At 44.9% G+C, this 57671-nt stretch carries 52 protein-coding genes, 2 pseudogenes and 1 riboswitch (1 of these 55 running past the window's edge); of the genes and pseudogenes, 42 read left to right on the top strand and 12 right to left on the bottom strand.

Annotated elements, in window-relative coordinates; all coding sequences use genetic code 11:
- The 3 genes from ilvD to acuI all read left to right on the top strand — a co-directional run.
- Positions 1-580, top strand: the end of a protein-coding gene (gene ilvD / locus QTN94_RS05540) for a dihydroxy-acid dehydratase (RefSeq protein ID WP_138972844.1). 1262 nt of this gene lie to the left of the window's left edge; only the last 580 of its 1842 coding nucleotides appear in the window; its start codon lies off the left edge, out of view; the stop codon is at positions 578-580.
- A 3-nt stretch (positions 581-583) separates the two neighbouring features.
- Positions 584-2113, top strand: a complete 1530-nt coding sequence (gene ilvA / locus QTN94_RS05535) for a threonine ammonia-lyase, biosynthetic (protein WP_138972845.1) — start codon at positions 584-586, stop codon at positions 2111-2113.
- A gap of 220 nt (positions 2114-2333) precedes the next feature.
- Positions 2334-3314, top strand: a complete 981-nt coding sequence (gene acuI, locus QTN94_RS05530) for an acrylyl-CoA reductase (NADPH) (protein WP_331417326.1) — start codon at positions 2334-2336, stop codon at positions 3312-3314.
- Between the two features lie 59 nt (positions 3315-3373).
- Here the strand turns inward: acuI and QTN94_RS05525 are convergent, their stop codons facing one another.
- Both QTN94_RS05525 and QTN94_RS05520 read right to left on the bottom strand, forming a co-directional pair.
- On the bottom strand, positions 3374-4315 hold the full coding sequence (locus QTN94_RS05525) for a LysR family transcriptional regulator (protein ID WP_331427154.1): 942 nt from the start codon (positions 4313-4315) through the stop codon (positions 3374-3376).
- Between the two features lie 154 nt (positions 4316-4469).
- Positions 4470-4661, bottom strand: a complete 192-nt coding sequence (locus tag QTN94_RS05520; protein WP_071985918.1) for a hypothetical protein — start codon at positions 4659-4661, stop codon at positions 4470-4472.
- 134 nt (positions 4662-4795) lie between these two features.
- Between QTN94_RS05520 and tusA the strand changes: the two genes are divergently transcribed.
- Positions 4796-5044, top strand: coding sequence for a sulfurtransferase TusA (gene tusA / locus QTN94_RS05515; protein WP_138972849.1), 249 nt, complete (start codon positions 4796-4798; stop codon positions 5042-5044).
- A 55-nt stretch (positions 5045-5099) separates the two neighbouring features.
- Here the strand turns inward: tusA and QTN94_RS05510 are convergent, their stop codons facing one another.
- Both QTN94_RS05510 and QTN94_RS05505 read right to left on the bottom strand, forming a co-directional pair.
- Positions 5100-5360: a hypothetical protein gene (locus QTN94_RS05510; RefSeq protein ID WP_331427153.1), complete on the bottom strand. Its 261-nt coding sequence runs from the start codon at positions 5358-5360 to the stop codon at positions 5100-5102.
- 158 nt (positions 5361-5518) lie between these two features.
- Positions 5519-6076: a TMEM165/GDT1 family protein gene (locus QTN94_RS05505; protein WP_331427152.1), complete on the bottom strand. Its 558-nt coding sequence runs from the start codon at positions 6074-6076 to the stop codon at positions 5519-5521.
- A gap of 90 nt (positions 6077-6166) precedes the next feature.
- Positions 6167-6305, bottom strand: a riboswitch (yybP-ykoY riboswitch).
- 211 nt (positions 6306-6516) lie between these two features.
- On the opposite strand from QTN94_RS05505, the gene glyQ reads away from it, so the two are divergent.
- The 3 genes and pseudogenes from glyQ to QTN94_RS05490 all read left to right on the top strand — a co-directional run bounded on the left by glyQ (position 6517) and on the right by QTN94_RS05490 (position 11058).
- Positions 6517-7440 carry a glycine--tRNA ligase subunit alpha gene (gene glyQ, locus QTN94_RS05500; RefSeq protein ID WP_138972852.1) on the top strand — a complete coding sequence of 308 codons (924 nt, stop codon included), beginning with the start codon at positions 6517-6519 and terminating at the stop codon, positions 7438-7440.
- Positions 7441-7442: 2 nt separating this feature from the next.
- Entirely contained in the window at positions 7443-9509 is a 2067-nt protein-coding gene (gene glyS / locus QTN94_RS05495; RefSeq protein WP_331427151.1) for a glycine--tRNA ligase subunit beta, read from the top strand.
- A 290-nt stretch (positions 9510-9799) separates the two neighbouring features.
- Positions 9800-11058, top strand: a pseudogene (locus QTN94_RS05490) (valine--pyruvate transaminase).
- 199 nt (positions 11059-11257) lie between these two features.
- Here the strand turns inward: QTN94_RS05490 and QTN94_RS05485 are convergent.
- The 5 genes from QTN94_RS05485 to dnaA all read right to left on the bottom strand — a co-directional run bounded on the left by QTN94_RS05485 (position 11258) and on the right by dnaA (position 18216).
- A complete protein-coding gene (locus QTN94_RS05485) occupies positions 11258-11692 on the bottom strand; it encodes an Hsp20 family protein (protein ID WP_331417320.1) in 435 nt (144 codons plus the stop codon).
- Between the two features lie 448 nt (positions 11693-12140).
- The gene (gene gyrB / locus QTN94_RS05480) at positions 12141-14558 is read right to left on the bottom strand and encodes a DNA topoisomerase (ATP-hydrolyzing) subunit B (protein WP_331417319.1); all 2418 of its coding nucleotides are present in this window, start codon (positions 14556-14558) and stop codon (positions 12141-12143) included.
- Positions 14559-14571: 13 nt separating this feature from the next.
- Positions 14572-15654 carry a DNA replication/repair protein RecF gene (gene recF, locus QTN94_RS05475; protein WP_331417318.1) on the bottom strand — a complete coding sequence of 361 codons (1083 nt, stop codon included), beginning with the start codon at positions 15652-15654 and terminating at the stop codon, positions 14572-14574.
- Position 15655: 1 nt separating this feature from the next.
- Entirely contained in the window at positions 15656-16756 is a 1101-nt protein-coding gene (gene dnaN / locus QTN94_RS05470; protein ID WP_331417317.1) for a DNA polymerase III subunit beta, read from the bottom strand.
- Positions 16757-16809: 53 nt separating this feature from the next.
- The gene (gene dnaA, locus QTN94_RS05465; RefSeq protein WP_138972859.1) at positions 16810-18216 is read right to left on the bottom strand and encodes a chromosomal replication initiator protein DnaA; all 1407 of its coding nucleotides are present in this window, start codon (positions 18214-18216) and stop codon (positions 16810-16812) included.
- Positions 18217-18624: 408 nt separating this feature from the next.
- Between dnaA and QTN94_RS05460 the strand changes: the two genes are divergently transcribed.
- The 30 genes from QTN94_RS05460 to glmU all read left to right on the top strand — a co-directional run bounded on the left by QTN94_RS05460 (position 18625) and on the right by glmU (position 48295).
- Complete coding sequence (locus QTN94_RS05460; RefSeq protein WP_331427150.1) at positions 18625-19371, top strand: amino acid ABC transporter substrate-binding protein; 747 nt, start codon at positions 18625-18627, stop codon at positions 19369-19371.
- 116 nt (positions 19372-19487) lie between these two features.
- Positions 19488-20159: an amino acid ABC transporter permease gene (locus QTN94_RS05455; RefSeq protein ID WP_138972861.1), complete on the top strand. Its 672-nt coding sequence runs from the start codon at positions 19488-19490 to the stop codon at positions 20157-20159.
- A complete protein-coding gene (locus QTN94_RS05450; RefSeq protein WP_138972862.1) occupies positions 20156-20893 on the top strand; it encodes an amino acid ABC transporter ATP-binding protein in 738 nt (245 codons plus the stop codon). The genes QTN94_RS05455 and QTN94_RS05450 overlap by 4 nt, the downstream gene beginning before the upstream one ends.
- Before the next feature lie 230 nt (positions 20894-21123).
- On the top strand, positions 21124-21258 hold the full coding sequence (gene rpmH, locus QTN94_RS05445; RefSeq protein ID WP_005378825.1) for a 50S ribosomal protein L34: 135 nt from the start codon (positions 21124-21126) through the stop codon (positions 21256-21258).
- Between the two features lie 46 nt (positions 21259-21304).
- A complete protein-coding gene (rnpA, locus tag QTN94_RS05440; protein ID WP_239928257.1) occupies positions 21305-21628 on the top strand; it encodes a ribonuclease P protein component in 324 nt (107 codons plus the stop codon).
- Positions 21595-21852, top strand: coding sequence for a membrane protein insertion efficiency factor YidD (gene yidD, locus QTN94_RS05435; RefSeq protein ID WP_138972864.1), 258 nt, complete (start codon positions 21595-21597; stop codon positions 21850-21852). Before rnpA ends, yidD begins: the two co-directional genes overlap by 34 nt.
- A gap of 2 nt (positions 21853-21854) precedes the next feature.
- A complete protein-coding gene (yidC, locus tag QTN94_RS05430) occupies positions 21855-23474 on the top strand; it encodes a membrane protein insertase YidC (RefSeq protein WP_138972865.1) in 1620 nt (539 codons plus the stop codon).
- Positions 23475-23593: 119 nt separating this feature from the next.
- Positions 23594-24955 (top strand): tRNA uridine-5-carboxymethylaminomethyl(34) synthesis GTPase MnmE, encoded by a 1362-nt coding sequence (gene mnmE, locus QTN94_RS05425; protein WP_331427149.1) that lies wholly within the window; start codon positions 23594-23596, stop codon positions 24953-24955.
- A 171-nt stretch (positions 24956-25126) separates the two neighbouring features.
- Positions 25127-25435 carry a phage integrase SAM-like domain-containing protein gene (locus tag QTN94_RS05420; protein ID WP_427020727.1) on the top strand — a complete coding sequence of 103 codons (309 nt, stop codon included), beginning with the start codon at positions 25127-25129 and terminating at the stop codon, positions 25433-25435.
- Positions 25436-25914: 479 nt separating this feature from the next.
- Entirely contained in the window at positions 25915-26127 is a 213-nt protein-coding gene (locus QTN94_RS05415; protein WP_000588506.1) for a helix-turn-helix domain-containing protein, read from the top strand.
- Positions 26128-26148: 21 nt separating this feature from the next.
- Positions 26149-29274 (top strand): type I restriction endonuclease subunit R, encoded by a 3126-nt coding sequence (locus QTN94_RS05410; protein WP_331427148.1) that lies wholly within the window; start codon positions 26149-26151, stop codon positions 29272-29274.
- 28 nt (positions 29275-29302) lie between these two features.
- Positions 29303-30934, top strand: a complete 1632-nt coding sequence (locus tag QTN94_RS05405) for an HsdM family class I SAM-dependent methyltransferase (RefSeq protein ID WP_331427147.1) — start codon at positions 29303-29305, stop codon at positions 30932-30934.
- Positions 30927-32138 carry a restriction endonuclease subunit S gene (locus QTN94_RS05400; RefSeq protein ID WP_331427146.1) on the top strand — a complete coding sequence of 404 codons (1212 nt, stop codon included), beginning with the start codon at positions 30927-30929 and terminating at the stop codon, positions 32136-32138. Before QTN94_RS05405 ends, QTN94_RS05400 begins: the two co-directional genes overlap by 8 nt.
- Positions 32131-32337 carry a DNA-binding protein gene (locus QTN94_RS05395; RefSeq protein ID WP_331427145.1) on the top strand — a complete coding sequence of 69 codons (207 nt, stop codon included), beginning with the start codon at positions 32131-32133 and terminating at the stop codon, positions 32335-32337. The genes QTN94_RS05400 and QTN94_RS05395 overlap by 8 nt, the downstream gene beginning before the upstream one ends.
- A gap of 177 nt (positions 32338-32514) precedes the next feature.
- Entirely contained in the window at positions 32515-33549 is a 1035-nt protein-coding gene (locus tag QTN94_RS05390) for a virulence RhuM family protein (protein WP_029863508.1), read from the top strand.
- 953 nt (positions 33550-34502) lie between these two features.
- Complete coding sequence (gene mioC, locus QTN94_RS05385) at positions 34503-34937, top strand: FMN-binding protein MioC (RefSeq protein WP_138972871.1); 435 nt, start codon at positions 34503-34505, stop codon at positions 34935-34937.
- A 478-nt stretch (positions 34938-35415) separates the two neighbouring features.
- Positions 35416-37311 (top strand): tRNA uridine-5-carboxymethylaminomethyl(34) synthesis enzyme MnmG, encoded by a 1896-nt coding sequence (gene mnmG / locus QTN94_RS05380; RefSeq protein ID WP_331427144.1) that lies wholly within the window; start codon positions 35416-35418, stop codon positions 37309-37311.
- Positions 37311-37943, top strand: a complete 633-nt coding sequence (rsmG, locus tag QTN94_RS05375; RefSeq protein ID WP_331427143.1) for a 16S rRNA (guanine(527)-N(7))-methyltransferase RsmG — start codon at positions 37311-37313, stop codon at positions 37941-37943. The genes mnmG and rsmG overlap by 1 nt, the downstream gene beginning before the upstream one ends.
- Before the next feature lie 14 nt (positions 37944-37957).
- A complete protein-coding gene (locus QTN94_RS05370; protein WP_138972874.1) occupies positions 37958-38731 on the top strand; it encodes a ParA family protein in 774 nt (257 codons plus the stop codon).
- A 24-nt stretch (positions 38732-38755) separates the two neighbouring features.
- A complete protein-coding gene (locus QTN94_RS05365; RefSeq protein ID WP_331427142.1) occupies positions 38756-39637 on the top strand; it encodes a ParB/RepB/Spo0J family partition protein in 882 nt (293 codons plus the stop codon).
- Positions 39638-39823: 186 nt separating this feature from the next.
- Entirely contained in the window at positions 39824-40213 is a 390-nt protein-coding gene (locus tag QTN94_RS05360; protein ID WP_239928256.1) for a F0F1 ATP synthase subunit I, read from the top strand.
- An 8-nt stretch (positions 40214-40221) separates the two neighbouring features.
- Positions 40222-41034, top strand: a complete 813-nt coding sequence (atpB, locus tag QTN94_RS05355; RefSeq protein ID WP_006879253.1) for a F0F1 ATP synthase subunit A — start codon at positions 40222-40224, stop codon at positions 41032-41034.
- A 59-nt stretch (positions 41035-41093) separates the two neighbouring features.
- Positions 41094-41348, top strand: coding sequence for a F0F1 ATP synthase subunit C (atpE, locus tag QTN94_RS05350; RefSeq protein ID WP_002540812.1), 255 nt, complete (start codon positions 41094-41096; stop codon positions 41346-41348).
- A gap of 72 nt (positions 41349-41420) precedes the next feature.
- A complete protein-coding gene (gene atpF / locus QTN94_RS05345; RefSeq protein WP_331417311.1) occupies positions 41421-41891 on the top strand; it encodes a F0F1 ATP synthase subunit B in 471 nt (156 codons plus the stop codon).
- 14 nt (positions 41892-41905) lie between these two features.
- Positions 41906-42439 carry a F0F1 ATP synthase subunit delta gene (gene atpH / locus QTN94_RS05340; protein ID WP_331427141.1) on the top strand — a complete coding sequence of 178 codons (534 nt, stop codon included), beginning with the start codon at positions 41906-41908 and terminating at the stop codon, positions 42437-42439.
- Between the two features lie 13 nt (positions 42440-42452).
- Positions 42453-43994 carry a F0F1 ATP synthase subunit alpha gene (atpA, locus tag QTN94_RS05335; RefSeq protein WP_331427140.1) on the top strand — a complete coding sequence of 514 codons (1542 nt, stop codon included), beginning with the start codon at positions 42453-42455 and terminating at the stop codon, positions 43992-43994.
- 43 nt (positions 43995-44037) lie between these two features.
- Complete coding sequence (gene atpG, locus QTN94_RS05330) at positions 44038-44904, top strand: F0F1 ATP synthase subunit gamma (RefSeq protein ID WP_269378249.1); 867 nt, start codon at positions 44038-44040, stop codon at positions 44902-44904.
- A gap of 35 nt (positions 44905-44939) precedes the next feature.
- The gene (gene atpD / locus QTN94_RS05325; RefSeq protein WP_269378248.1) at positions 44940-46343 is read left to right on the top strand and encodes a F0F1 ATP synthase subunit beta; all 1404 of its coding nucleotides are present in this window, start codon (positions 44940-44942) and stop codon (positions 46341-46343) included.
- A gap of 18 nt (positions 46344-46361) precedes the next feature.
- Positions 46362-46784 carry a F0F1 ATP synthase subunit epsilon gene (locus QTN94_RS05320; RefSeq protein ID WP_006879261.1) on the top strand — a complete coding sequence of 141 codons (423 nt, stop codon included), beginning with the start codon at positions 46362-46364 and terminating at the stop codon, positions 46782-46784.
- 149 nt (positions 46785-46933) lie between these two features.
- Entirely contained in the window at positions 46934-48295 is a 1362-nt protein-coding gene (glmU, locus tag QTN94_RS05315) for a bifunctional UDP-N-acetylglucosamine diphosphorylase/glucosamine-1-phosphate N-acetyltransferase GlmU (protein WP_331427139.1), read from the top strand.
- Between the two features lie 62 nt (positions 48296-48357).
- Here the strand turns inward: glmU and QTN94_RS05310 are convergent, their stop codons facing one another.
- A complete protein-coding gene (locus QTN94_RS05310) occupies positions 48358-49098 on the bottom strand; it encodes an amino acid ABC transporter permease (protein ID WP_331427138.1) in 741 nt (246 codons plus the stop codon).
- A gap of 93 nt (positions 49099-49191) precedes the next feature.
- On the opposite strand from QTN94_RS05310, the gene QTN94_RS05305 reads away from it, so the two are divergent.
- Together QTN94_RS05305 and punR are read left to right on the top strand one after the other, a co-directional pair.
- A complete protein-coding gene (locus QTN94_RS05305) occupies positions 49192-49968 on the top strand; it encodes a transporter substrate-binding domain-containing protein (protein ID WP_331417307.1) in 777 nt (258 codons plus the stop codon).
- Between the two features lie 91 nt (positions 49969-50059).
- A pseudogene (gene punR / locus QTN94_RS05300) lies at positions 50060-50881 on the top strand (DNA-binding transcriptional activator PunR); the annotation flags it as partial.
- 53 nt (positions 50882-50934) lie between these two features.
- Here the strand turns inward: punR and fadA are convergent.
- Both fadA and fadB read right to left on the bottom strand, forming a co-directional pair.
- Positions 50935-52110, bottom strand: a complete 1176-nt coding sequence (gene fadA, locus QTN94_RS05295) for an acetyl-CoA C-acyltransferase FadA (protein WP_331427137.1) — start codon at positions 52108-52110, stop codon at positions 50935-50937.
- A 14-nt stretch (positions 52111-52124) separates the two neighbouring features.
- Complete coding sequence (gene fadB / locus QTN94_RS05290; RefSeq protein ID WP_331427136.1) at positions 52125-54296, bottom strand: fatty acid oxidation complex subunit alpha FadB; 2172 nt, start codon at positions 54294-54296, stop codon at positions 52125-52127.
- Positions 54297-54569: 273 nt separating this feature from the next.
- Between fadB and QTN94_RS05285 the strand changes: the two genes are divergently transcribed.
- Genes QTN94_RS05285 through hemG form a run of 3 tightly spaced genes read left to right on the top strand, consistent with a single transcriptional unit; the run spans position 54570 to position 57233 of the window.
- Complete coding sequence (locus QTN94_RS05285) at positions 54570-55193, top strand: YigZ family protein (protein WP_331427135.1); 624 nt, start codon at positions 54570-54572, stop codon at positions 55191-55193.
- A 45-nt stretch (positions 55194-55238) separates the two neighbouring features.
- Positions 55239-56696, top strand: coding sequence for a TrkH family potassium uptake protein (locus QTN94_RS05280; protein WP_331417304.1), 1458 nt, complete (start codon positions 55239-55241; stop codon positions 56694-56696).
- A gap of 9 nt (positions 56697-56705) precedes the next feature.
- A complete protein-coding gene (gene hemG, locus QTN94_RS05275; RefSeq protein WP_331427134.1) occupies positions 56706-57233 on the top strand; it encodes a menaquinone-dependent protoporphyrinogen IX dehydrogenase in 528 nt (175 codons plus the stop codon).
- The last annotated feature ends 438 nt before the right edge of the window (positions 57234-57671 follow it).

Below are 57671 nucleotides of genomic sequence, written 5' to 3'. Positions count from 1 at the left end.
CTTAGCCGTTCTTTCAGGCAACATCGCTCTCGATGGTTGTATCGTGAAAACAGCAGGGGTGGATGAAAGCATCCTTAAATTTACCGGTCCGGCTGTCGTTTTTGAAAGCCAAGAAGATGCCGTTGAAGGTATTCTGGGCGGCAAAGTGAAAGCTGGTGATGTGGTCATTATTCGCTACGAAGGCCCTAAAGGTGGCCCTGGTATGCAAGAGATGTTGTACCCAACTACTTACCTCAAATCGATGGGTTTAGGTAAAGAGTGTGCCCTGCTTACTGACGGTCGATTCTCAGGCGGAACATCGGGCCTATCTATCGGTCACGCTTCTCCTGAAGCAGCTAACGGTGGTGCTATCGGTCTGGTAAGAGAAGGCGATATGATCGCAATTGATATTCCTAACCGTTCAATCTCTCTTGAGGTTTCAGAACAGGAACTTGCTGAGCGCCGTGCAAAACAAGACGAACTTGGCTGGAAACCAGCTGATCGTCAACGTGAAGTATCATTTGCACTAAAAGCTTACGCGAGTATGGCTACCAGTGCTGACAAAGGTGCGGTACGAGATAAATCTAAGCTAGAGGGCTAGCTTATGACGCTTACGCAACAAACTGGCGCAGACTATCTGCGCCAGATCTTAAGAGCTCCAGTTTATGAAGTGGCGACCGTTACTCCACTTCAGGATATGCCCCGTCTTTCGGCTCGTATTGGTAATAACGTTCAAATTAAACGTGAAGACCGCCAACCCGTGCACTCGTTCAAACTGCGAGGTGCGTACAATATGGTCGCGAGTTTGAACGATGAACAGAAATCGGCAGGCGTGATCGCTGCGTCGGCAGGCAACCATGCACAAGGCATGGCGCTATCGGGCACGAAACTAGGCATAAAGACTACCATTGTCATGCCTAAAACGACACCGGATATCAAGGTAGAAGCGGTACGCGGATTTGGCGGCAATGTGGTTCTACATGGCAGCAACTTTGATGAAGCTAAAGCGGAAGCTGAACGTTTGTCTACTGAGCATGGTTACACCTTTGTTCCTCCGTTTGATCACCCTTTGGTCATTGCTGGTCAGGGAACAATTGGCATGGAGATGCTGCAACAAAATGGTCATCTCGATTACATCTTTGTCCCTGTTGGTGGTGGTGGTCTTGCTGCGGGCGTTGCTGTTCTAGTCAAACAACTGATGCCTGAGATAAAAGTCATTGCTGTTGAACCTGAAGATTCCTCTTGTCTGAAAGCCGCTCTAGACGCAGGAGAGCCTGTCGTTTTAGACCAAGTGAGTATGTTTGCTGACGGCGTAGCTGTAAAACGTATCGGAGAAGAGACATTCCGCCTTTGTCAAAAATACATCGATGGACACATCTCGGTATCCAGCGATGAAATCTGCTCTGCAGTAAAAGATATCTTTGAAGATACCCGTGCGATTGCCGAACCTTCTGGTGCACTCGCTCTGGCTGGACTAAAGAAATTTGCAGAAAAGAATGAACTCAAGGGTAAAAACCTTGGAACCGTTTTATCAGGCGCAAACACTAACTTCCACGGTCTGCGTTACGTCTCCGAGCGTTGCGAACTCGGTGAAAAACGTGAAGGCCTGTTAGCTGTCACGATTCCTGAACGCCAAGGGGCATTCTTCGAATTTTGTAACTTAATTGGTGGCCGTGCTGTCACTGAGTTTAACTATCGTTACAATGATGATTCTTTAGCGAATATCTTTGTCGGTGTTCGTCTGCAGGGTGGTCAAGAAGAGTTAGAACATATCATCCATGATCTACGTAACGGCGGTTACCCAGTGGTTGATTTGTCAGATGACGAAATGGCAAAACTGCATATTCGCTACATGATTGGTGGAAAGCCATCTAAACCACTGAAAGAACGTCTCTATAGTTTTGAGTTTCCTGAGTACCCCGGCGCTCTTCTTAAATTTTTAAGTACCCTAGGGACACACTGGAATATTAGCCTGTTCAACTACCGCAACCATGGTGCTGACTATGGTCGAGTACTGTGTGGCTTTGAATTGGATGAGTCAGATCTCTCTCAATTCTCAGCTCATCTGCGTGAACTGGGTTATCAATGCAAAGACGAAACCGACAACCCGTCGTATAAGTTCTTCCTTTCCTAGTCAGGATACCCTCAATACTCAGCCTCTTGCTTTCAGTAAGAGGCTTTTTTATTTGGCTTTAGTGATTTTTCGCTCTGAACCGTGAGCACTAACCTGTCAGCTTATTGGACAGAATGTATGGTACGCATAGATATAATGCTAAAGTTTCATTTTAGTCATGCCTTATTTAGGTCTACACTCAATTCTGTTTTTTAATTGCTGCCCGTGGTGGAGACGACAAATGTTTAACGCACTGATCCTAAACCAAGAAGACAAACGCACTATTGCTTCCATCGAGCAAATCGATGAATCACAACTTCCTCAAGGTGAAGTCCTAATCGACGTCGATTACTCATCTCTCAACTACAAAGATGGTTTGGCTATCACTGGTAAAGGCAAAATTATCCGTAATTTTCCAATGGTGCCTGGTATTGATATGGCGGGAACCGTTGTCAGCTCTGAAGACAACCGCTACCAAGCGGGTGACAAAGTTGTACTCACCGGCTGGGGTGTGGGTGAAAACCACTGGGGTGGCATGGCTCAGCGTGCTCGTTTACAAGCAGACTGGCTAGTCCCACTACCAAAAGGTATCGACAGTAAAAAAGCCATGATGGTAGGAACCGCAGGTTTTACTGGCATGTTGTGTGTGCAAGCTCTGCTTGATGCTGGTATCACACCAGAGTCCGGTGAAGTACTTGTAACAGGTGCGAGTGGCGGGGTTGGCTCGGTTGCCGTATCGCTGCTGGCAGCTTTGGGCTATCAAGTCACAGCTGTCACCGGACGTGTAGAACAAAATGGTCCACTACTAGAGAAACTTGGCGCTAGCCGAATCATTGATCGAGCAGAGTTTGAAGAACCTGCGCGTCCACTAGAAAAACAAGTTTGGGCGGGTGCGGTTGATACCGTAGGCAGTAAAGTGCTAGCGAAAGTCCTTGCGCAAATGGATTATAACGGCGCTGTAGCAGCATGTGGGCTTGCTGGCGGCTTTGACCTACCAACAACCGTCATGCCGTTTATTCTACGTAACGTACGTCTACAAGGCGTTGACTCGGTAATGTGCCCAACCGAAAAACGTATTGCGGCGTGGGAGAGACTGGTTGAGCTCCTTCCAGAGAGCTACTTTGAACAAGCATGTACAGAGATTGAGCTTCAAGATGCGCCAAAATACGCTGAAGATATCACCAACGGTCAAGTAACAGGTCGAGTGGTGATCAAACTTTAGCGACAGCAATACTCAAAGAGCCAGCACCTGTAATGCTGGCTCTTATTGATTCTGCCTGTCTAGTCTAACCCAATATCTTCTATTCGCTTGGCAATTAAACGACTACATTCTTCTTTAACTATCCCACGCAGCCACTCCTGAGAAGGTGAATGTTCACAGCGGGGATGCCAAATCATTGAATAATCAAAGGGCGTAAACTGAAATGGCAACGGCTTGATGAGCAAGTCATAACGTTCAGCAACTAAGTACGCCAAATCAGCAGGCACGGTAATAATGATTGGCATGGTATCCACAATCGCCAATGCCGCCTCAAGATGATATGCCCTTAACACCATTTTCCGCTCAGGTTGATCAATCAAAGCCTGCTCAATCAGTGCCTTAACTCCATCACTTATCGCTATCATCGCACGCGGATAGGTCAAATAATCCGATAGGCTCATCTCTTTATCTGCTAAAGGATGCTGTTTTGAGAGCAAGCAAAGCACACCTACCCGACCAAGAATTTCACTGCGTAGTGGTTCGACTGGGCCAATAGGTCGGCAGATGGCTAAGTCTGCCCCTTGATAAGTCAGTTGATCAGCGAGTCTGTCATGTTGCAAAGGTAGGAAGTTAAACGAAACATTCGGCGCTTCCTGATAGATTCGCGGTAGAGCAAAGGGCAGTATGGTTTGCATCGCGTAATCTGTGGTCGCTATATTGAACGTCTGATCGCAGCTCCTTGGCTCAAACTCTAATGGTGACAACAACTGGCGAAGAGATTCGAGAGGTTCACCCAAAGCCTGATCGATTTCCAGCGCTTTTTGCGTTGGAATCAAGTGCTGACCTTGCCGAGTAAACAGTGGATCGGAGAGCATTTCACGTAAACGCCCAAGCACTCGACTCATAGCCGATTGACTGAGGTTGAGGCGGTTTGCCGCTTTGCTGACGCTGCATTCCTCGATAAGAACACGAAGAGCCACCAACAAGCTAAGGTCACGACGATAAATGTCTTCTAATTCCACGTTTAACCATCATTTTTTGAAAAGGTGTCTGCAATTGTACCTTTTTCAGGCAAAAAAAATCCCGCTTTTCAGCGGGGAAGCCCAAGAAAACTGGGGATAGTGTCGGAATGTAGTTGAGCGTAGTGACAGAAATGAATGACGGTTGGAAGCGCAATCATCCATTCTCTTGCTCTTCAGATGCGCTCGGCCAGCGATGCATCTCGAGCCAGATCCCTACAACCGTCGCACCCATGCCGAGTAGCGGCATAAACGAAGACGATTCTGCTGGTGAACGTAAAACAAGAGCGCAGAAAGAGATAAAGCACAACACTGAATAGATTGTTAACCGATCTAATGCTGTCAACATAATAGCTCCCTCGTTCAAATGTTACCAACTTGTTAACTAAGTTAAAACAAAATGATCCGTTTGCCAAGGGGTTATTGAATATTTTTTCTTCACTAGTATTATCTAGGCCAAATTAAGTAACCAAAGATACGACCATGACATTCAATATCGAGCAGGCAAATCAAACATTAGAGGCAGAAGGACTACGCTGCCCAGAGCCAGTGATGATGGTCAGGAAGACAATTCGAAACATGCAAGATGGTGAGGTTCTGCTTGTTAAAGCTGATGACCCATCAACAACCCGAGACATTCCCAGTTTCTGTCGCTTTATGGATCATCAGTTAATCGGCTCTCAGACAGAACAACTGCCATACCTATATTTAATTAAGAAAGGAATGGCATAGCATAGAGGCCATTAGCAAGAGATGAAAAAACGGCTGCCCAAGGGCAGCCGTTACTTTATTCGTCGTATTCTATGGTGTGAATTTCAGCCTGAAGTTTATTGATCTGCTTTCTCATGGCACGCATCTCTTCATGCATCGGTATTATGTGAGCGACTCGAATCCAAGCCTCAACCGTCAAGCCAGTCAAAATGAACGAACCCGCAACAATGGGCAACCACATGTCCGTTAGCACCATAGCCAGCAAACACAACACAAGGCCAAAGGTGAACAAGTAACTCTGACTTCTAGGGGTGATCCCCGTATAACGTGTAAGCATCGTATCGCCCTCTCGCTATCAATCACACGGTTAAATTACCATGACAAACATGACACTAATATGTCAGCGATCACGTCTACGAACGATTTCAATCCATACTTTGAACTGACGCATTTTAAAGGCTAGCTATTGATATTTAACACCATATCCTTAGCAAACTACGAGTAAATTGCAGCACCAGTCGCTAAGGCGATGAATAGCAAAGCGGTCACTTTTCGGATCAAATCCAGTGGCATTTTGTCTGCTGACAGTTTACCGATCAGTACCACGGGTACATTGGCCAAAAGCATACCGATTGTGGTGCCAAGAACAACCAAACTCAGAGCATCCGCATATTGCGCACCTAAAATTGAGGTTGCGATTTGCGTTTTATCTCCGATCTCAGCGACAAAAAATGCAATAAAACTGGCGATGAAAGGTCCTCGATTCGAAATCTGTTCATCGTCATCAAGTTTGTCTGGTATCAGTACCCAGGCGGCCATAGCGACGAAACTGACCACCAGCACCCATTTTAAAACTTGCGGTGAAAGATAATCAGCAACGACAACACCTAGCCATGCTGCTAACGCGTGGTTGGCAATAGTGGCAAGAAAAATGGCTGCGATAATAGGTATAGGTTTACGGTATCGACTCGCTAACAGGAGTGACAATAATTGAGTTTTATCACCGATTTCCGCCAGTGCGACGGTGGTAATAGAAATAGCTAAAACGCTCAAGACATGCTCTTTTGAGGTAGGGATTATTTTTAACCAAAGACAAACCTCATGCCCCACCCCGGTTCATGATGATTTGTCTAAGGTCTTGCTAAACACGAGTGACGTTTTTGATTGTTATCTGTCACTACTCGTCTCGAACGCCATGATGATTTTGCATCAATTATGTTGACGAACGAACCTATTATCCCAGTGTTGATAAATAGGTAAGCTACTCCCCAAAGACAGCGGAATTCTATCGCTCCCCTTAACGATTCTCAAGTAGGAAACTACAAATAAACTCCCTTTTAGGAAAATTTGGTTAGATAAGGCAGAAAAATTCTATTAAAGGGGATTTTTGCCTATCAATTAGTCAAGATTACCTCTACTCCCATGCCTAATATCTGGGTATACTTGATTGTTATTTTTTATCAATTTTAGACACAAGAATCGCGCGAATTACTATGCAAAAATACGATATCAAAACCTTCCAGGGAATGATCCTCGCGCTGCAGGATTACTGGGCACAAAATGGCTGCACAATCGTTCAGCCTCTAGATATGGAAGTAGGTGCAGGCACCTCTCACCCAATGACATGTCTACGTGCACTTGGCCCAGAGCCAATGTCGACAGCTTACGTTCAACCTTCACGTCGTCCAACCGATGGCCGTTATGGTGAAAACCCGAACCGTCTGCAGCACTACTATCAGTTCCAAGTAGCTCTAAAACCATCTCCGGATAACATTCAGGAGTTGTACCTAGGCTCGCTTGAAGTTCTTGGTATCGACCCGCTAGTTCACGACATCCGCTTCGTAGAAGATAACTGGGAAAACCCAACACTAGGTGCATGGGGTCTTGGTTGGGAAGTATGGCTAAACGGCATGGAAGTGACTCAGTTTACTTACTTCCAGCAAGTGGGCGGCCTTGAGTGTAAACCAGTGACTGGCGAAATCACTTACGGTATCGAACGTCTAGCGATGTACATTCAAGAAGTGGACTCCGTTTACGATCTAGTGTGGAACGTCGCTCCAGACGGTAGCAAAGTCACTTACGGTGATATCTTCCACCAAAACGAAGTTGAGCAATCAACGTACAACTTTGAGCACGCAGACGTAGATTTCCTATTTAGCTTCTTCGATCAGTGTGAAAAAGAGTCTAAGCAACTACTAGAGCTTGAGAAACCTCTTCCTCTACCTGCTTACGAGCGCATCCTGAAAGCGGCACACGCCTTCAACCTACTTGATGCACGTAAAGCAATCTCTGTAACAGAGCGTCAACGTTACATCCTTCGTATCCGCAACCTGACTAAGTCTGTTGCAGAAGCCTACTACGCATCTCGCGAAGCACTTGGCTTCCCTATGTGTAAAAAAGAAGGTGAGGAGAAGTAATCATGGCTAAAGAATTTCTAATTGAACTCGGTACAGAAGAGCTACCACCAACGCAACTTCGTACATTAGCAGAAGCGTTCGCAGCAAATTTCGAAGCTGAGCTAAAAGGAGCAGACGTTGAACACCAAGGAGTGAAATGGTATGCCGCTCCTCGTCGTTTAGCTCTTAAAGTATCAGCACTGGCTGAAGGTCAAGCAGACAAAGTCGTTGAAAAGCGTGGTCCTGCTGTTGCTGCTGCTTTCGATGCTGAAGGTAACGCAACCAAAGCAGCACAAGGCTGGGCTCGCGGCTGTGGTATCACAGTTGACCAAGCTGAACGCATGGTCACGGACAAGGGTGAATGGCTACTGTTCAAACAAGAAGTAAAAGGCCAAGCAACCTCAGAAATCGTTGTGGAACTTGCTGCTAAAGCTCTTGCTGACCTACCAATCGCAAAACCAATGCGTTGGGGCGATAAAGCAACACAATTTATCCGTCCAGTGAAAACGCTAACCATGCTTATGGGTTCGGATCTGATCGAAGGTGAAATCCTTGGAGTTGCGTCAAGCCGCACTATCCGTGGTCACCGCTTCATGGGTGAACAAGAGTTCACTATCGACTATGCAGAGCAATATCCAGCGATTCTGGAAGAACGCGGTAAAGTAATGGCAGATTACGAAGCACGTAAGGCGATCATTCTCGCTGACGCACAAAAAGCAGCGGCCGCCGTTGGTGGTATTGCCGATCTAGAAGACGACTTAGTAGAAGAAGTGACTTCTCTTGTTGAGTGGCCTGTTGTACTTACGGCAAAGTTTGAAGAAAAGTTCCTAAAAGTGCCTTCTGAAGCTTTGGTTTACACCATGAAAGGTGACCAAAAGTACTTCCCTGTATACGATGAAAACAAGCAGTTGCTACCAAACTTCATCTTTGTATCGAATATCGAATCAAAAGAGCCACGCTACGTAATCGAAGGTAACGAGAAGGTTGTACGTCCACGTCTAGCGGATGCAGAGTTCTTCTTTAACACTGACCGCAAGCGTCCTCTTATCGATCGTCTTCCTGAGCTAGAACAAGCTATCTTCCAAAAGCAACTTGGTACGATCAAAGACAAAACTGACCGTATTACCGCTCTTGCTGGCTACATCGCTAAGCAGATCGACGCTGATGTTGAAAAAGCAACTCGCGCAGGTCTATTGGCTAAGTGTGACCTAATGACTTCAATGGTATTCGAATTTACCGATACTCAAGGGGTTATGGGCATGCATTACGCCAAGCATGACGGTGAAGACGAACAAGTTGCACTGGCGCTGTACGAGCAATACATGCCTCGTTTTGCTGGTGACGACCTACCAAGCACAGGTATCTCTTCAGCAGTCGCTATGGCGGACAAGCTAGACACTATCGTCGGTATCTTTGGTATTGGCCAAGCACCTAAAGGCTCAGATCCATTTGCACTTCGCCGCGCTTCTCTAGGTGTACTACGTATCATCGTTGAAAACGGCTACAACCTAGACCTCGTTGATCTTATCCGCGAAGCAAAAATCCAGTTTGGTAACAAGCTGACCAATGACAACGTTGAGCAAGATGTTATCGAGTTCATGTTGGGTCGTTTCCGCGCTTGGTATCAAGATGCAGGCTTTAGCGTAGATATCATCCAAGCAGTACTAGCGCGTCGTCCAACCAAACCAGCAGACTTTGACCAACGTGTTAAAGCGGTATCTCACTTCCGTGAATTGGAAGCGGCAGAAGCACTCGCAGCAGCGAATAAACGTGTAGGTAACATCCTTGCTAAATTCGATGGTGAACTGGCAGCAGAGATAGACCTAGCTCTTCTCCAAGAAGACGCAGAAAAAGCACTAGCTGAAAGCGTAGAAGTGATGACTGAAGCTCTTGAGCCAGCATTTGCGACAGGCAACTACCAAGAAGCATTAAGCAAGCTTGCAGATCTACGTGAACCTGTCGATGCGTTCTTCGATAACGTAATGGTTATGGCGGATGATGAAGCGCTTAAGACAAACCGTCTAACGCTACTGAACAATCTACGTAACCTATTCTTGCAAATTGCTGATATCTCACTACTACAGAAGTAAGCATTAATCGTAAGAATCGATTGAAATCACCAAGAGTAAGGGAAGCAAATGCTTCCCTTTTTTCTTTACCTTCCAGCGAACTCGCGACAGATTGCTCACGATAACACTCCAAACATCGATCCGATGAGACTGGATTTGTGATCAGAAAGTAAATTATTTTCTGCCATGCTTAGATTGGCTCTTTGCGTTGTACTCACATTAAGGTATGTTCAAGGATTATTCGCTTTACTAGCTGTTTCTAGTAACTCATTACACTTAAAGCAATCACAATGAATTAGGTATAACTACAAATGCAATTCTCGAAGTTTGGTGAAAAATTTAATCAGTATTCTGGTATCACACGATTGATGGATGATTTAAATGATGGTCTGCGTACCCCAGGAGCCATTATGCTCGGTGGAGGTAACCCAGCCGCGATTCCAGCTATGCTCGAAGACTTTCGCCAAACCAGTAAAGAGATGCTCGCCAGTGGCGAATTGATCGCAGCCATGGCCAATTATGATGGTCCGCAAGGCAAAGATGCATTTGTTAAAGCACTCGCTAACTTATTGAAAGAGACTTATGGTTGGGATATCAGTGAGAAGAACATCAGTCTAACAAATGGCAGTCAAAGTGGTTTTTTCTACTTATTTAACCTGCTTGCAGGTCAGCAGCCAGATGGCTCGCACAAAAAAATTCTGCTGCCTTTGGCTCCTGAGTATATTGGCTATGGCGATGCTGGGGTTGATGAGAACATCTTTATCTCTTACCACCCAGAGATAGAATTACTCGATAATGGCCTATTCAAATATCACGTCGACTTTGAGCAACTTAAGGTTGATGAGTCCGTGGCGGCTATCTGTGCATCACGCCCGACTAACCCTACAGGTAATGTTCTAACGGATGAAGAGATTCACAAGTTGGACAAACTCGCACGTGAAAACAACATTCCACTGATTATCGATAACGCTTACGGACTGCCATTCCCAAATATCATCTTCGAAGATGTACAGCCATTTTGGAATAAGAACACCATCTTATGCATGAGCCTATCAAAACTAGGTCTACCGGGTGTTCGCTGCGGGATTGTCATCGCCAATGAAGAAATAACTCAAGCACTGACGAATATGAACGGCATTATCAGTTTAGCACCGGGGAGCATTGGGCCAGCGATCGCTCATCATATGATTGAAAAAGGGAACTTACTAAAACTCAGTTCAGAGGTAATTAAACCTTTCTACCAACAAAAGTCACTTCGTGCTGTTGAACTGCTGCAAAACGCAATTACCGATCCGCGTTTTCGTATTCATAAACCGGAAGGCACTATTTTCCTTTGGTTATGGTTTGATGAACTTCCAATCACAACTATGGAACTTTATCAGCGTCTTAAAGCTCGTGGGGTTTTGATTGTACCTGGAGAGTATTTCTTTATCGGTCAGGAAGATGACTGGGAACACGCTCACCAGTGTTTACGTATGAACTATGTGCAAGATGATGAGATGATGAGATGATGCAGAAAGGTATCGATATTATCGCTGAAGAAGTAGCGCGAGCCTATCAAGAGGCTTAATTTCATCAGAAGTAAAACAGCCCAAAGCTAGAACAACCAGAGACAGCAACAATCAACGCTGCCAATACCACTTTTTTCATTCTATTTTCCAAGTTTATTAATTGTCGACGCAGAAACTACTGATGGATAGAATTGAGAGCAATAAAAGAGCGCTCATAGGCGCTCTTTCACTCTCAGCTCTCATTTATGAGACGGAATATTAACCTTCAATGAGTTTTTGACCATTGATAGCAATCTTACGTGGTTGCATCGCTTCAGGGATTTCGCGTTCAAGATCAATGTGGAGAAGACCATTTTCCATGCTCGCTCCGACAACTTTTACATAGTCTGCTAGCTGGAACTTACGCTCGAAATCGCGCTCTGCAATACCTTGATAAACGTATTTTTTCTCTTCTTCGGCTTTACGCTCGCCTTTGACGATCAGCATGTTGTCATTTTGAGTTAAATCTAACTGCTCTTCAGCAAAGCCCGCCACAGCCATAGTAATACGGTAGTGATTATCGTCTTGCTGCTCAATGTTGTATGGAGGGTAACCACCTGAAGAGTTCTTCGAAGAGTTCGCTTCCATCATGTTGAACAGACGATCGAAGCCAATTGCATTGCGGTATAGTGGAGTGAAATCTACAGTTCTCATAGTGCTATCCTTTTAGTAAGCAATAGTCTTAGTCGTGAGTTTGCGTGGTTCGATACTATGATCGTAGCCTTGCCGACTAAGGGACTCATTGACTATTCCTCTGGCTACCTCTGTTAGGTCTAAGCTCGGGGACATAGCAACGAATCAAGTTTTAAATTGTGTACCTTTAAGGTCATCCTCTCTTGAGCGATACCTTATCAGCGAGTCCAGAGGTTCTGTTTCTTCTCTTTTGAGCAAGACAGCTTCCCTCTTCAACAATAGATATGTGGTTGGGGTAAATTAGTTTCAAGGGATAAAAGTAAAAAAGTTCCTAGTTTCGAGTGACTAGTGGCTAGTGGCTAGTGGCTAGACTAATACTAAATGATTGTTTTAATTAACCTCCAATAAAAAAGCGCAAATCTTTCGACCTGCGCTTTTTCTAGGGGCTCGCTGCTAGTAACTAGGAACTTTATACATCCAAATTAGCTACTTTCAGTGCATTCTCTTCGATGAAGTTACGACGCGGCTCAACTTGGTCACCCATTAGAGTCGTGAACAATTGGTCAGCACCTACGGCATCTTCAATCGTTACTTGCATCATACGGCGCGTTTCTGGATCCATTGTGGTTTCCCAAAGCTGATCTGGGTTCATCTCACCTAGACCTTTGTAACGCTGTAGGCTAAGACCACGACGAGATTCTTTAATTAACCACTCTAAAGCCTCAACAAAGCTAACAACAGGCTGAGTACGCTCACCACGTTTGATGTAAGCGCCCTCTTCAATTAGACCGTCTAATGCTTCAGACAGCGTCGCAAGTTTTCCGAACTCTTTCGAGTTAAGCAGATCAATACTGAGTACATGTTCGTGCATCACACCATGAGTACGTACAATGATCTTAGGTAGGCTTAGACCAAGCTCTGCATGCTGTTCCACTTCGAAGCTGTATTGGCTAGCACCGACTTCTTTCGCGTTCAACTGCTCAACGAGAGTTTTCGTCCAAGTTTCTACAGCAGCAGAGTCATTACATTGCTCCGCCGTTAAACGTGGTACGTAGATAAGCTCATGCACCAGTGCGCGTGGGTAGCGACGGCTCATACGATCCACCAGCTTAATACCCGCATTGTACTGCTGAACTAACTTCTCTAATGCTTCACCAGACAATGCTGGTGCTTGTGCATTCACATGTAGAGATGCGCTATCTAGAGCCAGTGCCACTTGATACTGGTTCATCGCATCTTCGTCTTTAATGTACTGCTCTTGCTTGCCTTTCTTCACTTTGTATAGCGGTGGCTGAGCAATGTACACGTAGCCACGCTCAATGAGTTCAGGCATTTGACGGTAGAAGAAGGTCAATAGAAGCGTACGAATGTGCGAACCATCGACGTCAGCATCGGTCATGATGATGATGTTGTGGTAACGCAGTTTATCTGGGTTGTACTCGTCACGACCGATACCACAGCCAAGAGCGGTAATAAGCGTTGCCACTTCTTGAGAAGAAAGCATTTTGTCGAAACGTGCTTTCTCAACGTTCAGGATCTTACCTTTAAGCGGTAGGATAGCCTGATTCTTACGGTTACGGCCTTGTTTTGCGGAGCCGCCTGCCGAGTCACCCTCCACTATGTAGAGTTCAGACAGCGCTGGATCTTTTTCCTGACAGTCTGCCAGTTTACCAGGTAGACCCGCTAGGTCTAACGCACCTTTACGACGAGTCATTTCACGAGCTTTACGCGCCGCTTCACGAGCACGTGCCGCATCGATAATTTTAGAACAAACCATCTTCGCTTCTGTTGGGTTCTCAACTAGGAACTCAGACAGTTTTTCACCCATTGCAGACTCTACCGCAGACTTCACTTCAGAAGAGACCAGTTTGTCTTTAGTTTGGCTAGAGAATTTCGGATCTGGAACTTTAACAGATACAACAGCGGTTAGACCTTCACGAGCATCATCTCCCGATGTCGCTGTTTTTGCCTTCTTAGAGAAGCCTTCTTTATCCATGAAAGTGTTCAGGGTACGAGTCAATGCCGCACGGAAGCCGGCCAAGTGCGTACCACCATCACGCTGAGGAATGTTATTGGTGAAACAGTAGATATTCTCTTGGAAACCATCGTTCCACTGCATCGCAACTTCAACAGCAATGCCATCTTCACGTTCGAAGTCGAAGTGGAAGATCTTGTCAATGATTGGGGTTTTGTTGGTGTTAAGATGCTCAACGAATGCTTGGATACCACCTTCAAACATGAAGTGGTCACTCTTATCTTCTTCTCGCTCGTCGATCAATTTAATCGAGACACCTGAGTTTAGGAAAGACAGTTCACGTAGACGCTTAGCGAGAATATCGTAGTGGAATTCCGTGTTAGTAAAAGTCTCTGCACTCGGCCAGAAACGGATCTTCGTACCCGTTTTATCTGAATCCCCAATCACTGCTAGTGGCGCTTCAGGCTCACCATGACGATAGGTTTGCGTATGGATATGACCGCCACGATGAATCGTTAGCGTTACTTTTTCAGACAAGGCGTTTACTACTGAAACACCTACACCGTGTAGACCACCCGAAACTTTGTACGAGTTATCATCGAACTTACCACCAGCATGGAGTACTGTCATGATAACTTCAGCCGCAGAGACTTTCTCTTCTGGGTGCAATTCTGTCGGAATACCACGACCATCATCGCTTACAGAAACTGAGTTATCCTCATGAATTGTCACAATGATGTCTTTACAGTGACCTGCTAACGCTTCATCAATTGAGTTATCCACCACCTCGAAAACCATGTGGTGCAGACCGGTGCCATCATCCGTGTCGCCGATATACATACCAGGACGCTTACGAACCGCATCCAGACCCTTTAGTACCTTAATACTCGATGAATCGTAATTTTCAGACATGAGTTTTCTTCCGCTATTTATTTTGCTCTATTGTGCCATGTTCCACATGGAACATCCTGCCATTTTCGTCTTGCATATCTGCAATTTGACTGTCAGTAATAGAGCTTACAAAAACTTGAGCCCCCGTCGCTTTCAAGCAATCCGCTAGGCGCTTACGACGTTGGCTATCTAATTCAGATGCAAAGTCATCAATTAAGTAGATACATTGCTTGCCAGTCATTTCAGTAAGATGTTGTCCCTGAGCCACACGCAATGCACAAACCATTAACTTTAACTGACCACGTGACAGTACATCCTCAACAGGTGTGCCATTCACCTTGATGCGCAAATCCGCTTTATTAGGACCACTAAATGTGTACCCTAATGCTTGATCACGCTCGAAATTTTTTTCCAGTATATCTTGGTATGGCGTCTCTTTATCCCATCCACGATAATACTTCAGTTGAATCTCAAATTCGGGTAAGAATGTCTGACAAATTTCTTCAGCCTTTACCCTCATTTGCTCGACATATGTCGCACGCCACTGGCTAATATTCTCAGCCAAACGAGCCATTTCTTGATCCCAGTAACTCAGCTCTCGATAACTGGTTGCTGTTTTTAATAACGCATTTCTTTGCTTGTTGAGACGCTTGAAACGACCCCATGCATCATAAAATGCAGACTCGGTATGAAACACACCCCAGTCAATAAATGCACGGCGATGTTTAGGACCATCGGTCAGCAAATCAAACCCTTCAGGGTGGATCAACTGCAGAGGTAATACTTGTGCCAGTTGTGCCAACTTTTGTCCAGACTGACCGCCTATTTTAACCTCTGTTGAGCCATCACGCTGCTTATTAATGCCAATTGGTAGCGCAAATTGATCCGAGTTCAAAAAACGCCCATGAACAAAGAGCTCATTGCAGTCATTTTGAATCACTCTGCCTGTCAGAGAACTCTTAAAAGAGCGACCATGCCCAAGCAGGTAGATGGCCTCAAGAATGCTAGTTTTGCCACTTCCATTGGGCCCAATAAGAAAGTTAAAGCCTGCTGATAGTTCAATATCACAGGCTTTAATGTTTCGAAATTGCTGAATAATAAGACGTGAAAGCGGCATGCTAGAGTCGAATTGGCATTACCACGTACATCGCACTGTCATCATCGGCATTTTCAATCAACGCACTGGCGTTGGCATCCGACATTGACACTCGTACTTTCTCACAACGAATTGTATTAAGCACATCGAGAACGTAGCTCACGTTAAAACCAATCTCGATAGGTTCACCTTCAAAACTGACATCTAACATCTCTTCAGCTTCTTCTTGTTCTGGGTTGTTCGCGGTAATACGCATTTCCGCATCAGCAAGATTCACTCGAACACCACGGAATTTTTCGTTCGATAGAATAGCAGCACGAGAGAAAGCTTGACGTAGCTCATCGCAGCCTGCTTCAAGTGTTTTGGTCGTACTCTGTGGCATTACGCGTCGGTAATCAGGGAAACGACCATCAACGAGCTTCGAAGTAAATACGTAGTTATTCACCTCTGCACGAACATTAGAGCTACCGATCTGCAAAACAACAGGCTGCTCTGGTGCATCGAGTAATTTAACCAGCTCCAGTACACCTTTACGCGGTACTATAATCTGTTTTTGTGCAAAATCAGCACTTAGCTGAACTTGTGATACCGCCATACGATGGCCATCCGTCGCAACACTGCGTAAGGTGGTACCATCGATTTCAAACAACATACCATTGAGGTAGTAACGTACATCTTGGTTTGCCATAGAAAACTGCGTTTTTTCCACTAAACCACGCAACTCAGCTTGAGTCAGTGATACCTCAACTTCACTTTGCCAATCTTCAATATTTGGAAAATCATTCGCAGGAAGTGTGGATAGCGAAAAACGGCTACGCCCAGAACGAACCTGAACGCGATTACCTTCCAACACAAAAGTAATCACTGAGTCATCAGGAAGACCACGGCAGATATCGAGGAACTTACGAGAAGGAACGGTAATGCTGCCAGCTTCGAATTCACCTTCCAATGTCACACGGCTAATCAGCTCAACTTCAAGATCCGTCGCCGTCATCGATAGCACGTTATCTTCTACCTTTAACAGTAGGTTGCCCAAAATTGGCAATGTTGGTCGACCACCTAACGCACCTGAGACTTGTTGAAGAGGTTTAAGCAGGTGGCCACGCTCAATGGAAAATTTCATAGGATGCTCTTATCCGAATTCGTTGGTTATTTCGTTGCTAAGGATACTGCGAATTAAGAAGAAAGGGTACGAATCAAATTCGAGTAATCTTCTTTAATATCGTGGCTCTCTTCACGCAGTTGCTCAATCTTACGACATGCATGAAGTACAGTCGTATGATCACGACCGCCAAATGCATCACCAATTTCTGGCAAACTGTGGTTAGTCAGCTCTTTCGCAAGAGCCATAGCAAGTTGGCGCGGGCGCGCAACAGAACGAGAACGGCGCTTAGATAACAGATCCGCGACTTTAATCTTGTAGTATTCAGCTACCGTTTTTTGAATATTATCAATGGTAACTAACTTCTCTTGTAACGCTAGCAAATCTCTAAGCGCTTCACGAACAAAGTCGATAGTAATTGGACGACCGGTAAAGTTGGCGTTTGCAATAACGCGATTCAATGCCCCTTCCAGCTCACGAACATTAGAACGTAAACGCTTAGCAATAAAGAAAGCAACCTCGTCAGCGAGGTGAATCTGGTGATCTTCCGCTTTTTTCATCAAGATCGCGACGCGAGTTTCTAGCTCAGGTGGTTCGATCGCAACCGTTAGACCCCAACCAAAACGCGATTTAAGACGATCTTCTACACCACTGATCTCTTTCGGATAGCGGTCAGATGTCAAAATTATCTGTTGGTTACCTTCCAGTAAGGCATTGAAGGTATGGAAAAATTCTTCTTGTGAGCGCTCTTTATTGGCAAAGAACTGAATGTCATCGATAAGAAGTGCATCGACACTGCGGTAATAGCGCTTGAACTCTTCAATCGCGTTATTTTGTAGCGCCTTAACCATATCTTGAACAAAACGCTCAGAGTGCATGTAAACGACTTTTGCATTGGGCTTGTTATCAACAATCGCGTTGCCTACCGCATGCAATAAGTGTGTTTTACCTAAACCTGTACCACCATATAAAAATAGCGGATTGTACGCTGAGCCAGGATTATCAGACACCTGACGCGCCGCCGCTAAACCTAACTGGTTTGATTTACCTTCAACAAAGTTGGTGAACTTATGTTTTGGGTTAACGTTTGAGCGATGGTTGATGTCAGCAATCGCTTGAGCGTCATCATCCCAAGTTTTATGAACAGGTTTACGTGCTTGAAGTTGCGCAGGAGCAGAGGATTCTGCCGCCACATCCGCAGGTGTACGTTTCGGTGCAGGGGTCGGCGCTGCCACACGACGGCTACCTACCTCAAAACGTAGGCTTGGTACGTCGTTACCACAGTATTCCTGCAACAGACGATTAATGTTGTTTAGATATTTGTCACGTACCCAGTCCAATACGAAACGGTTTGGGGCAAATAAAGTGAGCGTATTGTCATTGAGCTCCGCTTGTAACGGACGAACCCACATGCTGAATTCAGTTGCTGGTAGCTCTTCTTGAAGCTGTTGCAAACATTGCAACCAAAGCGAAGATGACACGGTGCCCCCACTCGAAGTAATTGATCTGAAAAGATTGGCAATTTTACCTGTTGATAACCAAGATCGCCAGCAAATGATCGACGATCCAGTGAATAAGATCCAAGTTATTCACAATATTTTCGACATTATTCGATGGATCCTCACAACCTGCCCCATTTTTACTCACACATTGATCCACATATCTCCAATATTGGCTTGATCTTTGGGTTGGTGATAAGTCTGTGAATTAAGCGTTTTCTCTTCGCTTGATTTCATGCTGATTTGTGTCTTTATTCACCAATAATTTCCACAACTGATGGAAAAACAGACAGCTTATTACTCTAGTTTCTAGTTTATTTCTCTTGGTTATTTATCTATTCATCTAAACTGACAGTAGTATTTATCCCCATAATCATGTGGAGTTGTAAAATGAAAAACTGGATTAAGGCTGCCGTTGCAGCTATCGCGCTTTCTGCGGCTACTGTACAAGCTGCTACTGAAGTAAAAGTTGGTATGTCGGGTCGTTACTTCCCGTTTACCTTTGTTCAGCAAGATAAGTTACAAGGCTTTGAAGTCGATCTATGGGATGAAATCGGCAAACGCAACGACTATAAAGTAGAATATGTGACAGCTAACTTTTCTGGTCTATTTGGTCTTCTAGAGACGGGGCGCATTGATACTATCTCTAACCAAATCACTATGACTGATACACGTAAAGCAAAATACCTTTTTACTGACCCATACGTGGTAGACGGTGCTCAAATCACCATTCGCAAAGGTAACGATAGCATTAAGGGCATCGAAGACCTTGCGGGTAAAACAGTAGCAGTAAACCTTGGTTCAAACTTTGAGCAATTGCTGCGTGCTTACGATAAAGATGGCAAGATCAATATCAAAACTTACGATACAGGTATCGAACACGATGTTGCTTTAGGTCGCGCTGATGCGTTTATCATGGATCGCTTGTCAGCACTTGAACTGATCAAGAAAACAGGCCTGCCGCTAGAACTTGCTGGCCAACCATTCGAAACCATTCAAAACGCTTGGCCATTCGTTGATAACGAAAAGGGTGAAAAGCTTCAAGCTGAAGTAAACCAAGCACTTGCAGCAATGCGTGCTGACGGTACTCTAGAGAAAATCTCTCAAAAATGGTTCGGCGCTGACATTACTCAGTAAGCCTGTATACTCTCTATCTCATCTGAGATAGGACACCTTAACCCACTGCCTCCCTTCATTTGCAGTGGGTTTTGCTTTTCTAATGCCGTCATTTATTTAATCAATGGGACACGTTTATGGGATTCGATTTTAATTACATGCTGGATCTGATGCCGATACTGCTTAAGTATTTAGGCACAACCATGGAAATGGCGACATGGGGACTGGTATTTTCACTGTTCCTTGCCGTGATTCTGGCCAATATTCGCGTGTTTCGCATCCCGGTTCTCGATCAACTGAGCCAGCTTTATATTAGCTTCTTCCGCGGTACGCCTCTATTGGTGCAGTTGTTTCTGCTCTACTACGGATTACCTCAAGTCTTCCCATGGTTAGTTGGGTTAGATGCATTTAGTGCAGCGGTCATCGGCTTAACTTTACACTTCGCTGCATATATGGCCGAAAGCATTCGAGCAGCCATCATTGGTATCGATCGCAGTCAGATGGAAGCTAGCTTGTCAGTCGGCATGACGACGACTCAAGCGATGCGCCGTATCATCCTACCGCAAGCGACACGCGTAGCACTACCATCACTAATGAACTACTTCATCGATATGATTAAATCAACCTCGCTTGCTTTTACCTTAGGTGTGGCTGAAATCATGGCTAAGGCGCAAATGGAAGCCTCATCGAGTTTCCGATTTTTTGAAGCCTTCTTGGCGGTAGCGCTAATCTACTGGGGTGTCGTGGTTATCCTGACTCGCATTCAAATCTGGGCTGAAGCTAAATTGAATAAGGCATACGTAAGATGATCAAATTAGAGAACATCCATAAAAGCTTTGGTGATACACAAGTATTAAAAGGCATTGATATTGAGATCAACCGGGGTGAGATCATTGTCATTATCGGCTCGAGTGGCACAGGAAAATCGACTCTTTTGCGCACTGTAAACTTTTTAGAGAATGCGGACAAAGGCATCATTACCATCGATGACGTCAGCGTCAACGCTGAAAAACACTCTAAATCAGAAGTATTGGCTCTACGACGTAAAACAGGCTTTGTATTCCAAAACTATGCCCTATTCGCGCATATGACAGCGAGACAGAACATTGCTGAAGGCTTAGTTACCGTGCGCGGTTGGAAGAAGAGTGATGCACTACAGCGCGCTCAGCAGATTCTCGATGACATCGGCCTAGGCGATAAAGGCGATAGTTATCCAGCTGCGCTTTCAGGGGGCCAACAACAGCGTGTGGGTATTGGTCGAGCTATGGCACTTCAACCAGAGCTGCTGCTATTTGATGAACCAACATCAGCACTTGATCCCGAATGGGTTGGCGAAGTTCTTAATTTAATGAAGGACTTAGCGACAAAACACCAGACTATGCTGGTGGTTACACACGAAATGCAATTTGCTAGAGAGGTCGCTGATAGAGTGATCTTTATGGCGGAAGGAACAATTGTTGAGCAAGGTTCTCCACAGGATATTTTCACTAATCCACAAGATCCTCGTTTGCAAAAGTTCCTACGACAGGTAGGCGCTGAGTAAAGATCATCAACAAGGATCGATCGATCCTTGAGATTTTGCTCACACTACGTATAATCGCTCGGCCGGAATTTAGCACTCGCACAGAGATTGACACTTTGTGTGACTGTGATTACAATTCCGCCTCTTTGTTGAGAGGCGTCGGTTAGTCCTCTTTATATATAAAGAAGACGTTAAGCGCCCACGCCGGGTTAACATTGACCTAAAACTACTGATCAGTAAAGGTAATTATCATGAAACGCACTTTTCAACCTACAGTTCTAAAGCGCAAGCGTACTCACGGTTTCCGTGCTCGCATGGCAACTAAGAACGGTCGTAAAGTAATTAATGCACGTCGTGCTAAAGGCCGTGCGCGCCTATCAAAATAATCATTAGTTTATTTTGAATACGTACACGTTCAATCGGGAGTTACGTTTGTTAACTCCCGAGCATTATCAAAATGTCTTTCAGCAAGCTCATCGAGCTGGCTCACCTCATTTCACCATCATTGCTCGTAAAAATAGCCTATCTCATCCTCGACTAGGTTTAGCCGTTCCCAAGAAACAGATCAAAACCGCAGTAGGTCGTAACCGTTTTAAGCGCCTTGCTCGTGAAAGCTTTCGTAACAATCAACATCAACTTGCTAACAAAGATTTTGTTGTTATTGCCAAGAAAAGCGCGCAAGATTTGAGCAATGAAGAAATATTCAAACTATTTGATAAGTTATGGCAGCGTCTGTCTCGCCCTTCACGTGGTTAGCGATCGGATTTGTCCGTCTCTATCAAGGCCTAATTAGTCCGCTTATTGGACCGCGTTGTCGTTTTACTCCAACCTGTTCTACTTATGCCATTGAAGCGTTGAAAGCTCACGGTTTTGTAAAAGGGTGTTGGTTATCAAGCAAACGTCTATTAAAATGCCATCCTTTGAATGAAGGGGGGTATGACCCCGTTCCACCAGTCCAAAAACAAGACAGAGATAAATAACGATGGATTCTCAACGTAATATCCTGTTAATCGCGCTAGCACTGGTTTCTTTCTTATTGTTCCAGCAATGGCAAGTTGCAAAGAATCCAACGCCTCAGCCGGTTGAGCAGGCTCAATCAAGCAGTACTCTACCTGCACCATCTTTTGCGGACGAGCTAGATCCAGCTCCAGCGCAGCAAGCTTCTGCTAAAATGATTACCGTGACAACTGATGTATTGACTCTGTCGATTGATACGGTTGGTGGTGATGTTATTCAGGCAGACCTTAACCAATACTCAAACGAGTTGGATTCATCGGATCCATTCGTACTGCTTAAAAACGAGCCAGGACACCAGTTCATTGCTCAGAGTGGCCTAGTTGGTCCTCAAGGTATCGACCTTAGCAGCACTAACCGCCCTCTATATGCAGTAAACGGTGATAGCTTCGCTCTAACTGATGGCCAGGACGAACTACGCGTTCCAATGACATTTACTGCCAATGGCCTTGAGTACACGAAGACGTTCATTGTTAAACGTGGCAGCTACGCTGTTGACGTTGAATACGATATCGTCAACAAGTCAGGCAACAATGCGACATTCGGTATGTACGCTCACCTACGTCAAAATCTACTTGACGCTGGTGGCAGCATCACAATGCCAACATACCGTGGTGGTGCGTACTCAACAGAAGATACTCGTTACAAGAAGTACAGCTTCGAAGATATGCAAGATCGCAACCTGTCTCTCAACCTAGTTGACGGCCAAGGTTGGGCAGCCATGATTCAACACTACTTCGCATCAGCATGGATTCCACGCAATGAGCCAGGTACTAACCTTTACACACGTGTAATCGGTAATCTTGGTGACATCGGTGTTCGCATGCCGAACAAAACGATTGCAGATGGTGACAGTGCTAACCTTAAAGCAACACTTTGGGTTGGTCCTAAACTTCAAGACCAGATGGCTGAAGTTGCACCAAATCTAGATCTAGTAGTGGATTACGGTTGGCTATGGTTTATTGCTAAACCACTACACTCATTACTTTCATTTATCCAAAGCTTTGTTGGTAACTGGGGTGTCGCAATCATCTGTTTGACGTTTATTGTTCGTGGTGCGATGTATCCACTAACTAAAGCACAATACACGTCTATGGCGAAAATGCGTATGCTTCAGCCTAAGCTGCAAGCAATGCGTGAACGCATTGGTGATGACCGTCAGCGTATGAGCCAAGAGATGATGGAGCTGTATAAGAAAGAGAAAGTGAACCCACTTGGTGGCTGTTTACCTCTTATTCTACAAATGCCAATCTTCATTGCACTGTACTGGGCGCTAATGGAATCTGTAGAGCTACGTCATTCACCATTCTTTGGTTGGATCACAGACCTTTCAGCACAAGACCCGTACTACATCTTGCCACTGCTGATGGGTGCATCTATGTTCATGATTCAGAAGATGAGCCCAACCACAGTAACGGATCCGATGCAGCAGAAGATCATGACCTTCATGCCGGTTATGTTTACCTTCTTCTTCCTGTTCTTCCCATCAGGTTTGGTTCTTTACTGGTTAGTATCGAACGTAGTAACGCTGATTCAACAGTCGCTTATCTACAAAGCACTGGAGAAAAAAGGCTTACACTCTAAGTAACCTTTAAGCGGAATTAACTGTGAAAGGCGACCTAAAGGTCGCCTTTTTTATTTGAGCTGATTACAATTCAGCTAAACATGATTTGCCACTATCGGCATACAAATAAGACAGGCACATTTATGACAACTGATACCATTGTTGCTCAAGCAACCGCCCCTGGTCGTGGTGGCGTCGGCATTATTCGAGTATCCGGCCCATTGGCATCAAAGGTTGCGCTGGAAATTACCGGCAAAGAACTTCGTCCTAGATACGCGGAATACCTGCCATTTACCGCCGAAGATGGTAGCCAACTTGATCAAGGTATTGCGCTGTTTTTCCCAAATCCCCACTCGTTTACCGGAGAAGATGTATTAGAACTTCAGGGGCATGGTGGCCCAGTCGTTATGGATATGCTGATCAAACGTATCCTAAAAATATCAGGGATACGAACAGCACGTCCTGGTGAGTTCTCTGAACGCGCCTTTCTCAACGATAAGCTAGACCTAGCACAAGCAGAAGCCATCGCTGACCTTATTGATGCAAGTTCAGAAGAAGCAGCAAAATCAGCGTTACAGTCGCTTCAAGGCGCATTCTCGTCACGAATCAACACATTAGTCGAATCTTTGATTCACTTGCGTATCTATGTTGAGGCTGCAATTGACTTCCCAGAAGAAGAGATCGACTTCTTAGCTGATGGCAAAGTTGCTGCCGACTTACAAACGATTATCGACAATCTTGCTGCGGTCCGTAAAGAAGCCAATCAAGGTGCGATCATGCAAGAAGGGATGAAAGTTGTCATTGCAGGCCGACCAAATGCGGGGAAATCAAGCTTACTCAATGCACTCTCAGGTAAAGAATCTGCCATCGTAACGGACATTGCCGGTACGACGCGTGACGTGCTTCGAGAGCACATTCATATCGATGGTATGCCTCTTCATATCATCGATACAGCAGGTCTACGTGACGCATCTGATGAGGTAGAGAAAATCGGTATTGAACGAGCATGGGAAGAGATTAGTCAAGCTGATCGCGTACTGTTTATGGTGGATGGTACGACAACCGATGCCACCGATCCGATCGAGATCTGGCCAGATTTTGTCGATCGTTTACCAAGCAATATTGGTATGACGGTGATCCGCAATAAAGCCGATCAAACGGGTGAGGAACTGGGTATATGTCATGTCAATGATCCTACTCTTATTCGTCTATCAGCCAAAACAGGAGCGGGGGTTGAATCTCTGCGCGCACACCTCAAAGAGTGTATGGGCTTTGCTGGTGGGCATGAGGGAGGCTTTATGGCTCGACGTCGCCACCTAGAAGCACTAGACAGAGCCGCTGAACACTTGGACATAGGCCAGCAGCAACTAGAGGGTTACATGGCCGGAGAAATCTTAGCTGAAGAGCTACGCATCACCCAGCAGCATCTCAGTGAGATCACTGGCGAGTTTAGTTCTGATGACCTACTCGGTCGTATTTTCTCTTCTTTCTGTATCGGGAAGTAAAGTGGGCAAATAAAGGAAAACAACAGCAAGCAACGGTAGATAACACACTGATTTTATTAGATCGTCATTTGCCGTTTGTTTCCATCCGTTGCCGTTAATTGCCAAATCTAGTCCCCAGTTGGTCCCCAATGACATGATAAATGCCGTATTGGGGACCAATTGGGGACAAACATGAAAATTTTCATTGAAAAACGGGCACTTAAAGCAGATGGAACGCGAACATTGCGTCTCATTTATGACCACGGTTATACCATTAAATCAAACGGATCTCGTCAGCGAAAACGTGAACACGAAGTGCTAGATCTGTTTGTCTATGAAAAACCTAAAACACCCACCCAGCGCCAACACAACAAAGAACAAACCACCTCAACCTCCAACCACTCGATCTGGCTGTCAGCTCGTAAACACCTGCGGTTCTACTGCGGAAAACATGATCTTAGTTTTGATGAGCTGGATAAAGACTGGTTAGGCGGGTTTTAGTATTACCTAACCAATGAAGCGAAAACCAAAAGTGATACCGCGTTATCTCGCAACACACAAAGCTCCTACTTAAATAAAGTTCGAGCGGTGAGCAACGCAAAGGCGCGCGGTGCTCAGGCCCATTTTGGGCAGTTTCGCGTGAAAAGAAGCCTGTCGAATTCATGATTTAGAATTACGGACGCAGATAATGAGGCGGTAATGGGATTAGGCGTTGCTTCAGCGTTATTCACCAAACCACAAAGCGCTATGCGTTAAGTAACCCGCTAATGCGTTAAGTTGCTCACCATAGTTAACGCATAGTGATTAGATCCTCACTTTCACTTGTGAAAGTGTGTTTTCAGCAATCCCTCCCTATAGACAAGCAACACCAGCTATATCTCCTCTCGAATAATTTCATTTCAACTCTAATTTTTAACCACTGGCTGGCATTTCTGTTATAGTTGCGCTTACGTTCAGAATGCCTGCATGGATAGGAACACATGATCAAATGCCACCTCGCCCGTTTGATGGGAGAGCGCAAATTAAGAATAGCGGATGTCATTCGTGAAACGGGTTTAAGCCGCAACACAGTGACACTTCTGTACAAAGAAACAGCACAAAAAGTGGACTTAGAAGCCATCGACAAGCTGTGCGTGCTATTTAATTGTCAAGTTGGTGAGCTCCTAGAACAGTCACCAGAGAATGATCAATAAAAACAATAACGAAGGACTGATATGAGCTTCACAGAAGATTCAAGAGTAAAAATACCAACGATCCTACATCTCATGCGTTTGGGTTATGAGTACCTATCCCTGAAAGGAACACACTGGGACAAGGATACAAATATCTTCCCGGAATTATTCTCCTCAGCGGTCAGCCGTATAAATCCTGACATGACCTCTGATGACGTTGCCCGTTTGCTCGAAGAAGTGAAACTCTCTCTGGATAACCAAGACTTAGGCCGAGCTTTTTTCAATAAGTTGAAGGCTCGATCTGGCACTAAGCTTATCGATTTCGAGAACTTTTCCAACAACAGCTTCCATGTCGTTACTGAGCTAACCTACAAGAACGGAGACGATGAATTTCGTCCTGACATTATCTTGTTAATCAACGGCATGCCGCTGGTGTTTATTGAGGTGAAAAAGCCTAACAACCGAGACGGTATCATCGCGGAAAGAGAACGCATCAATAAACGTTTTCAAAACCCGAAATTCAAGCGCTTTGCTAACATCACTCAGTTCATGATTTTTTCCAACAACATGGACTACGTCGATGGTGATCCAGAGCCAGTACAAGGTGCGTTTTACGCGAGCAGTTCATATGACAAGCCAGTGTTTAACTACTTTCGCGAAGAAGAAGTGTTAGATCTCACTGCACTTTTAAAACCACTGACTGATGAGCAAGAACTGGCAGTACTCAAAGACAACAACTTAGAAGTGATCCGCAGCAACCCGGAGTTTTTGAGCAACAAAGAGCCCAGCCGCCCAACCAACCGAATCTGTACCTCTTTACTCAGCAAAGAGCGTTTGTCCTTTGTTCTACGCTATGCATTGGTCTACGTATCAGAGAGTGATGGCCTGCAAAAACACATCATGCGCTACCCACAGATGTTTGCGACCAAAGCTATTGAGCGAAAGCTAAACGAAGGGGTTCGTAAAGGGATTATTTGGCATACCCAAGGAAGTGGTAAAACTGCGTTAACCTATTACAACGTTGGGTTCTTAACGGACTACTTCCAAAAACGAGAAATCATTCCAAAGTTCTATTTTATCGTCGATAGACTAGACTTGCTGCAACAAGCACAGCGAGAGTTCACTGCACGCGGCTTGATTGTTCATACCATAAACTCCCGTGAAGCGTTCACGCGTGACATCAAAGCCACACAAGTGATTCACAACCACTCAGGCAAAGCCGAAATAACCGTCGTCAACATTCAGAAGTTTAAAGATGACCCCGACGTTATTTCAACGCAAGACTATAACGTCACCATCCAACGTGTTTACTTCCTGGATGAAGTTCATCGCAGTTATAACCCGAAAGGTAGCTTTCTAGCCAACCTGACTCAGTCTGATACCAACGCTATCAAGATAGGCTTAACGGGTACGCCATTACTGGGTGAAGACTATAACTCACGAGTTCTTTTTGGCGATTACATTCACAAGTATTACTACAATGCTTCCATTGCCGACGGCTATACACTGCGCTTAATTCGTGAAGAGATCGCGACCAATTACAAAATGACGCTTCAGCAAGCGCTGGAAGAAGCTGAAGTAAAAATGGGCGATGTAGACCGCAAAGAAATATACGCACATCAAAGTTTTGTTGAGCCAATGCTGGACTACATCATTAGCGACTTTGAAAAGAGTCGCGGTACGCTAAATGACTCAACCATAGGCGGTATGATCATTTGCGATAGCTCAGACCAAGCAAAGAAAATGTTTGAGCTGTTTAATGCTGTGTACGCCTCAAAGCCCCTATTCAGCAGAGACAGCGCGGAACCTCAGCAAGCAACATCGGTAGCAGAACCGATCCCGACTTACGTTCAAACGGCAAGCATGGAGCCAGCCAAGCAAGCCCACAAAGTGAGCAATGCTGCGCTGATTTTGCATGATGTCGGCACAAAACAAGAACGCAAAGATTGGGTTGAAGATTTCAAAGCAGGAAAAATCGACTTACTGTTTGTTTACAACATGCTACTCACAGGCTTCGATGCTAAACGCTTGAAGAAACTCTACCTTGGCCGCGTGATCCGCAAACATAACTTGCTACAAGCACTGACACGCGTCAACCGCACATACAAAGACTTCCGTTATGGCTATGTAGTTGATTTCGCAGACATCCGCAAAGAGTTTGACGCAACTAACAAAGCTTACTTTGACGAATTACAGTCAGAGCTGGGCGACGAAATCGAAAGCTACTCCAAGCTATTCAAATCACAGGAAGAGATCAAACAAGAGATAGAACACATTAAAGATGTGTTGTTCCGCTTTGATATCGACAACATGGAGACCTTCTGTGATCAAATCAGCCAGATACAAGATAGAGAAACTGTCTTAGCTCTTAAAAATGCCCTAGCTGATGCACGAAGCCTGTATAACCTTATTCGCCTGCAAGGTGAATACGACTTTCTAGATGAGCTGGATTTTGCCAAGCTAAATGTGCTTTACCGCGAAACCAGCAATCATTTGGACTTACTCAACCTCAAGCAAGATCTTGAACAAGGCACAGACACCACACACCTGCTGCACCGAGCTTTAGAAGATGTCATCTTCAAGTTCGTTAAAATCGGTGAAGAAGAGCTGGTTTTGGCTGATCAGTTGAAAAACACTCTTCGTCAAACTCGTGAAGCTCTGGCAAGTAACTTTGACCAACAAGACCCGAAATTCATCAACTTAAAAGATGAACTAGAGCGATTGTTTAAGAAAAAGAATCTCAGTGAAGTAACACAAGATGAAATGGTCGCCAACATTGATGCGCTCAACAAAATTCACCAACGAGTGAAAGAGTTGAACCGACAGAATAACCAATTACGTCAGAAGTACCTAGGTGACACTAAATATGCGCGTCTGCACAAGCGTTTATACGAACGCCAGCAAGAACGACGCGACATTACAGACTCTGAAAGAAAGATTTTTGAGGCCCTACTCGGAGTCAAAGAAGACGCCGATAGCCAGGTACTCGACAACACGTCCGTTCTCGATAACGAAAGCTATTTTGAGCGGCATTTGCTACCAAAGGTTCATAACCGCTTTATCAAACAACAGAGCATTCCCTTGAATGCGGAAGCGGTTCGTTATGTAAACCACCTTGTCGTAACAGAATATTTAAAAGAATTTAATACAGGTAGCCAATCCTGGTAAGAACACCAACTAAGGCAGTACACAAACCATGGTCGAACTCGAATTTAGAGAAAAAACAAAAGCCCTTATCGATAGCCTGAAAAGCATCTGTGCAACCAATGGCTTAGGCAACAGTACCGGGGAGTTTGAGATCATCACTCAAGTCTTTTTGTATAAATTCCTGAACGATAAGTTCGCCTATGAAGCAAAGAAAATAGACGAAAAAATCGCCAGCGCGAAAAAATGGGAAGAAGCGCTGATTGAAATGAGTGAAGAGGATCTAGAGATGCTCCAGATCCAGATGGGCGGTGACACTGCTCGTCTCAAGCCACATCACTTCATCAGTCACTTGTTCAACCAACAAGACAAGCCTGGGTTTGCTCAGCTGTTTGATGATACTTTGATGGACATCGCCAGCACCAATAACGATGTGTTTGCGGTAATGACGGACACAGGCGAGAAAGTACAACTGTTTACCCGCATCAGCGAGAACGTGACCGTTTCCAAGCGTGATGCTTTCTGCAAAGCGATCATCAACAAACTGATTGAGTTCAGTTTTGAGCGTATCTTTAACCAAAAATTTGATTTCTACGCCACCATCTTTGAATACCTGATCAAAGACTACAACAGCAACTCAGGCGGCAAATATGCCGAGTACTACACCCCTCATGCGGTAGCACGCATTATGGCCGCAATTTTGGTGCCTGAAGATCAGCAAGGCACCGTGCGCAATGTGAGCTGTTATGACCCATCAGCGGGTTCTGGCACTCTGCTTATGAACGTCGCCCATGCTATCGGTGAAACGCGTTGTAGCATCTACACGCAGGATATTTCGAAGAAGTCATCAAACCTACTGCGTTTGAACCTGATTTTGAACAACTTGGTGCATTCAATTCCTAACGTGATTGAAGGCGACACTCTTCGTCATCCACACCACAAGGAAAATGGTGAGCTACGCAAATTTGATTACATTGTCTCTAACCCACCATTTAAGCTGGATTTCAGTGATTTTCGTGATGAGTTGGATAGCAAAGAAAACAAAGATCGCTTTTTTGCTGGCATTCCCAAAATCAAAGCCAAAGCCAAGGACAAAATGGAAATCTACCAATTGTTCTTGCAGCATATTATTTACTCATTAAAACCAGGTGGTAAAGCAGCGGTTGTGCTGCCAACAGGGTTTATTACCGCTCAATCTGGCATTGATAAAAAGATCCGACAGTACTTGGTTGATAACAAGATGCTGGCAGGTGTTGTCTCCATGCCATCCAATATCTTCGCGACCACAGGTACCAACGTCTCCATTCTGTTTATTGATGACAGCAACAAAGACAAAGTGGTGCTGGTTGATGCATCCAACCTGGGTCAAAAGGTCAAAGAAGGTAAGAATCAGAAAACGGTTCTGACACCAGAAGAAGAACAGCAAATCATTGATGTATTCAACAACAAGTGGACCGAAGAAGACTTCTCTGTTGCAGTCAGCTATGACGATATCACAGAGAAGAATTACAGCCTCAGTGCCGGACAATACTTCGAAGTTAAAATTGAATACGCAGATATTACCGCAGAGCAGTTTGCGGAAAAGATGCAAGGTTTTACTAGTAACTTGGATAGTTTATTTAGCCAATCTAGCGAATTGGAAGCGGAGATTAAAAATCAGTTATCAGGGTTAAAATATGAATAACCAATTTACTACGTATCGATTGGGTGAAGTCGCAGATATTATTGCAGGAGGAGATAAACCCAAAGTATTTAGTTTAGATAAAACTGAGCTAGCTTATGTGCCTGTACTTGCAAATGCAGAAAAGAGCAATGGCTTGTTGGGATACACAGATACTTCAAGAATTACTGAACCTGCCGTAACATTAGCAGCAAGGGGATCGAATGTAGGGTTTGTAGCGGTAAGAAAAGAACCTTTTTTCCCTGTTGTCAGATTATTATCTTTAATACCAGATAAAGAGCGTTTAGATGTAGATTATTTATTTTATAATCTAAAACAAAACCGCAAAAAAGGTACTGGGTCAGGACAACCGCAAATTACTATTCCTGATATTTCAGGCAAAACTATTTCAATGCCATCACTTAGTGAACAAAAAAAAGTAGCTAAAGTTCTTTCTACTCTGGATGAAAAAATCGAACTCAACAACCGTATTAATACTGAGCTAGAAGCGATTGCGAAAACGCTTTATGACTATTGGTTCGTGCAGTTTGATTTCCCAGATGCGAATGGAAAACCTTATAAATCTTCTGGCGGAAAGATGGTTTACAACGCAGTCCTGAAACGGGAGATACCTGAGGGTTGGAGCGATAAGACTCTCTCTCAGATAGCTAATATTACGATGGGTCAATCACCAGCGGGAAGTTCCTATAACGAAGAGGGTATTGGAACCATTTTTTATCAAGGTTCCACTGACTTTGGCTGGTTATTTCCCAGCACTCGACAATACACTACAGCTCCTAGCCGCATGGCAAAGAAAGGTGACATTTTATTAAGCGTTCGTGCACCTGTTGGCGATATGAATATTGCCAACACCGATTGTTGCATTGGTCGAGGCTTAGCTACATTAAACAGTAAAACTGGATCTGACGGCTTCCTATTTTATGTGATGAAGTATTTCAAACAGATTTTTGATCGCAGAAATTCAGAAGGCACAACATTCGGTTCGATTACAAAAAACGATTTGCATTCGCTGACATTAGCTCATCCAACCGCGGATTTGCTTGAAAAATATGATGAAGTTGTCACGAATTACAACAAAATGATATTTGAGCGAAGCCTCGAAAATCGTGAACTTGTAAGTCTTCGAGACTGGCTTCTACCAATGCTAATGAACGGCCAAGTAACGGTAAAACCAAGCACTGAATCAAAGGAGGCTCAGCATGGCTAAAGATCTCACTGAGTCTTTGCATGACAGACAAAACATCCTTAATAACCGTTACGCTCTTCAAAAAGCAGAGCAACACCTCGCATTAGGTGGTGTTCAGTTTAATAGTGAGGCGGTGTTCACTAAGCAACAAGTCATGGAATTGTTTGAAATCAGTGAACGTACAATTGAGCACTATTTATCCAGCCATGAAATGAATTAAAAACATTTAAAATTCATAGCATTACACCATGGTGCCGACATTGATGACGGTACCATAATCAGCGTTTGATGTCGGCGCTCCAACAGGATAGTGAGCAGCAATACACCATGATCGGCTCTGTAATCATCATGGTTTAAAGATGACAAAACTCATCAATAACGCAATAAGGTTAATTGAATGACAGATAACATCCCCCAAGCTCCGCATGGTGAATTTGTCCTGTTTACCAGTGGAGATGGCAAAACTCGCGTAGAGTGCCGCTTTGAGTCAGATACCTTGTGGCTTTCTCAAGCTGCAATGGCAGATCTTTACCAAGTGAGCTCACAGGCCATCACTCAGCATATCAAGGCTGTCTATTCTGAAGGGGAGCTTGAGCAAAATTCAACTTGTAAGGATTACTTACAAGTTCAATTAGAGGGTGGTCGAGAAGTAAAACGCAATATTCGACACTACAGTCTCCCGGTAATTCTTGCGGTAGGGTACCGAGTTCGCTCGACGCGTGGTACACAGTTTCGCCAATGGGCCACGCGATTGTTACAAGAGTATTTGATCAAAGGCTTCGTGATGGATGACGAGCGTTTGAAGAACCCGCCCGTTGGTCACTCTGCTGTGCCAGATTACTTTGACGAGATGCTGGAACGCATTCGCGATATCCGAGCCAGTGAGCGTCGTGTTTATCTGCGAGTCAAAGAAATCTTTACCATGGCAGCCGATTACGAGCCATCCAACCAAGAAACTAATCGCTTCTTTCAAACCATTCAGAACAAGCTGCATTATGCCTGTACGCACATGACGGCTGCTGAGCTGATTGCTAGCCGTGTGGATGCCAGTAAGCCAGATATGGGGCTAACCAGCTATAAAGGCGATGAAGTACGTAAGACCGATGTCACCATTGCTAAAAACTATCTGCGTGAAGACGAAATCAAAGAGCTTAACCGCATCGTCAATATGTGGCTCGACTTTGCCGAAGACCAGGCGTTACGCCGCAAACAAGTGTTCTTGCAAGACTGGGCCGATAAGCTTGACCAGTTTTTAAGTTTTAATGATAGAGACGTATTAAGCGGAGCAGGAAAAATCTCCAAGAAGGACGCGGATGATAAGGCGAGACTGGAGTTTGACCGCTTTGCCCAGCAACGCCGCCGTTTAAAAGAAGCCGAAGGCGCACTTGCTAATATTGCAGCCCTCAAGGCAATACTAAAAAAAGACAAATAGCGCGACTAACTCTGTTGAACCAGCCATGGTACCGACATCAATGTCGGTACCATCGTTCTCAGGTCTGTCATTTATCCAGCCAAAACACCACCTAAAAGCCACTTTGAGATTTCAACTGGCTATCTCACACAACTAGCACATCGAAAAGCAACCCAAAAGCGCTCTTGCTCGCAGCCAACCGCGTGCTGCCCCATGGGCTTTCACATGTGAAAGTACATCAGCCCTCATGCACTACAAATAGGCCAAATCCCACAATAATCTAGAAATTTACCAACACAATCCCATCAAAAAAATAATCGACGCTCAGGTCCCACAATGATTGGAGTACAACGCCCTACATCCCCGCCAAAACAATAAAGCAACGAAAATAATCCGTAGCAACGTCCCACAAAGATAGGTATCTGGAAAGCACAGGGATAGGTCCCAGGAGAGGAATCGCTAGCCATGCTTGCCAATCAGCGATGGGACTAGAGAAAAATTATGCGCTCAAAAAGGGCAATTACAGATGCGTAAGTAACAGTACGTTTGCGCTACCTTGAGCAAAACAAACAAGGAGCCAATATGACTGTATTAAATGAACATTCCGCCGCCTATCAATGATCTGAGTAGGTGATGATCACGCTCCCCCCTACAGGGAAGATTCACTTTGGTAAGGAAACGATCACCGCACCTTCCCCGCTAGAGAGTGGAAAACCTCTCTTGTTTGTCGTTACTGAAGAGAAAGATCGCGAAAGCTGATCCGTTTTCCCACCATTCCCACTTTTCCCATCCTGATCTATGATGGAAGTCATCTTGGGAAGTTAGTATTTGACCATAAATTGCAATTTGGTCCCCAATCGGTCCCCAAGACGTCGCGCGAGGCCAGTTATTATGGGAAACTTCTTTCTGTATCGGTAAATAACATCAAGCGCGGCTCCACCAGCCGCGTTTTTCGTCATTAAAAAGGAACATTCATGATCCATATTATTACAGGCAGCACGCTAGGTGGCGCAGAATACGTAGGTGACCACCTCAGTGATATCTTAGTTGAGAATGGTTTCGAAACTCAGGTCCATAACCAACCTGAGCTATCTGAGATAGAGAATCAAGGTACTTGGCTGATTATCACGTCGACTCATGGTGCGGGTGAATATCCAGATAATATCCGTCCATTTATTCAAGCGCTACAAGATACCCCACCTAAAATGAGTGAAGTGAAGTTTGCGACAATCGCGATTGGGGACTCAAGTTATGACACCTTCTGTGCCGCAGGTTTGCATGCCCACCAACTTCTTGAAGACATAGGCGCAACGGCTATTACTGATTGTTTAACCATCGATGTACTCAGTCATGATGTGCCTGAAGATGCAGCAGAAGAATGGCTGAATGAGCTAATTCCGCAACTGTAATCGCTAACAAAGTGGCCATTCTCAAGGCCACTTTTCCTATCTACTACTGCTTTGTGAATAACTTTTCTTACTTCCCCGTGTACTGCTTGCTCATATTTTAGCCACTCAGGCTGTGGATAAAGTTAGATCTATCCGGTGATTAACCTATAGTTATCCCAATAACAACTCAGATCCTTTTTTACCCCTGTGAATAACCATCATTTTTGATCCCAGCTAATCCTCGATCTGATCAAGGTAAGATCACATGATATGATCCAAAAAAGATCCATGATCTTGTTGATCATTTTTGAGTTATCCACAGAAGAGGCCGATCTTAATAATAGATCTAATAAAAGATCATATATATAGATCTTATATATATAAGTGATTTGCTCCTTTGTATGAAAAGAGTCAAAAGCATTTTCTCTCTCGTTGAAAGAAGGTAGAATAACGCTCTTTTTCTCTATCCAACTCTCTATTGAATATCTGAGGTCGGTTCATGCTTTATCACGAAAAATTTGACGTCATTGTTGTGGGTGGCGGTCACGCAGGAACGGAAGCCGCACTCGCATCTGCTCGTACTGGGCAAAAGACGCTTTTACTCACGCACAACATCGATACACTTGGCCAAATGTCATGTAACCCAGCGATTGGTGGCATCGGTAAAGGCCACTTAGTGAAAGAGGTTGATGCTATGGGTGGCCTAATGGCCGAAGCGATCGATCATGCGGGTATTCAATTTAGAACACTTAACGCATCTAAAGGCCCTGCGGTACGTGCAACTCGCGCTCAAGCAGACCGCGCGTTATACAAAGCGTACGTCCGTCGCACACTCGAAAATGCACCAAATTTGACGTTGTTCCAACAGTCGGTTGATGATCTGATCGTAGAACAGGATCAAGTGGTCGGTGTCGTGACACAAATGGGTCTTCGCTTTCAAGCCAAAGCGGTTGTGCTGACAGTAGGAACATTCCTCGGTGGTAAGATCCACATCGGTATGGAAAGTTCGTCAGGTGGTCGTGCTGGAGATCCACCATCGATCGCCCTTGCTGATCGTCTTCGTGAAATGCCATTCCGAGTAGACCGACTAAAAACGGGGACACCTCCACGTATTGATGCCCGTAGTGTCGATTTTTCAGAGTTAGAAGTTCAGCATGGTGATAACCCTGCGCCTGTTTTCTCATTCATGGGGAATCGCTCGCAGCATCCACGTCAGATCCCATGTTACATCACGCATACTAACGAACAGACGCACGACGTTATTCGTAATAACCTAGATCGCAGCCCAATGTACGCTGGTGTTATTGAAGGTATTGGACCTCGTTACTGCCCTTCAATTGAAGACAAAGTGATGCGTTTTGCCGATAAGAACAGCCACCAAATCTTTATCGAACCTGAAGGTCTTGATACTCATGAGTTGTATCCAAATGGTATTTCGACAAGTTTACCATTTGATGTTCAGGTACAAATTGTTCGTTCAATGAAAGGTTTTGAAAATGCTCATATCGTTCGCCCAGGCTACGCTATTGAGTATGATTTCTTTGACCCTCGTGATTTGAAACAGACTTACGAAACCAAATTTATTAATGGTTTGTTCTTTGCTGGCCAAATCAATGGTACGACAGGCTACGAAGAAGCGGCAGCACAAGGCTTGATGGCTGGTCTTAACGCGAGTTTGTACAGTCAGGACAAAGAAGGCTGGAGCCCTCGTCGTGATCAGGCATACATGGGCGTGCTTATTGACGACCTATCGACGATGGGAACGAAAGAACCTTACCGTATGTTCACTTCTCGTGCCGAATATCGTCTGCTATTGCGTGAAGATAACGCGGATTTACGTTTGACTGCCCAAGCTCGAGATTTAGGTTTAATTGATGATGTTCGTTGGGCTCGCTTCAACCAAAAAATCGACAATATGGAGGCAGAACGTCAGCGTCTAAAAGAGATTTGGATGAATCCTAATTCTACAGGTGTTGATGCTCTTAATGATCTTTTGAAAACACCAATGGCTCGTGAAGCGAGTGGTGAAGATCTTCTTCGTCGTCCAGAGATCAGTTATTCGCAACTGACAGAATTGGAAGCGTTCGCTCCGGCGCTTGAGGATCAACAAGCTGCTGAACAAGTGGAAATACAAGTTAAGTACGAAGGCTACATCAAACGTCAGCAAGAAGAGATTGAGAAATCTCTTCGTCATGAGCACACTAAGCTTCCTGTTGATCTTGATTACCGTTCTGTTAAAGGTTTATCTAATGAAGTTGTTGCTAAATTAAGCGAAGCCAAACCAGAAACCTTAGGCATTGCCTCTCGTATTTCTGGCATTACGCCTGCGGCAATTTCGATTTTGCTGGTTCATTTGAAAAAGCATGGCATGCTGAAAAAAGGTGAGGAAGAGTAATGTCTCAATTACGCACTCAACTCGACTCGCTAATCGCTCAAACGACGCTTGAAGTTTCAGAGCAGCAACGTGATCAACTCGTCGGCTACGTTGAAATGCTCAACAAGTGGAACAAAGCTTACAACCTAACATCTGTTCGAGATCCACAAGAGATGCTTATTAAGCATATAATGGACAGTATTGTTGTTAGTACTCACTTACAAGGTTGTTCCTTTATAGACGTAGGTACCGGCCCTGGTTTGCCTGGTATTCCTTTGTCGATAATGAACCCAGACAAACAATTCGTGCTACTTGATAGCCTTGGTAAGCGCATCCGCTTTATCAAGCAGGTTCTGCATGAACTTAAAATTGAAAATGTGACTCCGGTTCAAAGTCGAGTTGAAGAGTATCAACCTGAAGAGCTGTTTGATGCTGTACTGAGCCGAGCATTTGCATCGATGACCGATATGGTTGAGTGGTGTCATCATCTGCCAAAAACGGATGGCGGGTGTTTTCTTGCTCTGAAAGGACAATTACCACAGAGTGAGATTGAACAGCTACCTGAGTGGTGTTCTGTGACCGACATCAAAGCTTTGAGCGTTCCTCAATTGGAAGGTGAGCGTCATCTAGTAATCTTATCGCGCAAGGAATAAAAGCGAGGTTCATTGTGGGAAAAATTGTAGCAATCGCCAACCAGAAAGGCGGGGTTGGTAAGACAACAACATGTATCAACCTAGCCGCATCAATGGCCGCGACCAAACGTAAGGTCTTGGTGATTGATCTCGACCCGCAAGGCAATGCCACGATGGCGAGTGGCGTCGACAAGTATCAGGTCGATGCCACAGCGTACGAACTCTTAGTTGAAGAAGTTCCGTTTGACGAAGTTGTATGCCGTAAAACCTCGGGCAATTATGACTTAATTGCTGCGAATGGCGATGTGACGGCCGCTGAAATCAAGCTGATGGAAGTCTTTGCTCGTGAAGTTCGTTTAAAGCATGCGTTGGCATCAGTTCGCGATAACTATGATTTCATCTTTATCGATTGTCCTCCTTCTCTAAACCTTCTTACAATCAACGCTATGGCCGCAGCTGATTCGGTTTTGGTTCCAATGCAGTGTGAGTATTTTGCACTAGAAGGTTTAACCGCGTTAATGGATACGATTAGCAAGTTGGCAGCTGTTGTTAACGAGAATCTAAAAATTGAAGGGTTGTTGCGCACTATGTATGACCCTCGCAACAGGCTATCAAACGAAGTATCTGATCAACTTAAAAAGCACTTTGGCAACAAGGTGTACCGCACTGTTATTCCTCGCAATGTTCGCTTAGCAGAAGCGCCAAGTCATGGTAAGCCTGCTATGTATTACGACAAATACTCTGCGGGTGCAAAAGCTTACCTAGCCTTGGCGGGAGAGATGCTTCGCCGCGAAGAAGTCCCTGCATAACGACAACCAAAGGAATCCCGTCTCATGTCTAAACGTGGTTTAGGTAAAGGGCTTGATGCCCTGCTTTCAACCAGCTCACTAGCGCGCGAAAAGCAAATGAGTGCCTTACATAGCCAAGAGCTTTCATCGGATGGCAATCTGACTGATTTGAATATTAACTCCCTGAAACCTGGCGTTTATCAACCACGTAAAGAGATGGAGCCAGAAGCTCTGGAAGAACTCGCCGCTTCAATCGAGTCTCAAGGAATTATTCAGCCTATCGTTGTGCGTCAGGTTCAAGGCGATAAGTTCGAGATTATTGCTGGTGAGCGTCGTTGGCGAGCTGCCCGTAAAGCCGGTTTAAAACAAGTGCCGTGTGTGGTGAAAAATGTCGACGATCGCGCAGCAATCGCAATGGCATTGATCGAAAATATTCAGCGCGAAGATCTGAATGTTATCGAAGAAGCGGTGGCATTAGATCGTCTTCAGGAAGAGTTTAATCTTACTCACCAGCAAGTTGCGGACGTTATTGGCAAATCTCGTGCTGCGGTGAGTAACTTATTACGTCTAAATCAGCTCGAAAATGACGTAAAGAGTTTGGTTTCGAACCGCCAACTGGATATGGGGCATGCTAGAGCCTTGTTGGCGCTAGAAGGTGAGCAGCAAGTAGACATTGCTCAACTGGTCGCAAAGAAGAAAATGACGGTTCGTCAGACAGAGCAATTAGTTAAAAAGTGCTTACAGCCAGAGCCTGAAGCGAAAAATGAGCCGCAAGACTCTGAAGCACAACAAATGTCACAAAAATTGAGTGAAATGCTTGGTGGTAAAGTGGTAATTGTGAGAGGCAGTAACGGCAAGTCGAAAGTAACGATTAGTCTTGATGAACCTCACAAATTAGAGCAACTAATTGCCAAGCTCGAAAGCTAAATGAGATAATTGATCTCAGTCAATATATGTAAAAACGAATTTTTGTGCGAAAGTTGTCGGTTTGTAAACAAAATTGTAACTTTTTGCGGTGTTTTAATTGCAATCAGTTTGGCTCACCGTATAATTTTCGCCAATTTCCCAGCCCAGAGGTAGTTAAGCTGTGGATTTTACTAGAGGTACGAATACATGGTAGCTGCGTTAGCTAGACCAGGACGAGAGCTTGCAAAGCAATTGTTAATGATCCAGCTTAGCGCGGTTACACTATTGGCAGCAGGAATGGCAGTTGCTGTGAATGCTGAATGGGGACTTTCAGCGCTGATTGGTGGTGGCATATTTGTTATTGCTAATGCGGTATTTGCGCTGTGTGCTTTTATGTTTAGCGGAGCTCGCGCTGCAAAGCGTATCGCGGCCTCTTTCTACACAGGCGAAGTACTTAAAATCCTCATTACGGTGGTTCTTTTTACCGTTGCCTACATGTATATGCAGGTGGAACTTGTTCCCCTAAAGCTAACCTATTTGCTGGCTCTAGGTATTAATATCTGTGCGCCAGTGCTATTCATTAACAACAAAAAATAGGATGAGTTATGGCTGCGCCAGGTGAAGCGCTAACGTCATCCGGATACATTGCCCACCACTTATCAAACCTTTCTTTAGCTAAGTTAGGATTGGTAGCGGATGAAGCAAGTTTCTGGAACGTACATATCGATAGCCTGTTTTTTTCTTGGTTTACTGGTTTAATCTTCTTAGGAATTTTTTACAAAGTAGCGAAGAGAACTACAGCGGGTGTACCGGGTAAGCTTCAGTGTTTTGTTGAAATGATCGTTGAATTTGTCGCGGAAAACGTCAAAGACACGTTCCATGGACGCAACCCACTGATCGCGCCTTTAGCACTGACTATCTTTTGTTGGGTATTTTTGATGAACGTGATGGACTTAGTTCCGATCGACTTCTTACCTTACCCAGCAGAGCATTGGCTTGGTATTCCTTACCTTAAGGTTGTACCGTCAGCTGATGTTAATATCACCATGGCTATGGCTCTAGGCGTTTTTGCTCTGATGATTTACTACAGCATCAAAGTGAAAGGTCTAGGTGGATTCGCAAAAGAACTTGCTTTACATCCATTTAATCACCCAGTGATGATTCCGTTTAACCTACTAATTGAAGTTGTATCGCTACTAGCGAAACCTCTATCACTTGGTATGCGTCTATTCGGTAACATGTTTGCAGGTGAGGTTGTATTCATTCTTTGTGCGGCAATGCTACCATGGTACTTACAATGGATGGGTTCACTACCGTGGGCAATCTTCCATATCTTGGTTATTACGATTCAGGCTTTCGTGTTCATGATGTTGACAATTGTTTACCTGTCAATGGCACACGAAGACAGTGATCATTAATTTTATTTTAAAAGCTTTTTATTTGGGCACTAGCCAACAACTATAAATTGGAGATAGTAATGGAAACTTTACTGAGCTTTTCTGCAATCGCCGTAGGTATTATCGTCGGTCTTGCTTCTCTTGGTACAGCGATTGGTTTCGCACTTCTAGGCGGTAAATTCCTTGAAGGTGCTGCACGTCAACCAGAAATGGCTCCTATGCTACAAGTTAAGATGTTCATCATCGCTGGTCTACTTGATGCGGTTCCTATGATCGGTATCGTAATCGCACTTCTATTCACTTTCGCGAACCCATTCGTTGGTCAACTAGGTTAATCACTTTTAACTGTGGGCAAACTTCGGTTTGTCGTTGATTAACACTAAGTCCGAATAGAAGGGGTAGCTGTTGTGAATATGAACGCAACTCTGCTAGGTCAAGCAATCTCGTTTGCACTATTTGTGTGGTTCTGCATGAAGTATGTATGGCCACCATTGATGCAAGCGATTGAAGAACGTCAGAAGAAAATCGCTGACGGTCTACAAGCAGCTGAACGTGCTGCTAAAGACTTGGGTCTAGCACAAGCAAACGCTTCTGAGCAGTTGAAAGAAGCGAAGCGCACAGCAACTGAGATCATCGAGCAAGCGAACAAGCGTAAAGCTCAAATTCTAGATGAAGCTCGTGAGGAAGCTCAGACTGAACGTCAGAAAATTCTTACTCAAGCAGAAGCTGAACTTGAAGCCGAACGCAACCGTGCGCGTGATGAACTGCGCAAACAAGTTGCAACTCTGGCTGTAGCTGGTGCTGAGAAAATCCTTGAGCGTGCTATCGATAAAGATGCGCAAAAAGATATTCTCGACAACATTACTGCAAAACTTTAAGTCTGGGGGCGCATATGTCTGATTTGACTACAATCGCACGCCCCTATGCTAAAGCAGCCTTCGACTTTGCGGTAGATAAAGACCAACTAGACCAATGGGGTCAAATGTTGTCTTTTGCTGCTGAAGTCGCTAAGAACGAACAAATGAAAGAGCTCTTAACGGGTTCTGTTTCAGCAGACAAACTTGCTGAAATATTTGTTGCAGTTTGCGGCGAACAAGTTGATGCGCATGGTCAGAACCTTTTGAAGGTAATGGCCGAGAATGGTCGCCTAGCGGCCCTTCCTGATGTATGTAAGCAGTTTATTGCTCTTAAAAAAGAGCATGAGAAGGAAATTGATGTGGAAGTTATTTCTGCATCTGAACTTTCTGATGAACAACTTGCAAATATCAGCAGCAAACTTGAGCAGCGCCTTGAGCGCAAAGTAAAGCTGAATTGCAGTGTAGATGAGACCCTACTTGGTGGGGTTATAATTCGAGCCGGAGACTTAGTCATCGATAATTCAGCGCGTGGTCGTTTGAACCGCCTGAGCGATGCATTGCAGTCTTAATGGGGATTGGAGCATGCAACTTAATTCCACGGAAATTAGCGATCTAATCAAACAACGTATCGAGTCATTCGATGTCGTTAGTGAAGCTCGCAACGAAGGTACTATCGTATCGGTAAGCGATGGTATCATCCGCATTCACGGCCTAGCGGACGTGATGCAAGGTGAAATGATTGAATTACCGGGTGGCCGTTATGCACTAGCACTTAACCTTGAGCGTGACTCGGTTGGTGCGGTAGTAATGGGTCCATATGCTGACCTTAAGGAAGGCATGAAAGTTACAGGTACTGGTCGTATTCTTGAAGTACCAGTTGGTCCTGAATTGCTTGGCCGTGTTGTAAACACGCTAGGTGAGCCAATTGATGGTAAAGGTCCAATCGAAGCGAAACTGTCTTCGCCTGTAGAAGTAATCGCACCAGGTGTAATCGACCGTAAATCGGTAGACCAACCTGTGCAAACTGGTTACAAATCTGTTGACTCAATGATCCCAATCGGTCGTGGTCAGCGTGAGCTAGTAATCGGTGACCGTCAGACTGGTAAAACAGCGATGGCGATCGATGCGATTATCAACCAGAAAAACTCTGGTATTTTCTCAATCTACGTAGCAATCGGTCAGAAAGCATCGACTATTGCTAACGTGGTTCGCAAACTGGAAGAGCACGGCGCGCTAGCTAACACTATCGTTGTTGTTGCATCTGCTTCTGAATCTGCAGCGCTACAATACCTAGCGCCATACGCAGGTTGTGCGATGGGTGAATACTTCCGCGATCGCGGTGAAGATGCACTGATTGTTTATGATGATCTATCTAAGCAAGCGGTAGCTTACCGTCAGATCTCTCTACTACTAAAACGTCCACCAGGCCGTGAGGCATTCCCAGGTGACGTATTCTACTTACACTCGCGTCTACTAGAGCGTGCAGCTCGTGTAAACGAAGAGTATGTAGAGCGTTTCACTAACGGTGAAGTGAAAGGTAAGACTGGTTCTCTAACTGCTCTACCAATCATTGAAACTCAAGCAGGTGACGTTTCAGCATTCGTACCGACTAACGTAATCTCGATTACCGATGGTCAGATCTTCCTACAAACTGAGCTATTCAACGCAGGTGTACGTCCAGCTGTTGACCCAGGTATCTCAGTATCTCGTGTAGGTGGTTCAGCGCAGACGAAAATCATCAAGAAGCTATCAGGCGGTATCCGTACTGCACTAGCTCAGTACCGTGAACTAGCAGCGTTTGCTCAGTTCTCTTCTGACCTTGATGAAGCTACGAAGAAACAGCTAGACCACGGTCAAAAAGTTACAGAACTAATGAAGCAGAAGCAGTACGCTCCAATGTCTGTATTTGACCAAGCGCTAGTAATCTTCGCTGCAGAGCGTGGCTATTTAGCAGATGTTGAACTAAGTAAACTGCTAGATTTCGAATCGGCTCTACTATCGTACGCTCGCGGTCAATACGCTGATTTCGCAGCTGAGATCGACAAGACGGGTGCATACAACGATGAAGTTGAAGCTCAGCTTAAGAAGCTGACTGATGACTTCGTAGCAACCCAAACTTGGTAATAGGTCGGTGGCAGTCTCTGCCACCAACTAATGGAGAGTAACGATGGCCGGCGCAAAAGAGATACGTAATAAAATCGGTAGTGTTAAAAGCACGCAGAAAATTACGAAAGCGATGGAAATGGTAGCAGCTTCAAAAATGCGTCGTTGTCAAGACGCAATGGAAGCTTCTCGTCCATACGCTGAAACAATGCGTAAAGTGATCGGTCACGTAGCAAACGCGAATCTAGAGTACCGTCATCCGTACCTAGAAGAGCGCGAAGCGAAGCGAGTTGGTTACATCATCGTTTCTACAGACCGTGGCCTGTGTGGTGGTTTGAACATTAACGTGTTCAAGAAAGCAATCACCGATATGCAGGCTTGGAAAGAGAAAGGTGCTGAAGTTGAACTAGCACTTGTTGGTTCTAAAGCGACATCCTTTTTCAACAACAGTGGCGCTAAAGTAGCTGCTCAAGTTTCAGGCCTAGGTGATCAACCTAGCCTAGAAGACTTAATTGGTTCTGTAAGCGTAATGCTAAAGAAATACGATGAAGGTGAATTGGACCGTCTGTATGTTGTTTTCAACAAGTTTGTGAACACCATGGTTCAACAACCAACGATCGATCAATTGCTACCTTTGCCTAAATCAGACAGCAAAGAGATGCAGCGTGAGCATTCATGGGACTACATCTATGAGCCTGAACCAAAACCTCTACTCGATACACTTCTAGTGCGTTACGTAGAGTCTCAGGTATACCAAGGTGTTGTTGAGAACCTTGCTTGTGAGCAAGCGGCTCGAATGATTGCAATGAAGGCTGCAACCGATAATGCAACAAACCTGATTGAAGACTTAGAACTTGTGTACAACAAAGCCCGTCAGGCTGCGATTACACAAGAACTGTCTGAAATCGTTGGTGGTGCAGCTGCGGTTTAAGCATAGGTAAAACGAAATAGTTTAGAGGATTAACGATGGCTACAGGTAAGATCGTACAGATCATCGGTGCGGTAGTCGACGTAGAGTTCCCACAGAGCGAAGTACCTAGTGTATATGACGCTCTAAACGTTACTGAATCAAAAGAGCGTCTAGTTCTTGAGGTTCAACAACAGCTAGGCGGTGGCGTAGTTCGTTGTATCGTTATGGGTAGCTCTGATGGTTTACGTCGTGGAGTTGAAGTTGTAAACACTGGCGCTCCAATTTCAGTACCAGTAGGTACTAAGACCCTAGGTCGTATCATGAACGTACTTGGTGATGCGATTGACGAGCGTGGTGAAATCGGTGCAGAAGAGTCTTACTCTATTCACCGTGAAGCACCAAGCTACGAAGAGCAATCTAACGAGACTGCTCTACTAGAAACTGGCGTTAAAGTAATCGACCTAGTTTGTCCATTCGCTAAGGGTGGTAAAATTGGTCTATTCGGTGGTGCTGGTGTAGGTAAGACCGTTAACATGATGGAACTTATCAACAACATCGCACTACAACACTCAGGTCTATCTGTATTCGCAGGTGTAGGTGAGCGTACTCGTGAGGGTAACGACTTCTACTTCGAAATGCAGGAAGCCGGCGTTGTAAACGTTGAGAAGCCAGAAGAATCAAAAGTAGCGATGGTTTACGGCCAGATGAACGAGCCACCAGGCAACCGTCTACGTGTTGCACTGACTGGTCTAACAATGGCAGAGCGTTTCCGTGACGAAGGTCGTGACGTTCTACTGTTCGTTGATAACATCTACCGTTACACGCTAGCAGGTACTGAGGTATCAGCACTTCTAGGCCGTATGCCTTCTGCGGTAGGTTACCAGCCTACTCTAGCAGAAGAGATGGGTGTTCTTCAGGAGCGTATCACGTCAACTAAGCAAGGTTCTATCACGTCTGTACAGGCAGTATACGTACCAGCGGATGACTTGACTGACCCGTCTCCAGCAACAACGTTCGCGCACTTAGATGCAACGGTTGTACTTAACCGTAACATCGCTGCAATGGGTCTATACCCAGCGATCGACCCACTAGATTCGACTTCTCGTCAGCTAGACCCGCTAGTAGTTGGTCAAGAGCACTACGACATCGCTCGTGGCGTTCAGTCTACCCTACAGCGCTACAAAGAGCTGAAGGATATCATTGCGATTCTAGGTATGGACGAGCTATCTGAATCAGATAAGCAAGTTGTATCTCGTGCACGTAAGATTGAGCGTTTCCTAACTCAGCCTTACCACGTAGCGGAAGTATTTACTGGCGACCCAGGTGTTTACGTACCTCTTAAAGAGACTCTACGTGGCTTCAAAGGTCTACTAGCTGGTGATTACGATGACATTCCAGAGCAAGCGTTCATGTACTGCGGTACGATTGACGATGCTATCGAGAATGCGAAGAAGCTATAAGGCTAACTAGGAGGCGATATGGCAGCAATAACCTTTCACCTAGACGTTGTTAGCGCAGAGAAGAAAATCTTCTCTGGCCTAGTTGAAACGTTTCAGGTGACCGGTAGCGAAGGTGAGCTTGGTATTTTCCACGGCCACACACCGCTGCTGACCGCTATAAAGCCTGGTATGGTGCGTATTGTTAAACAGCACGGCCACGAAGAAATTATTTATGTTTCTGGTGGTATGGTAGAAGTTCAGCCTGGTACAGCGACTGTACTGGCTGATACCGCTATCCGTGGTGAAGAGCTAGACGCAGCGAAGGCAGAAGAAGCGAAACGTCGTGCTGAGGAGAATATCCAGAACCAGCATGGCGATATGGACTTCGCTCAAGCGGCCAGTGAACTGGCTAAAGCCATTGCTCAGCTACGAGTTATCGAGCTGACAAAACAGCGTCGTTAATCGACAACGTTGTTTTAAGTGATAAAGGCGGTCGTAAGACCGCCTTTTTGCTTATTTTTTAACGTAAATTTTTCCTAATCAATTAACTAATTACCGATTAGTGTCTAAAATACCCCTCAGATTTAGAATAACGTCCAACAGGTAACTCAATGAAATTTAGCGCGGTCATTCTCGCAGCGGGTAAAGGTACTCGCATGTATTCTAATAAGCCTAAAGTGCTGCACACCTTGGCTGGTAAGCCAATGGTCAAGCACGTTATAGATACCTGTAACAGTTTAGGTGCGCAAAATATTCATTTGGTTTACGGCCATGGCGGCGATCAAATGCAGGCTGAGCTTGCAAGCGAGTCAGTTAACTGGATCTTACAAGCTGAGCAATTGGGGACAGGGCATGCGGTTGATCAAGCCTCTCCACACTTTGAAGATGAAGAAAAGATCTTAGTTCTTTACGGTGATGTCCCTCTTATCTCTGAAGAGACCATTGAAAGTCTGCTTGATGCTCAACCAACAGGAGGTATTGCCCTTTTGACGGTCGTGCTTGATAACCCTATGGGGTATGGTCGAATTGTTCGTCGCAACGGTCCTGTTGTCGCGATTGTTGAGCAGAAAGATGCAACAGAAGAGCAGAAGCTAATTAAAGAGATCAATACCGGTGTAATGGTAGCAACTGGTGGTGATCTTAAGCGTTGGTTATCTGGGCTAAATAATAACAACGCTCAGGGTGAATACTACCTTACAGACGTTATTGCTGCTGCGCATGATGAAGGTCGTGCAGTTGAAGCTGTTCATCCTGTAAACTCTATCGAAGTTGAAGGGGTGAATGATCGTGCACAGTTGGCTCGTTTGGAGCGAGCTTTCCAATCTATGCAAGCTCGTAAGTTGTTAGAGCAGGGTGTTATGCTGCGTGACCCAGCACGATTTGATCTGCGTGGTGAGCTGCAATGTGGTATGGACTGTGAAATCGATGCTAACGTCATTATCGAAGGTAACGTCTCACTGGGTGATAACGTCATTATCGGTGCGGGTTGTGTCCTTAAAGATTGTGAAATCGACGACAACACCATTGTTCGTCCCTACAGTGTGATTGAAGGTGCAACGGTGGGTGAAGAGTGTACGGTTGGTCCATTTACCCGTTTGCGCCCAGGTGCAGAACTGCGTAACGATGCGCACGTTGGCAACTTTGTTGAAGTGAAAAACGCTCGTATTGGTGAAGGTTCCAAAGCCAATCACCTAACGTACCTTGGTGATGCTGAAATTGGTCAGGGAACAAATATCGGTGCTGGTGTGATTACTTGTAACTACGATGGCGCAAACAAATTCAAAACAGTTATCGGTAATGATGTGTTTGTGGGTTCAGACTGTCAGCTGGTGGCGCCTGTAACGATTGCAGATGGTGCAACGATTGGTGCTGGAACGACGTTGACGAAAGACGTGTCAGAAGGCGAGTTAGTCATCACTCGAGCTAAAGAACGTAAAATTTCTGGTTGGCAACGTCCGGTTAAGAAAAAATAACCAATACCGCTAACTCAATGTGAAAGCCGCTATTTTTAGCGGCTTTTTTGTTTGTCTAACTACTAATGACTTGGCACTTGAATGCGCTTTTCTAACCAACGGACTGCTTGTGAAACAATCAGTATCAGCACTAAATATTCTATGACCAGAAATGTATAGATTTCTAAAGGTAAGTACTCATTAACCACCAGTTCATTGGCACGACGAGTTAAATCGCTAAGACCAATAACACTGACCAGTGAACTCATTTTGAGAATATAAACGAACTGATTGCCAAGTGGAGGTAGGATTTGTCTAAAAGCTTGCGGAAGAATCACGAAACGCATTTTCTGCCAATAGTTGAGCCCTAGCGCTTCGGCCGCTTCATGTTGTCCACGATTTATCGCTTGAATCCCACCTCTAAATACTTCCGCCATAAATGCGCTTTCCGCAATAGTAAGCGCGATAACACCCGCCCAGAAGTGATTTAGAGTGACATCTAACAAGGTCGGTATTCCATAGTAAACCCAAAGCAGTAGTACCAACACTGGTATAGAGCGAACCGATTCTACGTAGACTCGATTGATCATTCTTAGAGGCTTTAGTGGAGAGAGTGCTGGTAATGAAACTAAGAAGCCTAAGGTCATCGCCAGCAACATACTGAGCAACGAAACCTGAATCGTATCGCTAAATCCAGCGACGAGAAACTTGAGGTTCGTTTGACCTTGTGACGTTGTTGGATCCAATACATACCAGCCCCATTGATAGTCTGAGCAGCCGGTTAGGAGTAGAGCGGAAACAATCGATAAATAACGAGAAGTCACATTACACCTTGTATTGACTAATAATATTTCTTTGTAGCTGCTATGTTATCAAATGAACCGACGTTAAGCTTAATAAACTTAGGGATTAATATAATGAAGAAATACATCTTAGCACTTGGAATGTGCTTATTGTCTGTTGGTCAGGTTATGGCGGAAACAAGTCGATTACAGGAAATCCTTGATAAGGGGATTTTACGGGTTGGCACCACAGGCGATTGGAATCCAATGACGATGAAAGATCCTGCGACCAACAGTTATCGAGGATTTGATATCGACGTAACGACAGAATTGGCTAAAGATTTAGGCGTGGAAATAGAGTATGTGGCTACGGATTGGAAGACCTTAGTCAACGGTATTACAGCCAATAAATATGATATTACGGGGAGTGCCTCACTGAATATGTCTCGAGCTAAAGTCGCTGGTTACAGTCAACCATATTTTTACCTGGCTTTTGTTCCTGTTGTACAGAAAAAAGATTTAGAGAAATTTTCTGATTGGAGTGATTTTGACAAAGCGGACGTGAAAGTGGCGGCGACCTTGGGCACAGTACAAGAGAAGATGGTCAAAGAGTTCTTTCCAACTGCGCAGCATATTGTCATCGAAGCACCGGCAAGGGATTTTCAGGAGCTATTGGCACGTCGAGCCGATGTCTCTGTGACTTCAAATGTGGAAGCGGCAACCTTGGTGGAAAAATTCCAACAGTTAGCGATTGTACCAGTAAAAGAGCCACGTAAACCGACACCAATCGCCATGCTACTCCCTCAAAATGACCAGGTGTGGATTAATTATATTAATCACTGGGTAGAACTGAAAAAAACACAAGGTTTCTTCAAGCGCACTGCTGAAAAGTGGGGCCTAAAAAGTTTGTAACTACTTACTATAAAAAGAGCCGCTTAGTGAAGCGGCTCCTTTTTGTTATCGATTACTCGTCACTCACAACTCGAGCATTATCGGGAGTAGTAAAGTGCCTTCGGCGATTAGCTATGGTATTCGCCAAGTAGAGCAGGAGCTAGATGTTGTTCTGTTCCGCCGTTTACCGAGAAAAGTAGAGCTCACGCCCGCGGGGGAGCTCTTTATCGCTGAGGCGCGTATGCTTCTTAGACAGATGGCGGAGATTCAGTCTCAAACGCGTCGAGTTGCTCATGGTTGGCAGTCAACACTCAAGTTAACCTTAGACAACGTAGTCAAACTCGATAAGCTGAAGCCGCTCGTCGAAAGCTTTTACCAAGAATTCGAATTTGCCGAACTGCAAATCAACATGGAAGTGTTTAATGGTTCATGGGAGGCGATAGCTCAAGAGCGAGCAGATATTGTGATTGGTGCGACGTCTGCGATACCAGTTGGCGGTGATTTTGAGGTTAGAGATATGGGAGTGCTTGATTGGGCGTTTGTTATGTCTCCAGCCCATCCTTGTGTGAGGGAACAATACTTATCTGAGGAGTTTGTTAGTCAGTTCCCTGCAATTTGTCTTGATGATACTTCGAGCGTGTTACCCAAGCGTCATACCGGGCATTACCCTAAACAGCGTCGCTTATTGCTACCTAACTGGTACAGTGCTATCGAATGTTTGAAAAATGGCGTCGGAGTGGGTTATATGCCTCGTCATATCGCCATGCCGTTAATCCACGAAGGTGTGCTGGTGGAGAAGACATTGCCTGATGAAAAGCCCCTGAGTCAGTGCTGCCTTGTATGGCGAAAAGATGATAACCATAAGCTGATCCAATGGATGATTGATTACTTAGGATCATCGAACCAATTGCACCAAGATTGGTTGAAGTATTGATCAAATAAAAAAACGCCAGCTTCAGCTGGCGTTTTTGATCTTTTCGGTTGATGTTACGGACGCTCAAATACAGTAGCGATACCTTGACCAAGACCGATACACATAGTTGCTAGACCATACTTAGCGTCTTTAGCTTCCATTAGGTTGATCAGAGTCGTTGAAATACGCGCGCCAGAACAGCCTAGTGGGTGACCAAGTGCAATAGCACCGCCGTTAAGGTTTACTTTTTCATCCATCACATCAAGCAAGCCGAGATCTTTCGCACATGGAAGAGACTGAGCCGCAAACGCTTCGTTCAGTTCCACGATATCCATATCTTCAATCGTTAAGCCTGCTCGTTTGAGAGCTTTATGAGTAGCAGGGACAGGACCGTATCCCATAATCGAAGGATCGCAACCTGCAATCGCCATACCTTTAATACGTGCACGGATAGTTAAGCCCAACTCGTTCGCTTTCTCTTCGCTCATGATCAGCATTGCTGAAGCGCCGTCTGATAGAGCAGAAGAAGTACCAGCGGTCACAGTGCCGTTGGCTGGATCAAAGACAGGGCGAAGTTGAGAGAGACCTTCTACCGATGTTTCAGGACGAATCACCTCGTCATGATCGAGAGTAAACAGAGTACCATCAGCGGCATGTCCCTCAGTTGGTAGAATTTCATTCTTAAAACGACCTTCTAGGGTTGCTGCGTGTGCACGAGCATGTGAACGCGCTGCAAACTCGTCTTGCTGCTCTCGGCTAATACCATGGAGTTTACCAAGCATTTCAGCTGTTAAACCCATCATACCAGCGGCTTTGGCGACGTTCTTAGACATACCTGGGTGGAAGTCAACGCCGTGGTTCATTGGTACGTGGCCCATATGTTCCACACCACCAATTAGGCAGATTTCGGCATCACCCGTCATGATAGCGCGCGCGCCATCGTGCAAAGCTTGCATTGATGAACCACATAAGCGGTTGACAGTGACTGCACCAATTTCAATCGGCAACCCAGCTAGTAGAGCGGCGTTACGTGCAACGTTGAAACCTTGCTCCAGAGTTTGTTGTACACAACCCCAGTAAATATCTTCAATCTCGCTCGGATTAACCTGAGGGTTACGCGCCAAAATTCCTTTCATTAGATGTGCAGAGAGATCTTCAGCTCGAGTATGACGGAAAGCACCACCTTTAGAGCGACCCATTGGAGTGCGTAGACAATCTACAATTACAACATTTCTTTTATGCATAGACATTTGAGAATCTCTCCTTAGATTGAACCTTGCTGTTGAGTGCCGTAGAAAGTTTCACCCTTAGCTGCCATATCGATAAGTAACTGAGGAGCTTGATACATTGCACCTAGATCAGCGTACTTCTTGGTCATTTCGACAAACTCAGCAATGCCGATGCTGTCTAGGTAGCGGAATACACCGCCACGGAACGGAGGGAAGCCTAGTCCGTAAACTAAAGCCATATCGGCTTCTTGTGGTGAAGCAATGATATTTTCTTGTAGACACAGAACAACTTCATTGATCATAGGTACCATCATACGTTCAACAATGGTCTGGTCATCAAACTCATTTGGCGCGCTGCACACATCAGCAAGTACAGGCAAGATATCTTCACTGAAAGTTTTCTTTGGCTTACCGCGTTTATCTACACTGTAGCTGTAGAAACCGCTGCCGTTTTTCTGGCCGTATTTATCTGCTTCGAACAGAGCATCAATCGTGTCACGCTCAGATTTCCCCATTCTTTCAGGGAAGCCTTGCGCCATAACCGCTTGAGCATGGTGAGCTGTATCAATACCAACCACATCAAGTAAGTATGCAGGGCCCATTGGCCAGCCAAACTGACGTTCCATGATCTTGTCAATTTTAGTGAAGTCTGCACCGTCACTAAGGAGCTTGCTGAAGCCTCCAAAGTATGGGAATAGAACACGGTTGACAAAGAACCCAGGGCAGTCATTAACAACAATTGGAGATTTACCCATCTTCGCAGCGTAAGCCACGACACGGTTGATGGTTTCATCTGAGGTATGCTCGCCGCGAATGATCTCAACCAGTGGCATTCTGTGCACTGGGTTAAAGAAGTGCATACCACAGAAGTTTTCTGGACGTTTTAATGATTTCGCTAATAGATTGATTGGAATTGTCGAAGTGTTTGACGTGATAACTGTGTCATCGTTGACGTAAGATTCCACTTCACTGAGCACCGCCGCTTTCACTTTAGGGTTTTCTACCACCGCTTCAACAATAACGTCAGAGTTTTCGATCCCTGCGTAATGTAGGCTCGGCGTGATTGAAGCAAGAATTCCTGCCATTTTGAAACCATCGATGCGGCCACGTGAAAGACTCTTATTCAATAGTTTGGAGGCTTCATTCATACCTAGGTCGAGTGATGGTTGAGCGATGTCTTTCATTAAGACAGGCACGCCTTTCAACGCAGATTGATAAGCGATACCACCACCCATGATGCCAGCCCCAAGCACTGCCGTGCGTTGGGTATCTTTGTTGGCTGACTTAGCGGCTTTTTTCGCGATACCTTTAATATACTGATCGTTGAGGAATAGTCCGACCAGAGATTTTGCTTCTTCAGACTTAGCCAGCTTAACAAAGTAGCGGCGCTCAACATCCAGAGCTTCATTTCGAGCTAAGCGAGCGCCTTCTTCGATTGTCTTCACCGCTGTCATTGGTGCTGGATAATGTGGCCCAGCTTTTTGTGCGACTAGACCTTTTGCCATCGTGAAGCTCATCATTGACTCGAGCTTGCTCAATGAAAGAGCCGAGGTTTTTTGTTTACGGCGCTCTTTCCAATCTAGCTTTTCATTGATCGCTTGCGTCAGTGTCGTAATCGCTGATTCATATAGTGAGTCTGTTTCTACAATCGCATCTAACAAGCCTATTTTTAGTGCTTCGTCTGCTCGGCAAGCTTTACCCTGAGTAATCACTTCCATAGCGCTGTCAGCACCGATAACGCGAGGAAGACGAACACAGCCACCAAAACCAGGCATGATGCCGAGTCTTGTTTCGGGTAAACCTATGCTGGTGGTCTTATCACCGATACGGATATCGGTAGCGAGTACACACTCACATCCACCACCCAAAGTGTGGCCTTTAAGCACTGATAGCGTTGGTACAGGTAGATCTTCAAGCTTATTGAAAATGCTGTTTGCAAATTGTAGCCACTGATCGAGTTCAGCTTCAGGTTTAGCAAATAGACCTAAAAATTCAGTGATATCAGCACCAACAATAAATGCCTCTTTATCTGAGGTCAGTAACAGGCCTTTTAGAGAGCTGTGGGCATACAAGGCGTCTAGTGCTTTATCCAGTGATTCAAGAGTGGCAAGGTCGAGCTTGTTGACGGAAGCTGGAGCACAGAAGCTCAGTTCAGCGATTCCGTCTTGTAATTCCTTTACCTGTAGGTTTTTGGCTTGGTAAATCATTGTCTATCTCCATGACATACAATCTTGGATTGCGTGTATAGCTTGCTAAAAGTCGGCACAAATAACTCGTGTGCTTTCAGTGAGCCGCTATAAAGGAAAGTGGTTTTATTTTTATTCTGGTTAGACCAGTTGTTTTAGTTTGGACTCGCCAATGGCTAAATTCAATACATTTTTTAAACAAGTGTTTAACATTGTGCGCTTGAACATATCTTAGGCGGCGTTCAAATTGCTCTCATGCTAAACTGGCGAGACGATCTCAAATGAACTGATGACATGAATGACCAACCCTATTTAATCCCAGAACAAGCCGTCATATTCGAAGAAGAGATAAAGAAAAGTGTTTTTATTACTTATCTTGCTCACACACCTTCAATTGAAGTCGCTAAAACGTTCGTTGAGCAGATCAAAGCCAAACATGCTGATGCACGCCATAATTGTTGGGGATTTGTCGCTGGTCGCCCCGAAGATTCGATGAAGTGGGGGTTTAGTGATGATGGTGAACCGTCAGGAACGGCAGGGAAACCAATCTTGGCTCAACTGTCTGGATCTGGCGTTGGTGAAATAACCGCAGTAGTTACGCGTTATTCAGGAGGAATTAAGCTGGGCACAGGCGGATTAGTAAAAGCTTATGGTGGTGGGGTACAACAAGCTCTCAAGCTGCTTCAAACAATTGAGAAAAAAATAACCACTGAGCTATTACTAGAGTTAGACTATGGGTTTATGCCGATCGCTCAATCTATTCTCCCGCAATTCGCAGCACAAGAGGTAAGCGCGGAATATAGTGAATCGGTTAAAATGCTGGTCGAGATAGAAGTTCGTCAGGTGAAGGACTTTACCCAAACCATCATTAATAAAAGCGCTGCCAAGGTAAAGATAACGCCTTTGGACAAATTATAAGATAATCAGGAAGTCGGAAGCTACGCTTCATACATCAGTCTATTCATGCAATTTCGATCAATTATCCGCATCGTAGGGCTTCTTCTCGCCCTTTTCAGCATTACTATGCTCGCTCCTGCGTTAGTCGCGCTGATCTATCGCGATGGTGCAGGTGTTCCTTTTGTCACAACTTTTTTTGTACTGTTGTTTTGTGGTGCTGTTTGTTGGTTCCCTAACCGTCATCATAAACACGAATTAAAGGCTCGTGATGGTTTTTTGATAGTCGTCTTGTTCTGGACGGTACTGGGTAGCGCAGGTTCTATTCCATTCTTAATTGCTGACAATCCCAACGTGTCAGTAACGGATGCTTTTTTTGAATCCTTCTCTGCACTGACGACGACTGGTGCTACCGTGATCGTTGGCTTAGATGATCTGCCGAAAGCTATCCTATTCTATCGTCAGTTCCTCCAATGGTTTGGTGGGATGGGTATCATCGTATTAGCCGTGGCGATTCTACCTGTGCTAGGTATCGGTGGTATGCAGCTGTATCGAGCTGAAATTCCAGGCCCAGTCAAAGATTCAAAAATGACACCAAGAATCGCAGAAACGGCAAAAGCACTCTGGTACATATACTTGAGTTTAACCATCGCTTGTGCTGCGGCATTTTGGTTTGCCGGAATGACACCATTTGATGCGATAGGTCATAGTTTTTCTACCATTGCTATTGGTGGTTTTTCTACTCATGACGCCAGTATGGGGCACTTCAATAGCTATGCGATCAATATGATTACCGTCGTATTCTTACTGATCTCTGCGTGTAACTATTCCCTCCACTTTGCAGCGTTTGCATCTGGTGGTGTACACCCTAAATACTATTGGAAAGATCCCGAGTTCAGAGCTTTTGTCTTTATACAAATACTGCTGTTTGTCGTGTGTTTCTTGATCTTATTGAACCATCACACCTATGACTCTATATATGATGTGTTTGATCAGGCCTTGTTTCAGACTGTCTCTATCTCAACCACGGCTGGATTTACAACAACAGGATTTGCGGATTGGCCGCTATTTTTACCAGTACTACTTCTTTTTTCGTCATTTATCGGTGGTTGTGCGGGCTCAACGGGTGGTGGCATGAAAGTTATTCGTATCCTTTTGCTAACACTCCAAGGGGTTCGCGAGCTAAAACGTCTTGTCCACCCACGTGCAGTCTATACCATCAAGGTTGGTGGTAGCGCTCTGCCACAAAGAGTCGTTGATGCTGTATGGGGATTCTTCTCTGCATACGCGCTAGTGTTTGTCGTCTGCATGTTAGGGCTGATTGCGACAGGTATGGACGAGTTAAGCGCATTCTCCGCTGTCGCTGCAACATTGAACAACTTAGGTCCTGGCCTTGGAGAAGTCGCGCTCCACTTTGGAGATGTGAATGATAAAGCCAAATGGGTGCTGATCGTCTCTATGCTATTTGGACGTTTAGAAATATTCACCCTATTAATATTACTTACGCCTACTTTCTGGCGTAGCTAAGGAGAGAGTGTGGCCAAAGCATTATTCCTTTACTCAACTAGTGAAGGTCAAACCAAAAAAATCTTTCATCATATAAGAGAGCAACTCTCAGACTACGAATGTGACTTTGTTGACCTTCATACGACAGAACGTGTCGACTTTGAACAGTATGAGCGAGTACTAGTAGGGGCATCGATAAGATATGGGCATCTTAACAAGAAGCTATACCAGTTTATCGAGAGCAACCTACCCGCGTTGCAATCGAGTAGATCTGCCTTTTTTTGTGTAAACCTGACCGCCAGAAAAGAAGACCAAGGTAAAGATACGCCCGAAGGCAGTGCTTATATAAAGACGTTTCTCAAGAAATCTTCTTGGCAACCCGAGTTAATTGGTGTGTTTGCTGGTGCGCTCTATTACCCTCGTTACAACTGGTTTGATCGAACCATGATTAAATTCATAATGAGTATGACAGGCGGAGAAACCGATACCAGCAAGGAAGTAGAATATACTAACTGGGAAAAGGTCACTCTTTTTGCCAATAAGTTTAAAAATATGTAAACAAAAGGGCGGTTTTTACCACTTTTAGATCGAAAATTAATCGAACAGCAAAAAAGTCAGAAAAAACACAAAAAAGGGGTTGCCAAGTTTATTCCGATCTCTATAATGCCCCCTTCGCTGACACGGGAACAGTTCGAAGCTAAGGTTTCGAAAGAATGAAAGTCCAGTTAGCAGGTCACTTAGCCAAGTGGAAACGCTTGAAAAAAGTTTGAAAAAAGTGGTTGACACTAAACTTTAACTCGCTAAAATGACCGCCTCTTCCGAAGTGATGTTGGTCACAAAGAAGGGGAGCTCTTTAACAATATAAACCTATCAATCTGTGTGGGCACTCGTTGATGATAATCCAATTAGAAATTTCTCTAAATAAAGAGGGGTTTCAAATTAGGTTTCAATGAAACGAAGTGACCAAACGAGACTTCTTTTGGAAACATTAGAGGA

Origin of the sequence: Vibrio sp. M250220 (genome assembly GCF_036533795.1) — a bacterium.
GTDB lineage: Bacteria > Pseudomonadota > Gammaproteobacteria > Enterobacterales > Vibrionaceae > Vibrio.
The sequence above is the reverse complement of the archived record's forward strand: the minus strand, read 5'-3'. Positions and strand labels throughout refer to the sequence as shown.

Coding starts and splice junctions, on each gene's coding strand:
- ilvA (WP_138972845.1), top strand. CDS start 584: ATGACGCTTACGCAACAAACTGGCGCAGACTATCTGCGCCAGATCTTA.
- acuI (WP_331417326.1), top strand. CDS start 2,334: ATGTTTAACGCACTGATCCTAAACCAAGAAGACAAACGCACTATTGCT.
- QTN94_RS05520 (WP_071985918.1), bottom strand. CDS start 4,661: ATGTTGACAGCATTAGATCGGTTAACAATCTATTCAGTGTTGTGCTTT.
- tusA (WP_138972849.1), top strand. CDS start 4,796: ATGACATTCAATATCGAGCAGGCAAATCAAACATTAGAGGCAGAAGGA.
- QTN94_RS05510 (WP_331427153.1), bottom strand. CDS start 5,360: ATGCTTACACGTTATACGGGGATCACCCCTAGAAGTCAGAGTTACTTG.
- glyQ (WP_138972852.1), top strand. CDS start 6,517: ATGCAAAAATACGATATCAAAACCTTCCAGGGAATGATCCTCGCGCTG.
- glyS (WP_331427151.1), top strand. CDS start 7,443: ATGGCTAAAGAATTTCTAATTGAACTCGGTACAGAAGAGCTACCACCA.
- QTN94_RS05485 (WP_331417320.1), bottom strand. CDS start 11,692: ATGAGAACTGTAGATTTCACTCCACTATACCGCAATGCAATTGGCTTC.
- gyrB (WP_331417319.1), bottom strand. CDS start 14,558: ATGTCTGAAAATTACGATTCATCGAGTATTAAGGTACTAAAGGGTCTG.
- recF (WP_331417318.1), bottom strand. CDS start 15,654: ATGCCGCTTTCACGTCTTATTATTCAGCAATTTCGAAACATTAAAGCC.
- dnaN (WP_331417317.1), bottom strand. CDS start 16,756: ATGAAATTTTCCATTGAGCGTGGCCACCTGCTTAAACCTCTTCAACAA.
- QTN94_RS05460 (WP_331427150.1), top strand. CDS start 18,625: ATGAAAAACTGGATTAAGGCTGCCGTTGCAGCTATCGCGCTTTCTGCG.
- QTN94_RS05455 (WP_138972861.1), top strand. CDS start 19,488: ATGGGATTCGATTTTAATTACATGCTGGATCTGATGCCGATACTGCTT.
- QTN94_RS05450 (WP_138972862.1), top strand. CDS start 20,156: ATGATCAAATTAGAGAACATCCATAAAAGCTTTGGTGATACACAAGTA.
- rpmH (WP_005378825.1), top strand. CDS start 21,124: ATGAAACGCACTTTTCAACCTACAGTTCTAAAGCGCAAGCGTACTCAC.
- yidD (WP_138972864.1), top strand. CDS start 21,595: ATGGCAGCGTCTGTCTCGCCCTTCACGTGGTTAGCGATCGGATTTGTC.
- yidC (WP_138972865.1), top strand. CDS start 21,855: ATGGATTCTCAACGTAATATCCTGTTAATCGCGCTAGCACTGGTTTCT.
- mnmE (WP_331427149.1), top strand. CDS start 23,594: ATGACAACTGATACCATTGTTGCTCAAGCAACCGCCCCTGGTCGTGGT.
- QTN94_RS05420 (WP_427020727.1), top strand. CDS start 25,127: ATGAAAATTTTCATTGAAAAACGGGCACTTAAAGCAGATGGAACGCGA.
- QTN94_RS05415 (WP_000588506.1), top strand. CDS start 25,915: ATGATCAAATGCCACCTCGCCCGTTTGATGGGAGAGCGCAAATTAAGA.
- QTN94_RS05410 (WP_331427148.1), top strand. CDS start 26,149: ATGAGCTTCACAGAAGATTCAAGAGTAAAAATACCAACGATCCTACAT.
- QTN94_RS05405 (WP_331427147.1), top strand. CDS start 29,303: ATGGTCGAACTCGAATTTAGAGAAAAAACAAAAGCCCTTATCGATAGC.
- QTN94_RS05400 (WP_331427146.1), top strand. CDS start 30,927: ATGAATAACCAATTTACTACGTATCGATTGGGTGAAGTCGCAGATATT.
- QTN94_RS05395 (WP_331427145.1), top strand. CDS start 32,131: ATGGCTAAAGATCTCACTGAGTCTTTGCATGACAGACAAAACATCCTT.
- QTN94_RS05390 (WP_029863508.1), top strand. CDS start 32,515: ATGACAGATAACATCCCCCAAGCTCCGCATGGTGAATTTGTCCTGTTT.
- mioC (WP_138972871.1), top strand. CDS start 34,503: ATGATCCATATTATTACAGGCAGCACGCTAGGTGGCGCAGAATACGTA.
- mnmG (WP_331427144.1), top strand. CDS start 35,416: ATGCTTTATCACGAAAAATTTGACGTCATTGTTGTGGGTGGCGGTCAC.
- rsmG (WP_331427143.1), top strand. CDS start 37,311: ATGTCTCAATTACGCACTCAACTCGACTCGCTAATCGCTCAAACGACG.
- QTN94_RS05365 (WP_331427142.1), top strand. CDS start 38,756: ATGTCTAAACGTGGTTTAGGTAAAGGGCTTGATGCCCTGCTTTCAACC.
- QTN94_RS05360 (WP_239928256.1), top strand. CDS start 39,824: ATGGTAGCTGCGTTAGCTAGACCAGGACGAGAGCTTGCAAAGCAATTG.
- atpB (WP_006879253.1), top strand. CDS start 40,222: ATGGCTGCGCCAGGTGAAGCGCTAACGTCATCCGGATACATTGCCCAC.
- atpE (WP_002540812.1), top strand. CDS start 41,094: ATGGAAACTTTACTGAGCTTTTCTGCAATCGCCGTAGGTATTATCGTC.
- atpH (WP_331427141.1), top strand. CDS start 41,906: ATGTCTGATTTGACTACAATCGCACGCCCCTATGCTAAAGCAGCCTTC.
- atpA (WP_331427140.1), top strand. CDS start 42,453: ATGCAACTTAATTCCACGGAAATTAGCGATCTAATCAAACAACGTATC.
- atpG (WP_269378249.1), top strand. CDS start 44,038: ATGGCCGGCGCAAAAGAGATACGTAATAAAATCGGTAGTGTTAAAAGC.
- atpD (WP_269378248.1), top strand. CDS start 44,940: ATGGCTACAGGTAAGATCGTACAGATCATCGGTGCGGTAGTCGACGTA.
- QTN94_RS05320 (WP_006879261.1), top strand. CDS start 46,362: ATGGCAGCAATAACCTTTCACCTAGACGTTGTTAGCGCAGAGAAGAAA.
- glmU (WP_331427139.1), top strand. CDS start 46,934: ATGAAATTTAGCGCGGTCATTCTCGCAGCGGGTAAAGGTACTCGCATG.
- QTN94_RS05305 (WP_331417307.1), top strand. CDS start 49,192: ATGAAGAAATACATCTTAGCACTTGGAATGTGCTTATTGTCTGTTGGT.
- fadA (WP_331427137.1), bottom strand. CDS start 52,110: ATGTCTATGCATAAAAGAAATGTTGTAATTGTAGATTGTCTACGCACT.
- fadB (WP_331427136.1), bottom strand. CDS start 54,296: ATGATTTACCAAGCCAAAAACCTACAGGTAAAGGAATTACAAGACGGA.
- QTN94_RS05285 (WP_331427135.1), top strand. CDS start 54,570: ATGAATGACCAACCCTATTTAATCCCAGAACAAGCCGTCATATTCGAA.
- QTN94_RS05280 (WP_331417304.1), top strand. CDS start 55,239: ATGCAATTTCGATCAATTATCCGCATCGTAGGGCTTCTTCTCGCCCTT.